Genomic DNA, 56,128 nt, shown 5'->3' on the forward strand with positions numbered 1-56,128 from the left:
TGGTGCCCTCAGTCGGCGGGCTGCGAGCCCTGCTGGCGGAAACGCGTTCGCCGAGGCGGGAATGCGTTGGGTCCAACGCACGTTGAGGTGTGAGATGGGCGGGACCAGCTCGCCCGTGACGTCTGCGGCTCGAGCTGCGGACAGGACTCCTAGGAGGAGACCGTGCCACTTCCAACCTTCGTTCCGCCCGCCGCCGCCCGTCTGGCGGACAAGGCCACACTCAGCCGCACACAGGCTGCCGCCATGCTCGGTATCGCACCGGGCACGTTCGACAAGCTCGTCCGTGCCCACCTCATCGCGTTGCCCGTGCGGGCGTCTGCGGTGGCCGAGCTCGCGGCCCGGCCACCCCTGCGCGTGCAATCCGGTGCGCTCACAGTGCTGCGCACGGACGCGATCAACGCATCGGACCCCCACCGGTACCCCGGCGACGATCGTCCGTACATCGGCTTCGGTACGGCGATGACGGACGAGGAGGTCGCTGCTGCAAGCTTGAGGTGGTGGCGCTCCGACCCCGAGATCGTCGTTGACAACCAGTTGTTCGCGGTCGCGCTGGCCACCATCCCGGTTGCCGTGTTCGAAGTCACCGAGACTCTGGACTGCATAACTCGTCCAGACGAAGCGTCGCGGGGCATCCGTCGTTACTCGTACGGCGGTCGTCTTCTCGCCAGGATTCACGAGGGTGGACTGGAGCCTGTTGTTGAGCGGGCGTTGCCGAAGGATCTTCGCGATCGCGCCGCCCAGATCATGGCGTCGCGCATCCTGAACTCGGACGCTGCAGCCGGTGGTCCGATCGCCTACCTGAATCCCGTACCGGAGGCGTAGGGCCAGGCGTCGGCCCGACGACCGCGTCGGGCCGACGCCTTGGCCGCTATCTGGTATCTCCGCGTTCGTCGGATGCCTCCGCAGGCTTGGGCGCGGGCGCGACCCTCGGAAGCTCGGGGAACATCGGCATTCGCTCCATCGCGACCCACGGCGCCTCCGAGAAGAGGTGTCCGTAGAGGTCCATCGTCATCGTGGCGGTCGCGTGACCGAGGTTCATCTGAACCGCCTTCACGTCGGCGCCGGCGGCGATGAGCAGCGACGCGGCGGTGTGGCGGAGGTCGTGGATCGTCGTGCCGGCCAGGCCGACTGTCTGTGTCGTCTCCGTCCAACGGGAGCGGACCCGGAAGTTGGTGTTGGTCCAGATCGTGCCCGTGGGGCTCGGGAACAGGTACGAGCCCGACGGGGCGCTGTCGATTCGGTCTCGGACGTAGGTCTCGAGCGTCGGCGGGACCGGCACGCTGCGGTCTGGTGCGTCTTCGTTGGGCCGAAGACCGCTCCGCTGGTCTTCTTCGACTGCGGGGCGGCGCGGTGGATGCGGACGCCGAGGCCGTGCGGCGTCTGGACGACGTCGTCGACCCGCAGGGCGCACATCTCCGAGAATCGGCACCCGGCTAGGCCGAGGAAGAGCACGACTGGCCGGCAGTTCGGTGGCATGGCGTCGGCGAGCTTGCCCAGCTGCTCGGCGCGCAGCCAGTGCGGCTCGCGCTTGGTCGTGCCCTTGGGGAGCGGGATCGAGCGGGCGACGTTGACCGAGATCCGCCGGTCACGGACGGCGTAGTCGAGCACCAGCCGGATGACGGACAGGACCCGGCGCCGGGTGGCCGTCGCCAGCCCGCGGACCGTCATCGATGTGAGGACCCGCTCGACGTCGGTCGCGGAGATCACGGCGATCGGCAAGCGCCCGAGCAGAGGGATGACGTAGGAGTCGAGCAGGAACCGCGTCGTCTCCTGGCTGCGGACCGCGAGGTGCTGTCGCGACGCCTGCCACTCCTCGGCGAGCGCCCCGAACGACACTCGACCGCGCGTCGGGTCGAGCCAGGTGCCGCTCTGGAGCTTGACCAGCTGGTCGGCCTCCCAGCGCTTGGCGTCGGTCTTCCGCTGGAAGGACTTCTCGGCGATGACCCGGTGCTCGAAGAAGACCTTCGCGCGCCAGGTCACCGTGCCCGAAGCAGTTTTCGCCGAGTGACGGACATCAGCGTCGGCGCGGCTGCGCGGGCTCCCGATCGACCCACGAGGCCGGGATGAGGATGACGGTGCCGAGCCGGCGGCAGGGGATCTGCTCGGTGGCCGGGTCTCGCGGGTCAGATGCTGCCGCGCCCGGGTCGTCTCCGTGCGTGACGGTGCTCGCCCGCGGCGCTCCGTGAACTCCTCCGCCCAGCGCTGCTCGGCGCAGTGGATCTGCTCCGAGCGGGCGGAGGACTCGGCCAACAGATCCTCGCGACACCGTGCAGCTCGAACGCGAGGTTGCGGCGCTCCCCACGATCACGCAACGACCACGACGCGCCGATCCGCCGCGAGACCTCATCGGCGAGAAGGGCGTCGTAGAGCTCCGAGACGGTCACGACCGCGGCATGCAGGGTGCGGCCGTCCACGGAGCGCCACGCGCCGTCGGGTCCCTGGACCTTGTTCGCGACGACGACGTGGGTGTGCAGGTTTGGGTCACCGGCGCGGGAGTCCCAGTGGTCGAACGCGGCCGCGATCATGCCGCGCGTCTTGACCTGCCGGCAGCCGGCCGCGCCGACCCTCGTCCGAATCACTGAGCGCTCCACGAACTGCAGGGTCGAGGCCAGCGCGGCGCCGTGGGTGTCGTAGAGAGCGGTCCGCGTCTGGTCGTCGGCCAGCCCCCACAGGATCGAGACCGACTTCGGCGCCGTGAAGGTCAGGTCGTAGCCGGCGACGGTGTGCCGGCCCTCGCCGAGCACGACTTGCTTGTAGGGCGTGCCCAGCGGCTCGAAGGTGATCGGGTCGCGCCCGTCGCGGAAGACCGCCGTCATCGCAGTCTCGGACACGGCTGCGCCGACCCTGAGCCGCCCGTCGCCGAGAGCGGTCGGGCCACCGCCCATCCAGCGTCCCTGCGGGTTGCCGGTCTGCTCGTAGTACGCGGTGAGCGAGTCGCCTGCGGACAGCCCCGCGTCACCTGCCGCGACGTGCCTCGTCAGATACGCATACCCGTCACCGACGGTCAGCTTGTGCATCGACAGCACCGCGAGCACCTCCCGTGGGAGCAGCTCGGGCGAGTGCTCCTACAAGTAGTTGCGCGGAAATGTGCGTAACACGCGTGGTTGATTCCACGAGGGCGCAATCAGTGCCGCCGGTGCGACGAGTACGGGCTCTGAACCCTCCTCGCACCGACTACCGCGGAACGAGCCACGGGGGCTGCGTGTGCCGCGGCGGGCACCCATGACGCCCGCGTCCGCGAACGTCCGGCCTGCCGTGTATCGCGCATCCGCTGTCCTGGCGGGTGCGTCACTGCCGGGGGAGGCGTCACTAGGATCGCGTCGTCGAATCACCTCTCACCGGCGCGTCACCGTCATGACGGCGAAATGACTGAACCCGAGTTCGACCTGATCGAGCATCGCCAGGCGAATCTTCGCTACCTGCTCAACGAGTGGGATCCCATTGGCGTTGCCGATCTCGTCTCTGATGAGTACGACTGCCTCCTGCCACCACTGTGGGTGCGCCTGTCGCGGGGAGCCTCGCGGGCTGAGGTCAGCGAGTTCCTCTGGCACGAGCTCGAAGATCACTTCGGCCTAGACCCTGTGGGGTGCCAGGTGGACGAGCTCGCTAATCGTCTCGTGGCCTGGGCCGCCGGCTGGGCGGGCGGCGACTAGGTCGAGACGGCCGGCCTCTCGTCCTCGAAGGAGGCTGCGCGCTCTTGCCGCGGCCCGCGCCCGGAACTGCGGCAACCAGGCAGGCTGTCGCGCCCAATCGAGATGGGGTGGGTCGAGTCAGTTACCGCGGCGTCCATCGGCGATTCCATTCCGGCGAAGAGTCCGAATCTCGCCTGCACGGCATCGCACGCGTTGTCGGAGAGAGCCAGGGCTGAATGCATGAAATAGGCCCTCATCGGCATCCCCTGGGCGGTCAACGGCTTTCGGAACCTGCGGCTCTTTGATCTCGGCTGCTCCGAACGGACCGTCCTTCGCCGGCCGCCTCCGCACCGGGCGCACCCGCAGGTCGCCGACTCAGCCTTCCATCGGCTCGGGCTCTTGGCCGGTCGCGCCGTCGATCAGCGTCCGGCCGCCGAGGGGCTCACTAAGCGTCACCTCGACGGTGTCCTGGCAGGCATCGCCGGGGTTGCGCCGCGTCGAGACGATCGTGACGGTCACGTCGGCGTCGGTCTCGACGACGTCTGGATCGGGGTCTCCGTTGCAGGTGTTGATCACCAGATGGAGCACGTCGTCACTAACGGACCAGGCGACGATTCGTTGCTGGCCGCGGGACTCGGCAGGAGAACAGGCGGCGAGAGCGCCGAGTAATCCGATCACTCCGATGCCGCTCAGGGCGCGGTGACGGTGCGTCAACGCTGCTCCCTTCCAGGTGCTCCACCGACGAAGCCATGCGGGTGACGCTACGCGGGCAGGTGCACCGGAGCGTGGTCCGCCAGTCACGTTTCGGACTCAACCGCAGCGGGGCCAAGGACGGGCTTGGGACCATCAGATTGCGCATCGTGCCCGAGAGGTGGCCGGCTCGAGAGGAACTGGCCACGAGGGACTCGTGCTGGCCTCACGACAGTGCCGTTGCACGATCACCCGGCCGACTCTTCTTGCACGCCGCAGTGCGATCGACACCATGGACGCCCACACGTCGAGCGGCAGCCTCGGATGGCGGTGAGACGCGCCGACGTTGGAAGATCGCGAAAGGGTGACTCGACCTAGCCTTGCGCGGCGCAACGTCGCGCCTTGGGGGCAAGTCGAAACCACGAAGAACCACCCCCATGATTGGAGCTGGTGCGCCCGAGGCGCTGCTACCTTGACCCCGTGTCTGCACACGCTGGATACGTCGTGCCGCGGGGGGCACACTTTGAGCCGTATCGCGAACCCATGTTGCGTCGAGCCGCTCCCACCTCCCGGGCGTTGTTGACGCGTCCCCGGAGCGGGCAATGACGCAGCCAGCCCTCTCCCCCCTCCGTGTGGCCGTGCTCTCAGATCTGCATGCATTCTCGCGCGCAAATGCATTGCCCGGAATCGTTCCAAACGACGGACAACTCTGTCTCGATGAAGCACAGATCGATCCCTACCGGCACCCCTTTGCAGGCATCTGGAAACTAATCGCGGACGAAGGTCTGAGAGCTGACGTCGTCCTATGTGGCGGGGATATGACGGACAAGAGCGCGCCGGAGCCCGCGCGCCGCGTCTGGGAACTCATTCAAGAGACTGCCCTACGACTTGGTGCGACGACCGTCCTCGGCGCAGTTGGAAATCACGACTGGGATTCGCGCGCGCTTCACAATCCTGACCCTCGCCATATCGTCTACCCGATGCACGACTTTCCGACGAATCGACCCGTCGTGAACACGAACTATTGGGCTCACTATTGGGCAGAGTACGATGACGGAGCAACTAGGTATATCCTCGTCAACTCCTGCGCGTACCAGCGAAATGGGACCGAATACCTGCATGGGCGTGTTACGAAAGAGTCCGTAGATCAGATCCGCGAGAGCCTACAAAGCGCCCCCCATCGAACCGCCAACATTCTCCTGACCCATCACCATCTCCATCGAGTAGGGACGATCGATCTCGAGGACTACAGCGAGATGACAGGCGGGCACCTACTGCTCGAGGCTCTCGATGAGGCAAACGTCGGACCATGGATGGTAGTGCACGGGCACAAGCACATGCCCATGTTGAACTACGCGTCCGGCTCATCCACGTCGCCGGTGGTACTAAGTGCGGGAAGCTTCTCGGCGGAACTCTATAGCGAGTTGGCGGGGCGAGCTCGAAATCAGTTCTATCTCATAGAACTCGACCCGGAGACCGCCAGCGATTTGGGTTTGAGCATCGCAGGCCGCTTTCGTGCCTTCGACTGGGCGCCCGCGCTTGGATGGACACCCGCAAACGCAGCTTCTCAACTTCCCGGATCCGGGGGATTCGGCTGCCGCACGGACCCGTTGTCCCTCGCTCGAAGGCTTGAAGTCGCCGTGAGAGCGAGTGGACAGCCTTGGCTCGAGCGAGACGAAATCGCCGCCATACTGCCAGAACTGTGCCACTTGCTGCCTCCGGATGAAACCGCGCTCAAGACTCGGCTCGAAGAGCTCGGACTCGAGGTTCGCTTGGGGAGTGCCCACATAATCGAAACCGTTAGTATGCCCAGGACCGAGATCCTTGCCGCGATCCACGCAGACGCAAGCGCGACCGTGGATGTCCCGAATAGTGGATCGGAAAGTGTTCGGGCATGAGTACACATGCGACAACGCAAGCGCCGAGCGTATTTGAGTCCTACAATGCCCGGAGCCTCGGCCCGAAGCAGGTGGCACGAACCTTCATCCCGCCCCCGGCGTTCACCGATCTTGCGCGCCGGGGTCACTCCGTTATCGTCGGGCCGCGCGGTAGCGGCAAGACCACACTGCTGAAGATGCTGCAGTCGGAAGCCCTAGATGCGTGGAACCACGAACAGTCGGCGGGATTCCGAGATCGAATCGACTTCTCGGGCGTCTTTATTCCTACTGACGTCACTTGGTCGGAGCAGATCGCCGCGCTCGGCGATAGGGTCCTCGATCCCGCGATTCAGGAACTCTTTGGGCGCTGCGCTTTCACGACCCACGTGCTACGCAGCCTTACAAATGCGATGGATCAACGCACCAAGACGCTCGCAGCGGGAGAAACTGCCCATAGGAACGTTCAACTCAGCCGGTGGCAACAGGCAGAGATCGTTTCTACGATGGCAGAGGACTGGCATCTTGACACCGTTGTACCCAGCTTCGCGTCAGTCTCGGAAGCTCTGACTAAACGCATGCAAAGGTTGGCGGAGCTCGCGTCTGCCGAGGTGATACGAGGGCGGGAAAACCAGGATCAGCGACTGTCGGAGGTACCCTGGCTCCATGTCAACGCCATTGCGGCCGCGACCAGTGCAATTACAAAGTTCAACCGCGTGTCCGGACGTCCTGACGATCGATGGGCGTTGCTGGTCGACGAACTCGAGCTTGCCCCGTCGGGCATTGTACGCGAACTGCTTAGGGCTTTACGGAGCACCGATGAGCGACTGATCTTCAAGCTTTCGTACAGTCCGTTCGGAACGGATCTCCGTGTTCTCGATCGTGAGACCTCGGGATCACCGGGCAACGACTACACAATTGTTGCGCTTTACTATCCAAATAAGCAAGAGGGCTATCGGTTCACAAGATCCCTGATGCAAGGGATCTTGGATGAGCGAGGCGTGCCCTACGGTATTGATGAATTCTTCGGGCACTCGCAACTGGAATATGATCCGACGGACACCGAGATCGCGGCGAGCGAGCGCAGAGCCGACGTCTCTCGCATGTACTTCGAACTAGCCCGAGTTGACCGGTCGTTTCGACAGTATCTCCTCAATCGTAAAATCGATCCGAGCGATATCCGCTCAGTTAGCGGAACGCAGAGAGCTGCTGTAATTCGCAAGGTCGTTGGCCTGGTGCCGATCCGGCTGGCATTTCGCAAGGCAGATCAGGTTCAGTACGGGGCGGCCCGCGGCCGCAAGAACCCCGCAATATGGTCCGGCCTCCCTGCGCTGTTCGCCATGCTGGAAGGTAATCCGCGTTGGACAATCGGAGTTACAACGCAACTCCTCGACGAGTACGACCGGCGTCCTGGAAGGCGACTTCGCGATTCAGTACAAAGTGCTGAGGTCAGCAAGGCGTCGGACAGGTTTCTCGCCCTGCTGCGGACGATGGCGACATCGCCCAACGCCACAACCGACGACGCGAATCTCTCGCAGGCACTGGAGTCGCGAAATCTCCCGACGGTAACTCAATTGCTGGACACCATAGGACAGTTCTTTGCCAACGAAGTGGTTAAGGACCAATTCACTGCCGATCCGTACGGAACATTCGTAGTTGATGAATCCATCACTGACGGAGTGGCATTACTACTTGGTCGGGCACTTAATGCTGGGGCGATCGTCCTGGTGCCGGCGCGCGGGGGCTCGCCCATGACCGCGTCTCTGCGCGGGTGCAGATTCCGCCTTTCCTATCTCCTGGCGCCGCACTATGAGCTTCCGTTGCGACTAGACAAGGCAATCTCGCTATCGAGCATCCTAAGCGTCGGGCTCCCGACCGGGACGCGTCCGCAACACGATCGCCGAAAGAGGCCGACAAAAGCGTGGCCAGGGCAAGGCACTTTTTCCGAGCTTGCTGGCGGTGATCGGCCATGATTCCGGCATCGAGCGACAGATTTCGGGTGCGGCCATGGTCCAGCGAGCGCGAGGTCGGACCGCCCGATCGGGACAATCAGCGATTCGACCTTCTGATCTCCGCGTGTGGCTTCGAGGCGAGGTCGGCTCATGTTCACACTACTCACGCGGAATGGTTCGATGACACGGTTGCGGTCACGTTTCCCGATCGACACGAACTCAGTTACCATGCCAATCGGGCACATTTCGAGGATGCGGGTGTATCGCTCCTTGACCTACAAGATCGAGACTATTCTCCGTGGCTGCAGGGCTTGATTTTCGAGCAGCTGGCCGCCAGGGGCCGGGCTTTGCGCATTATGATCGATATTTCGTCGTTAAGTAGATCGCGGATGGCCGCGGCCGTGGAAACCGTGACAACGCTTGACCCGACGTTCGCCGTCGAATGCGTCTTTGCCTATTCGCCATCCACGTTCACTCCACCGCCACCTCCCGCGGATATGGCAATCTGCCAGCCTGTGTCGCCCTACTTTGCTGGTTTTAGTGCGTTTCCGGGCGAGCCGCCGACGCTGATTGTTGGCGTCGGATACGAGCCGGACCGAGCCTTGGGAATCGCGGAGTACCTTGAGCCCGGCCTCACCGTGATCTTTAGACCGGTCGGCATTGAGCCCGCATTCGATTCGATCGTAGCCAATTCGAACGCGTTGCTCTATACGCGCCCGGGCGTTCGTTCGCGATTTGTTGACTACCCGCTCGCCGATCCGTTCGCGCTTTTTGCTTCGCTCGAGTCCGTTGTGAGTAGCCTCCAGGCGCGGCGGCCGACGCTGGTCCCCATGGGCCCGAAGCCCTTCGCGCTTGCGGCACTGCTGGCGGCAGCGCTTCATCTTCCAGATGCTTCGGTTTGGCGCGTGTCACCCGGGGAGGCCGAGCAAGCTCTTGAACGAGAGGCACTAGGCCCGATCGTTGGCATTAGCGTCGACGTTCCGCCGAGAAGCGGCGGTGCATGAGGATGGCAGAGATGTGTCGCGTTTGCTTGGTGCGTCGTGCTTGTTAGGTATATGGGCACCAAAGCGTCCCTTACGCGCTACATCGTCCCGCTTCTCGAGACGCGGACGACTGGGCGGGTTCTCGACGCGTTCTCGGGTCTCGGTTCAGTAGCAGGTGCGCTGGCTCCGACGCGCAGTGTTGTCGCAAACGACGCCATGCTCTTTACGTCTTGCCTTGCGCGTGCGCGGTTTCTTGAGCCTCCGCCTCGTCACGAGAAGATTGAACCCGACGACGCGTTCGAGCGGGCATTTGCAGCTCAGTGCGCGTGGCTGAGGGAGAGATTTGCGGATCGCCTCGCGGCCGAGTCGGCTGCGGTGTCTGATGATGCGGCGCTTCGAAAATGGGTAGATAGCGCTCCTCATGTGGGAAACGACGATGAGTACTCCCAATCGGCGAAGGAAGCGGCAGGGGCGCTGGGCGGTGAGCACTACCAGATGGTGACGCTCTACTTCTCCGCAAGTTTCTTCTCGACGGCGCAGGCGATCGTCCTTGATTCACTACGATACGCGATCGACTCTGTTCGAGGTGCCCGTGGTGTGCTGCCCGGAGGATTGTTCGACGTTCTCGAGTCTACGATTTCGCGTCCCGAGGATGCCTTGCTGGCTGCGTGGATTTCAACGGCCAGCACGATCATGAATTCGCCCGGACACGCGACGCAGTACCTGCGGCCGACCGTCGTTGGGCGCGAGAGGGTCCTCAAACAGTGGAAGAGAGACGCGCGAGAGATCTTCGTTGCTCGTGCCGCGTCCGTGGGGCCTATAGGTTCTAGGAGTTGGCGGTCCGGCAACGCGGTGACGGTCGGAGATGCGACTCGAGCGGTATCGGAGGCGGATCGCGTGGGAATTGTGTACGCGGACCCGCCCTACACAAAGGACCATTATTCACGGATGTATCACGTTCTGGAGACGATGTACCTTTACGATTATCCCGACTCGCTCGGAGCCGGACGGATGCGCAGCGACAGGTTCCGGAGCGGGTTCAGCGTCAAGACGGAGGTCGAGGCTTCTTTTGTCGCGATGGTGTCGGCCGTCCGGAGCCGCGGTGCGGATCTCCTACTCTCCTATCCCAGCGAGGGCCTGCTCTCCTCGCGGACCGACGTCGTCGATCTTGTTTCCGATTTGATGCGGGTGGAGTCGGTGACTCGGATAAAGCACAGCTATTCAACCGTTGGAGCTTCCTCCGGGAGCAGACAGACTCCAGGTGAAGAACAACTGATCCTTGCGCGCTCGTAGTCTTTTACTTGGTGCTGCGCTCTGAAGCAAAGCGATCACGGAGGCACGCTGGGGGAATGGCAGTCCCCGCAGCGATGCGGGAACCTCGTGCGAACCGCGATGAGACGTAGTTCTCGCTTCGGGGTCGAGAGTCGACTGCGCGGTGTTTCGGGGTCTTGCGAGGTAGCCGGGGGGTCTAGGTCGTGGTGATCCCACGGGGAGCCGGCGGCGGGAGGTCGACGTCGGTATCGCGTTCTCCCTGGAGGTCCGACGAGCCCGGGCCGAGCTTGCTCGTGGTCAGCGAATGGTCAGCAGCCGCCCTCGAAAGCTCGCAATTCTGGAACCTCATGCATGTATTTCCGCAGGTCACCGACCTGCGCATGCCTCGTTTTCGAACTCCTAAAGCGGGTGTCGACGGTCGAGTCCACCCCCGCCGCAACGGCGGTTGGTGCAGGCCGAAGTTGGCGGCGACGACCGCTTCCTGATCGATACCGTGGTGCGCGATCGCGCCCTCCGGAGGCGCGACGTTCCGAGGAGGCCCGTGGTGGAGACCGCCGCGATCGTTGCGTGGACCCTGCAGAAGGAGATCCCGGTACCCGAGGATGTGAAGCAGCTGCTCGTGGAGGGTGAGACCGCGGTGACGTCCTTCAAGACGTTCCGCGACTCGGCGACGTTCACGACGAAGCGGCTCATCGTCAGGGACGCGCAGGGTGTGACCGGCAAGAAGGTCGAGATCTACTCGCTCCCGTACACGTCGATCGAGATGTGGTCCTCGGAGAACGCGGGCGGGATGCTCGACCGTGACGCCGAGATCGAGCTGTGGACCAAGGCCGGCCACATCAAGGTGAAGCTCACCAAGGGAGCCGACATCCGTCGCATCGACAGCCTCATCGCCTGGGCGGTCCTCAAGAGCCACTGACGAGCGGGACCCTCGTGCGCAGACGGCCTCACCCGCGATACTGACCCCACCGCGGCGATCGAGAGCGGCGCACTCCCCAACCACTGCACGCGGGGCACTGCAGAGGCCCGGCCGGACAGGATCATCCGGAAGGAGATCGTCGGACATGGACTCGACGGATTGGCGCGTGGTCGATGGCGTGACGACGGCGTGGTTCGACGCGGCGTCGCTGACCGAGGGGGCCGCGCTGGCCGGGCGCATCGTGGCCCTGTCAACCGAGATGGCGGTCGACCTGCGCGCGGCGGGCGTCCGGGTGCGCGTGGACTCGGGCGAGCACGCCGAGGCCGTGTCGGCGGCCGCTCGGGATCTCGGGCTGGCAGCGAACCCCGCCGCGCTGCAGCAGCTGAGCGTCGTGTTCGACTCCGCGGACCCGTCGGCGGTGAGTCCGTTCTGGCAGCGCGCGCTCGGCTACGCGTCCGCGGAGGACGGCACTCTCAACGACCCGTTGCGGCGCGACCCCGAGTTCCGGATCCGGCAGTCGACCGACCCGCGGCCATTGCGCAACCGCTTCCACCTCGACGTGGTGCGGCCGTCCGCGGCAGTCGAACAGGCGAGCCTGGGCGAGGCGTACGGGGTGTTCGGGGTGTGCCATGCCGACCCCGACGGCAACGAGGTCGACCTCGTGCCGGGCGACCCGCTCGGCGACACGGCGGAGACTGCCGACTGGCAGGCGGTGTTCAGCGCGATGGCCTGCTACCGCACCACCTCGCCGACGCAGCAGCGCGACCTGGCCGCCGCGGCAGCCGCGCTGGCCGACGACGCGGGCTTCCCGCTGCTGATCGACCTGCGCCCCGGGCTCGTGATCCTCGACACCGGCAAGGACCAGGGGGACGACGAGGCGCACGGTCTCGACCTCGACTTCGCCGACCTGGCCGGGAAGCTCCAGGCCGCAGCCCGTGAGCTCGGGGCCGCCGCAGATCTGGGTCTCCCGCGCTGCGTCCAGATCGTCATCGACGCCGCCGACGTCGCCGCGGTCCGCGCGTTCTGGCTCGCCACGCTCGGCTACGTCCCCGACCGGCGCGACAGGCTCACCGACATCGTCGACCCGCGGCGGCTGAACCCCGTGCTGATGTTCCAGGACATCGACACCGCGGAGACGGAGCGGCTCCGGCAGCGCAACCGCATCCACGTCGAGCTGGCCGTGCCGTCGGACCTCGCGGAGGCGCACCTCGGCACTGCCCTCGGTGCCGGTGGCCGGCTCCTCGAGGAGTCGGAGGGACGCTGGCGGGTGGCCGATCCCGAGGGCAACGAGCTCGTGGTGACCAGCGCCTAGGCCGCCCGGGCGATCCAGTCGAGCGCGAGCGCGGTGACCGCGTTGGGTGCGTCGTCGGTGAGGAAGTGCGCGGCGTCGTCGACGAACGCGAGCTCGTAGCGGTCGGCGTAGCGCGAGAGGTCTCCGCTGAGGCGGCGGATCAGCGGCTCGTCCCACGGGTGGTCGAGCCGCCCGAACACGGCGAGGGTCGGCGGCCGGAGCCGCTGCCGCGCGAAGGCGCCTCGCGCGAGCTGCAGGGACACCGGGATGGCGATGCCGCGGAACAGCCGCCGCACGGCGTCGTCGATCTCCGGGCGCGCTAGCGGTGCGAGGTAGGCGTCGATCGTCTCGGCCGGCAGCGGGTGGGCGATGTGGCTGGGGTCGAACAGGCCCGCGAGCGAGCGGCCGCGGCGGTGCCAGATCAGGGCGGGCATGTGGCGGAAGCCGCCGACGAGCTTGAGGCTGAACGACATGAACACCGGCGGCACCGAGAGCTGCACCAGCGACCGCACCCGTTCGGGATGCGCGTAGGCGATCTGGTTCGCGCCGATCGCGCCCAGGTCGTGCGCGACGAGGTGCGCCCGCTCGATCTCGAGCGCGTCGAGCAGCGCGAGCAGGTCGTGCTGGTGGGACTCGCGCTCGATGCGCGGGTCGTCGGCCGTGGTCCATCCGGTGCCGCGCAGGTCGGGGCAGAGGACGCGGTGGCCGGCGCGCGCGAGGACGGGGGCGATCTCGCGCCACTGCCACCAGTGCGCCGGGAACCCGTGCAGCAGCACCACCGGATCGCCCTCGCCGATGGTCGCGACGTGGCTGTGCAGGCCTGGCGTCTCGACGACAAGGTGCTCCATGCCGGGCGCCTCGGGCATCGCCGGGTACCAGGTGGACGACCCGGCGGCGACCTCGCGGATCTGGGGTGTGTTCATGACGGCTCCTGCGGCGCGGTCTGAATACTATGTTCATAGTAGAACCGCGAACGGAAGGTGTACATGCCGACGACGAAGGAGCGCGCGCTCGACGCCGCCGTCGAGCTGCTCGGCGCCGAGGGGGTGCGCGCGCTGAGCCACGCGCGCGTCGACGCCCGGGCGGGGCTGCCGGCGGGCTCCACCTCGAACTGGTTCCGCACCCGCCGGGCACTCCTCGCCGGCATCGTCGACTGGATGGCCGAGCTCGAGCGCGCCGACGGCCCACCCGTCGCACCCGACCCGGACGCCCTGGCCGACGGCCTGTGCGCGATGCTCGAGCTGCAGACCGGCCCTTTCGCGGCGCGCACCAGGGCGCGCTACGCGCTCTTCCTCGAGCTCGCCTCGGACACCGAGCTCGGGGCGCCGCTGCGTCACCAGCGGCACGAGTTCGAGCGCTGGACCGAGCAGCTGGTGACCGCAGCCGGCATCCCCGACCCCGTTCCCGCCGCCCGTGCGCTGATGGCTCTCGGCGACGGGCTGATGCTGCACCGGCTCACCGTCGACCCCACGCTCGACATGCGGCCGGCCGTCGAGCGGACTGTGCGCGCACTCATGGCGACGGCCTAGACGAGCAGGCTCGGGCTGGTCAGTCGTGTGCGAGGGAGGAGGACAGGTCGCGGTGGGCGTCGGCCTGGGCGAGCAGGTCCTGTGCCTTCTGCTCGAACACGCCGACGGCGTCGGTGCCGGCCGCGAAGCGCAGCGGCGGCTCGTCGAGCGCGGCGAGCTGGACGAGGGCGTCGGCGAGCTTGGCGGGGTCGCCGGTCTGCTGGCCGTTCATCGCACTCCAGGCGGTGACGGTCTGGCGGGTGCGCTCGGCGTAGTCGTCGATGGTGGGCTGCGCGTAGCTGGTCGACTCGGGGGTGAGCAGGTCGGTGCGGAAGAACCCGGGCTCGACGAGCATCGTGCGGATTCCGAACGGCGCGACTTCGGGGGCCAGCGACTCGATCCAGCCCTCGACGCCGAACTTGGAGGCGGCGTACGCCGAGACGAACTCCCCGCCGGCCAGGCCCGCGGTCGACGAGATGGTGAGCACGAGGCCCGATCGCTGTGCCCGCATCACCGGCAGGACCGCGCGCGTGACGTTGATCGGGCCGAACAGGTTGGTCTCGATCTGGGCGCGGAAGTCGTCGGGGGCGATCTCCTCGAAGAACCCGGCGTAGAAGTTCGCGGCGTTGTTCACCAGCACGTCGATGCGCCCGAAACGATCGACGGCTGCGCGCACGGCGGCCCGCGCGTCGTCCGGGTCGGTGATGTCCAGCGTGACGGCAAGCAGCTCGGGATGCGCCCCGACGGCCTCGGTGACCTTCTGCGGATCGCGCCCGGTGGCGACGACCGCGTGACCGGCCGCGAGGGCCGCCCTCGCGAAGTCCACGCCCATGCCCCGGCTCGCCCCGGTGACCAGCCACACCTGCTTCTCGCGCATGTCTTGTCCTTCATCGAGCTCCGCGCCGCGACGATCCGCGGCGGCCGCCTCGTGTCGGCGACGACCTCATGCAACGCGGTCGCGCGGACGCGGAGAAGTCACTGCTGAGACGCTCACTGGCAGGGCATCCCTCATCCCGCCTGCCCCGCCTAGCGTGGAGTGATGGACACCCGCAGCGAGGTCAAGGCCTTCCTCACCTCCCGGCGCGCGAAGCTCACGCCCGAGCACGTCGGCCTCACCGCTGCGGGGCGCAACCGGCGCGTCCCTGGCTTGCGGCGCAGCGAGGTTGCCGACCTCGCCGGCGTGAGTGTCGAGTACTACGCCCGCCTCGAGCGGGGTGACCTGAGCGGGGTCTCCGAGAGCGTCCTGGACGCGCTGGCCCGCGCGCTCGAGCTCGACGAGGCCGAGCGGCTGCACCTCGCCGATCTCGCCCGTGCCGCCGGACCGGGCGCCCGCGCGCGACGGCGACCGGCCGCACAGCAGATCCGGCCGAGCGTGCAGTGGGTCCTCGACGGAATGACGCGGCTGCCCGCGATCGTCAACGACGGATCGCTCAACCTCGTGGCCGCGAACACGCTCGGGCGCGCGTTGTTCTCGCCCGTGCTGGACGACCACGTCCGACCCGCGAACCACGCCCGGTTCACCTTCCTCGACCCTCGCGCGCACGACTTCTGGCTCGACTGGGAGCGCGCCGCCGACGACGCCGTGGCCGCCCTGCGCGCGGAAGCCGGCCGCGACCCGTTCAACCGAGGCCTCACCGATCTGGTCGGGGAGCTGAGCACCCGTAGCGACGCCTTCCGCACCCGCTGGGCGTCCCACGACGTCCGCCTGCACCGCACGGGCGTGAAGCACTTCCGCCACCCGGTCGTGGGCGAGCTGCACCTGGCGTTCGACGTGATGGAGCTGCCCGCCGAGTCCGGCCTGAGCCTGATCGCCTTCAGTGCGGAGCCGGCGTCGCCCGACGACGACGCCCTCCAGCTGCTGTCGAGCTGGGCCGCCGACCACGTCGAGGCGAGCACGCGCTGATGCCGCGCCCGGTTGGCTGACGCCCGAACCGGGCAGGATCCACGCTCGCGCGCACCTGTACCGGCAGGTCAGTTCACTGATCGTCCCTGCGGATCGAGCTCCGCATGCGGATGTCGCCAGGTCGAACTACCCCCGAGGCGCTGTATGTTGTTGCAGTTCAGCGCAGGCAGCGATGCTCGAACGCAGTGGCTGCAGCGGGCTAGACGGACCGAGGCGATGAGAACGGGCGTCGTCGGCCGCACCCGGGCGTGGCCGGATGGATACCGCCGGTCACCATCGGCGTGAGCACGCGCCTGTCACCCGGCGGCCGATCGGTCCGCGCTGCCGTGGCACGGCGCCCTGCGCCGCCCCGCGGTCGCGGTGTGGATGCGACGAAGGAGGAGATGTGGCTCGACCAGGCCAACGCGGGTCCGGTCGCGCGCGCTCCGACTCCGGCAACCAGGGCCGGCGCGCCCCGCAGCGTCCCGCCGAGCAGGGGATCATCCCCGTGCTCGCGGAGGTCGCCCGCGAGGTCGACCGGGCTGTGCAGCGACCGCCCACGCGGCCGGCCATGCGCACGAAGTTCCAGGTGGTGGCCCTGCTGGTGCGCGAGGAGCGGGCGCGGGTGATGGCCGACGCCACCCTGGGGTCGTCGCGGCGCACCGAGCAGCTCAAACGGCTCGACGGGGTGGCGACGATGCTCGCCCGGACCGCGGCCCGGGACACCTCGCTGCTCGCCCTGCTCGCCGACGACGCCCGGGTCTCCGACGCGGCCCGCGCCTACAAGGCGACGCTGATGCGCGCCGGCGGGCTCGAGCCGCCGGAGGAGCCGGAGCCCGCGCCGCCGGTCGCGCCCGTGGCGGCCGCTGCACCGCAGGTGGTGCCGAGGTCGGTGATCGCGCGCCAGCTGGCCAACCCGTTCCTGGCCCCGGACTACGCCGCCGCGGCCGAGCGCAGCGCCGCGCAGGCCCGCCGCCTGGCCGGCTGGGAGCTGCTCGAGCCGCTCTTCCGGTCGTTCGAGGTCGCGGCGACCGGCGCGCCCGCGTGCATGGAGCTGCCCGAGCCGCGCCCGGTGCCCGTCCCCGCGGGCCGTGCGCTGATGCCGCACCAGGCCCAGGTGGTCGCGGCCACGGCGCGCGGCCATCGCACGTTCCTGCTCGCCGACGAGCCCGGCCTCGGCAAGACGGCGCAGGCGCTGCTCGCGGCCCAGGCGGCCGACGCCTATCCGCTGCTCGTCGTCGTGCCCAACGTGGTGAAGACGAACTGGGCGCACGAGGTCGGGCTGTGGACGCCGTTCCGCCGGTCGACCGTGGTCCACGGCGACGGCGACCGGGTCGACGGCTTCGCGGACGTCGTGATCGTCAACTACGAGCTGCTCGACCGGCACGTCGGCTGGCTCGGCGCCCTCGGCTTCCGCGGCATGGTGGTCGACGAGGCGCACTTCATCAAGAACAAGAGCTCGCAGCGCTCCAAGCACGTGCTCGCCCTCTCCGAGCGGATCCGCGCTCGCACGGCCCGGCCGCTGCTGATGGCGCTCACCGGCACGCCGCTGATCAACGACATCGAGGACTTCCGCGCGATCTGGCAGTTCCTCGGGTGGATCGACGACGCCAAGCCGCTGGGTGCGCTGATGACCGCCCTCGAGGAGACCGGGCTCACCCCGGCCGACCCGGGGTTCTCGCGCGCCGCGCGGGCCAGCGTGATCGACATGGGCATCGTGCGTCGTCGCAAGATCGATGTGGTCGCCGACATCCCGGCCCGCCGGGTGGCGGACCTGCCGGTCGAGCTCGACGGCGCGGTGGGCCGCTCGATCCGCGCGGCCGAGGAGGCGCTCGCCAAGCGTCTGGTCGGGCGCTACCGGGCCGCGCTGGAGTGGCGCGCGGGCGAGGCGGTGGACGGCATCGACCGCGAGCTCGTCCGCCGGGTGGCCGCGGCCGAGCTCAAGGACTCGAGCTCGCAGGCCGGGGGCGAGAACGTGTTCACCATGGTCCGACGGATCGGTCAGGCCAAGGCCGGGCTGGCCGCCGACTACGCCGCCCAGCTGGCCCGCAACGTCGGCAAGGTGGTGTTCTTCGCCCGGCACGTCGACGTGATGGACCAGGCCGAGCAGACGTTCGCCGACCGCGGCATCAAGTACGCCTCGATCCGCGGCGACCAGACGACGAGGACGCGCAACAAGAACATCGCCGCGTTCACCGACGACCCCGACGTGCAGATCGCCGTTTGCTCGCTGATGGCCGCCGGCGTGGGGCTCAACCTGCAGGTCGCGTCCAACTTGGTGCTGGCCGAGCTGTCCTGGACCGACGCCGAGCAGACCCAGGCGATCGACCGGATCCACCGCATCGGCCAGTCCGAGCCGGTCACGGCGTGGCGGATCATCGCCGCGCAGACCATCGACGCCAAGATCGCCGAGCTGATCGACAGCAAGTCGGCGCTGGCCGCCCGGGCCCTGGACGGCGCCGCGGACGAGGACGGCTCGTCGTCCACGGACGTGCAGCTCGACGCCCTGGTCGGGCTGCTCACCGACGCGCTCGTCGCCGAGGGCCTGGACTAGCCCTCGCCTCCGGGCCAGGCCACCCGCGACGATGGCCTGCATGGCGCTCGGTGCGCAGGACGAGGTCTCCTTCCGGCTCTGGCCGCCGGTCGCCATCGGCGCGCCCCTTCTCGTGGGCTGGTGGGTGACGCGCGTGGCCGGCGACCCCGTCGAGCTCGGCGCGTGGCGGGTGCCGCTCGGGTGGGCGCTGGTCGTCGCGTTCGGGGTGTGGAACGGCTGGGCCCTGTGGATGTTCGGCCGGAGCCGGACGGGGTTGCTGCCCGGGCAGGCGACGCGCGCCATGATCGAGCAGGGGCCGTTCCGGCTGTCGCGCAACCCGCTGTACGTCGGACTGCTCGCTCTCTACCTCGGCGTGGCGTTGCTCGCGCCGACGTTCTGGGGGCTCGTGCTCTTCCCCGCGGCCGTGCTGCTCGTGCTCTGGGGCGCGATCCAGCCCGAGGAGCGGTTCCTGCACGAGCGGTTCGGTGCGGCGTACGACGACTACCGCCGGCGGGTGCCGCGGTGGCTGGGCGTGGTGCGGCGCTGACCCGCCGAGGGCGTGGGGACCAAGGTCCACTCCCTCGCGCCCGCGCCGGGACCAACCTGGTGTTCGTGATCACCGTCCACGGCACCGGCGCCGCCGAGAGGATCCGCACCGACCGGCTGACCGTCCGCCGGTTCGACGCGGGCGACGGCGAGGCGCTGCACCGCTACCTGTCGCAGCCGGAGGCCGTGCGCTTCGAGCCGTACGACGTCCAGACGCGCCTGCGGTGCCACGAGCTCGCGCTGGACCGCGCGGGCGACGAGGCGTTCTGGGCCGTGTGCCGCACGGAGGACGAGCTGCTGATCGGCAACCTGTACCTGCACCGCGACGACCCGCGCTCGTGGCACACCTACACGCTGGGCTACGTGTTCGACCCCGCCCAGTGGGGCCACGGCTACGCCACCGAGGCCGCCCGGGCGCTGCTCGACGTCTGCTTCCGCGACTGGGGCGCGCAACGCGTCGCCGCGCGCTGCAACCCCGAGAACGCCAGGTCGTGGCGGCTGCTCGAGCGGCTCGGCATGCGCCGCGAGGGGCTCCTCGAGCAGGCCGCGTCGTTCGCCACGGACGCCGCCGGGCGGCCCCTCTGGCACGACGCGTACCTGTACGCCGTGCTCGAGGACGAGTGGTCGGCCGAGCGGCAAAGCTGATCGGTCAGTCGGCCGGCTCGTCGCCGAGCGCGCGCTCGAACCAGCCGCCCGGCGGCACGTCGACCTTCGGCTGGTAGGGGGCGGGCTGTGCCTGGTCGGGCTCGCGGGGCCACAGGATCTCGGCCCGGTCGGCGGCGGCCCCGAGCGCCTCGGCGTCCACGGTGACGCTCGACTCGTCGATGCCGAGGGTCGGGCTGGCGACGACGATCACGAGGTCTCCGGGCGGCGGCGCGGGCGTCAGCCACAGCGTGCTCGACCACTCGCGGCCACCGCCACCGCCGCTGCGGTTGACGAGCACCGGCCCGTCCGCAGCCGGCCAGCTGGCCCAGCCGTGCCGCCCGGCGACCACCGTGCGGCCGTCGGAGAGCTGGACGCCGGCGAGCAGCCCCGCGTCGTAGGCCACGTACATCTGGTCGTCCGGCCCGGGGTCGAGACGACGACGGATCGCCAGGTCGATCTGCACCCCGTTCGCGTAGTGCAGGAGGCCGACCAGCAGGATCGCGGCGTCGGCGGACCGCGCGATCACGCCGCTCACGCCGACGGCGCCGGGCGCCTCGTTGTCGGGCGGCGAGAACCGGAACCGTGCCTGCGCGACCTCGTCGTCGTCGCCGGAGAACGCCATGGCCGCGTGCATGACCCGACGATGGGGGACCGGCGTCACCGCAGTCAACGGCGATTGTTCAGTCGAACCTCGTCCACTCGCCCTCGGAGACCACGTCGACGGAGCCGTCGACGACGCGGATGGCCGTCTGCTCGTCGATCGCGTAGGCCGGGACGCCGATGTCGGCGGCCCACCGCTCCGCGTCGGCGGGGGTGTTCGTCGGGAAGGCGTTGAGGTGCGGGAAGATCGCGAAGTCGACCACGCCGAGGGTGCGGTCGTCGGGCGCGGCCGGCCACTCGACGAAGTACCGCCCGATCCGGGGCGTCATCACCATGCTGCCGGCGCTCACGCCCACCCAGACCGTGTCGGGCAGCGACGGCAGCAGGTCGGCCAGGCCCGACTCGCGCATCCAGTGGTGCAGGAACGTCGCGTCGCCGCCGTCGACCAGGAGCACGTCGGCCGCCCGGACCCACGGGACCCATCGCTCGGCGCCGATGGTGGGCAGCGCCGTGAGCTCGAGGACGCCGAGCGACGCCCAGCCCAGGCCGGTGAAGTGCCGGAAGCCGGGGTCGGCCGCGACCAGGCCGCGCACCGACTCCGGACCGCACATCGGGTGACCCCACTGGGCGGTCGGCACGACCAGCGCGTGGGACTCGGCGACCGGCTTGCCCAGGAGCTCTTCGAGCGCCGCGTGGATGCTCGGGTTGGTGACGCCGCCGGACGTGAGCAGGAGCTTCAAGGGTCCTCCGAGGTCGCGCGACGGGGTCGGGCCCATCCTGCACCCGACCCCCGACACCCTCAGGCGGCGAGGTGGAACGTGCTCGCGAAGCGGTCGAGGAGGTCGCCGCGCCCGCGCAGCACCTCGACCACGCCGGTCGCGATCGCGCGGTCCGGGGAGAGCTCGCCGGAGATGAGCCGCCGGATGTCCGGGCCGGCGGCGAAGGCCAGGTCCACCGGTCCGTCGCCGCGCGTCACGTCGAGGGCGGAGCCGTCCACCCGGACGAGCAGCTCGGCGGGACCGAACCGCGCCCCGTAGGCCGTGGCGGGCAGGGTCGCCGCGACCTGGGGGCGAAAGGCGGTCCGCAGGGCCATCGTCATCGAGTCGGGCGTGATGATCTGCTCGTCGCGCGGCTCGCCCATCGCCTTGAAGCCCCAGGCCCCGAGCGCGAGCACGACGGGCTCGAGCTCGCGGCCGTAGGGCGTCAGCTCGTAGATGACGAAGCGGGAGCGCGGTGCCCGGCGGATGATGCCGGCCGCCTGGAGCTCCTTGAGCCGCGCCGCCAGGATGTTGCTCGGGATGCGGGGCAGGCCCGCGGCGAGCTCTCCGTAGCGGCGCGGCCCGACCAGCAGGTCGCGGATGATGAGCAGCGCCCAGCGCTCGCCGACGAGCTCGAGGGCCTGCGTGATCCCGCAGTACTGGCCGTAGTCGCGTGCAGCCATCTGCCTCAGGCCTGCTGGTTGGCGAAGGCCTCGGGGCCCTGCGCGGCGGCGACCGGGTCCATCCAGCCGAACTCGAGGATGTTGCCGTCGGGGTCGGCCAGCTGGCGCTGGTACATGAAGCCGTAGTCCGAGGCGGGTCGGTCCTCGGAGCCGCCCGCGGCGAGCCCCTTGGCGACGGTGGCGTCGACGGCCTCGCGGCTGTCGACGAAGATCGCGGTCGAGACCGACGGGTTGACCTTCGGGTCGCCGAGCGGCAGGTCCGTGAACGTCTGGAAGTACTCGCGCACCAGGATCATGAAGTAGCTGTGGTCCTCCTCGACGATGACGCACGCGGCGTTGTGGTCGGAGAACTGCGGGTTGAGCGTGAACCCGATGGCCGTGTAGAACGCCTTCGCGCGCTCGAGGTCGGTCACGGGCAGGTTGACGAACATCGCGGTCATGGGGATCGCCTCTCAAGGGTGCGGTAGGTGGCAGGACCGACACTTGCAAAAAACAAGTGGGGCGTCAAGGGTTTCACCACACGAAGGGGACCAGCCGGGCCCGACCGCGCGCGAAGTCGAGGTACGCGTCCCCGAGCGCCTCGACCAGGGCCCGCTCCTCCCGGCGCAGCCGGTAGACGAGCGCCAGCAGGATCAGCAGCACGCCGACGCACGCCCCCACCCAGTTGCCGAGCATCAGCCCAGCGCCGAGGAAGGCCGCCAGGAGGCCGGTGTAGCTGGGGTGCCGGAGCAGCCGGTACGGGCCGCGCGTGATGACCGCCTGGTCGGGGGAGGTCTGCACCACGGTCGTGAAGTACGTGCCCAGGGTGGCGAACGACCACCAGCGCAGCAGGAGGCCGGACCACCCGACGAGTGCGCCGACGACGAACACCGCGGCGCCCTCGAGCACGGCGTCGGGGGCCACGGTCTGCGCCAGCGGCAGCGCGAGGATGCCCGCGAAGAAGACGACCCGGAAGGCGACCTCGCCCCGCAGGTCGGTGCGCGTGGCGCCGCGACGCCGCTTCACCGCCTGCGAGAGCTCGCCCACGACGAAGGCGGCGACGGTCAGGTCGAGCACCAGCCGGGCCCAGCCCGCCTCCTGCACGTACGGCATCGCCACCGCCCCAGTCTTCCAGCGGGCGACGCACGCTCTACGCGGGAGCGGAACCGGCGCCGAACCACCGCGACAGGTGCCGGCGCAGGTCGTCCTGGTCGTCGCCGATCCACACGACGTGGCCGTCCGGCCGCAGCAGCACCGCGGGCGCGCTGAGCTCGGCGCTGACGTCCGCGACGAGGTCGACCCGGTCCGCCCACCCGGCCACGGAGAGCCCGCCGGTCTGGTCCAGCAGGAGCCCGCGTCCGTCGCGCGTGCGCTCGTAGAGGCGACCGCTGGACAGGGGGAGGTCCCGAAGCCGTCGGCCGAGCAGCTCGGGCCCGTCGCCCACGTCGTAGCGGATGCCGATCCCGGCCACCCTCTCGGCGAGGAAGCGGCTGACGTCCGCGAAGCTCATCAGCTCGGTCAGCAGCCGGCGCACGGCCTGCGGCCCGGGCTCGGTGGAGATCAGCACGCTCTGGGCGCGGGTGAGGGTCAGCACCTCGTCGGCGACCGGGTGACGCTCGGAGCCATAGGTGTCCAGCAGCCCGTCCGGTGCCCACCCCGCGACCTCCGCGGCGAGCTTCCAGCCGAGGTTGAACGCGTCCTGGATGCCGAGGTTCAGGCCCTGCCCGCCCAGCGGCGGGTGGACGTGCGCGGCGTCGCCGGCCAGGAGCACCCGTCCCGCGCGGTACCGCTCGGCGAGCCGGGTGGCGTCGGTGAAGCGCGTGAGCGAGCGCGGGGAGTGGACGCCGAAGTCGATGCCCGCGTACGCCCGCAGCTGGGTCCGGAACTCGTCCAGCGTCGGGGGGACCGTGCGGTCCTCGGCCACGGTCGCGGCCGGGACGACCGCGCGGTACAGGCCGTCGCCCGTGGGTCCGATGCCGAACCCCTTCTGGGTCTTGCGGACCTCGTCCGACACCGCGGCGATCTCCGCCGGGGGCGCCGTGACCTGCACCTCGCCCAGGATCCACTCGGTGGTGGCGGGCTCGCCGGGGAAGCCGATGCCGAGCAGCCGGCGCACCAGGCTGCGTCCGCCGTCGCAGCCCACCAGCCAGCGGGCGCGCAGCAGGGAGCCGTCGGCGAGCTCGACGCTCACCCCGTCGTCGTCCTGCTCGACGCCGGTCACCTCGGTGCCGCGGCGGATCTGCGCGCCGAGCTCGTCGGCACGCTCGGTCAGCAGGCGATCGGTGACCGGCTGCGGGATGCCCAGGACGTAGCCGTGCGCGGTGTCCAGGGCGACCGGGGCCGGCGTCTCGATCCCGGCGAAGCGGCCGACGCCACCGGGGTACTGCTGCCCGAGCGCGAGGAACCGGTCCAGCACACCCCGCATGTCCAGGATCTCGATGCTGCGCGGGTGCAGCCCGAGCGAGCGGACCGCCGGGCTCGGCTCGGCGTCCCTCTCCAGGACCAGCACCTCCACGTCGTGCAGGCGCAGCTCGGCGGCCAGCATCGTGCCGGTCGGCCCGCCGCCGGCGATGATCACGTCGATCATGGACGTCCCCCTCTGGTGCTCTCGGCCGACCATCCTGGCGGTGGGGGAGGGCCTTGCGGCAAGCCCCCTGCGGGCCGATAACCTGACAGCGGCAGGGAGATGCGTCTTCCTGCCTCTCGCGTGCGCAGCGACGTCCACCGGCGTCGTGCCGGTGGACGCCGCCACTGCTCGCGAGCGTCAGAGGCTGCGCGCGGTGATGTCGCCGTACGCGGTGGTCGCGTGGATGGTCAGCTCCGGGGTGCTCGTGGTGCTCACCAGCGCGTTCTGGATCCGACCCCAGGCGGCGCCGGCGTCGAGCGACGCGGAGACCCCCGCCGCGGTGGTGACCGAGACGTCGCCGGCCTGGGTGCTGAGCACGACCTTGCCGCGGGAGGCCTCGGCGATCCGGATGTCGCCCTTGCCGACGCTGATCTCCGCCGGCCCGTTCAGGCGGCCGACCGAGACGTCGCCGGCGTGGGTGCGGACGCGCACGTTCGCGGCCTCGTCGAGCTTGATCTCGCCCTGCGCGCCCTCGAAGGAGACGTCGCCCAGCCGGCCGACGCCGCGCAGCTCGGCGCTGGCCGCCTTCGCCTCCAGGCGCGAGCCGGCGGGCAGCTGGACCGTCACCTCGATCGAGCCGGAGCTGCCCAGGACCTGGTTCTTGGCCAGGGCCTCGATGCGCAGCACGCCGTCGCGGAAGTCGACCGTGGTCTGCTCGGCCACCTTGACGTCGCGAGCCTTCGAGGCGTCTGCGGGGCGGACCTCCACGACGGTGTCGGACCGGTCGGCGGCGATCAGCTGGACGCGCCCGGCGGGGATGTCGAGGACGGCGGTGATGGGGGTGCGGGTGTCGAAGTTCGGCATCGTGCTCAACTCCTGTGCTCGGTGGCGGATCGGTGTTTCTGACATCGCAAACGCTACGTTGCGTTCGCACACTGAGCAACTAGGATTTTGCGTTGCACGTGCATATTCGCAGTTCAGATGCCACTAATCATTGCAATGGACGAAGTTTCAACGCAACAAGACCTTGTTTGGGGCGTTGCAATGGAGGTGGCGTGAACGCTAAGGTGTCGAACGGAGACGGGAGGTCGCCATGCCAGGAGGCAGGCTCACGCAGCAGGAGCGCCAGCAGATCGCTCTCGGTCTGGCGGACGACCTGGCCTACGCGGAGATCGCCCGGCGGCTGGACCGCCCGACCTCGACGATCACGCGCGAGGTCATGCGCAACGGCGGCCCGACCGCCTACCGCGCCGACCTGGCGCACCGCGCCACCGAGCGGCGGGCGCACCGGCGGCGGCCGGTCCCGCCGCGGGGAGCGCGACCGGTGCCCGAGGCGGACGGCCGCGACGCCGAGGCCGTGCGCGAGTACGAGGAGACGTTCACGACGCTCCTCATGCGGTCGGGCCTGCCCAGGATCGCCGCGGGGGTGCTGACCTGCCTCTACACCACCGACGCGGGGAGCCTCACGGCCGCCGAGCTGGTGGCGCGGCTCCAGGTGAGCCCGGCGTCCATCTCCAAGGCGATCGCGTTCCTGGAGAGCCAGGGTCTGGTGCTCCGGCAGCGCGACGAGCGCCGTCGCGAGCGCTACCTGGCCGACGCGGGCGTCTGGTACCAGTCGATGATCGAGAGCGCGCGCTCGAACGCCGAGCTGGCCGAGACCGCGCGCCAGGGCGTCAGCGTGCTCGGCCCGGGCACGCCGGCCGCCGTCCGGCTGGAGAACGTCGCGCGCTTCATGGACTTCGTCGGCGAGAGCATCTCCCGCGCCGCCGAGCAGGCCCGCGAGATCCTCTACGCGCAGCCGGAGGCGTCCGACTAGCGGGCCCTCACAGCCCCTGGACGAACCGCCGCACCCGCTCCGCCATGGCCTCGGGCACCTCGGCGACGGTGAAGTGGCCGCCCTCGGGCAGCCGCTCGAACACGCGCAGGTCGCGGTAGAACCGCCGCGCCACCGACTCGGGGTTGTCGTGCTCGTGGCGCTGGACGAAGACCGCGGCGGGCACCTCGACCGGCGGGATCTGCGCGTCCGCCCCGTCGAAGTAGGGCCGGAACGACGTGCCGATGCTCTGCGTCGCCCAGTAGAGGGTGGCCTCGGTGAGGATCCGCTCGCGGGAGATGCGGCGCTCCAGGCGGGCCGGGTCTCCCTGCGGGGTGTCGCTCCACTCGACCAGCTTCTCGGTGAGCCACGCCAGCAGCCCGGCGGGGGAGTCGTTGAGCCCGGCGGCGAGGGTGTCGGGCCGGGTGCCCTGGACGTGGGCGTACCCGGCCTGCTGGTACCAGCCCGCCGCCATGCGGTCGTAGAAGTCGCGCTCGGTGGGATCGGTGCTGGCCGCCTGCTCGTCCTGCGACAGGAAGTGCGCGTGCGTGACGACGATGCCCGCCACCGACTCGGGGTGGGTCGCGGCGACGAGGTCGCTCACGTTCGCCGTGACGTCCTCGCCGTAGGTGACGTAGCGGGAGTACCCGAGCACGTCCGTCATGAGCGCGTGCGCCAGCCGGGCGAGCCGCTGCTCGGTGATCGGCTGGTCCAGCGGCGGCGAGAACGCGAACCCCGGCAGGCTCAGCACGACCACGTCGAGGTCGGGCAGCAGGTCGGCGAACTCCAGCTGCAGCGCGAACGTGTGCGGCCAGCCGTGCATCACGAGCAGCGCGGGGGCGCCCGGGATGGCCGACCGCTGGTGGACGACGTGCACCGTGGCGCCGTCGACGTCGACGAGGAGCTGCGGGTGCCGGTTGAGCCACGCCTCGCGGGCGCGCCAGTCGAACGCCTGCCAGGACGCGACCAGGTCGCGCAGGTAGGCCGCAGTCATGCCCGACTCCGGCCGGCGGGGGGAGTCGTCGAGGAACCGCGTGCGCGACAGCCGGTCGCGTAGGTCGTCGAGGACCGGCTGCGGGACGTCGACGGCGAACGGGCGGACACTCATGGGCACACGCTAGGAGTGCCCTCCGACATCAGGACGCGGCCCGGTACCGGTCCCGCACCTCGGGCAGGGGCTCGAAGCCGGCCGCCCGGTAGGTCGCGACGCCGCCGACGTTCGAGCTCGGGGTGCAGACGAGCGCGCTCGACGAGCCGAGGTCCCGGAGCGCGGCCGCGGCGGCGACGGTGATCGCCGTGCCGTAGCCCCGGCCGCGGTGGTCCCGGTGCACGCCCATCGGCTCGAGCAGTCCCGGCCTGCCCGGACCCGCCGACCACACGGTCACGGCCGCCACTGCCTCGCCGCGCCCGTCGTACGCGAGGAGGCACCGGGCGTCCGCGAAGGCCGGGCCGGCCGCCATCGCGTGCCAGCGCTCGGCCGTGAAGACCGACCGGTCGAACGCCGCCCGCTGCACCGCGGCGCGCGCCTCGGCCTGCTCCGGGCCGACGACCTCGATCCGCACGCCCGGGTCGGGGACGGGCGCGGCCAGGTCCCGACGCAGCGGGGCCCACGGCTCGTCGACGGGCCAGCCGGCCTCGGCCAGCAGGTCGCGGAGCAGGGCGTCGGCCGGTGCCTCGACGTTCACCCGGCCCGCCGGCAGGACGCCGCGCTCCGGCGTCGTCAGGTCGTCGACGAGCCGGCGCGCCAGCTCCTCGTCGCGACGCGCGTCGGGCGCGACCGTCAGCCGCAGGACCGTCGGCTCGTCCAGCAGCCCGACGGCGAGCACCCGGCCGGCCCGGCTCCACGTCCGCACCGCCGCCGCCGTCGCGTCGGCACCGAACCGCCAGAACCAGCCCACGTCGCCGGGGTGCAGGTGCATCGGGCCACCCTCGTGCTGCCAGTCGCGCAGGGCGTGCACCGCGTCGGCCAGCCCCTCGATCCCCGGTCCGCGCAGCTCGATCGCCATGCCCCGATCTCACACCACGACCCCCGCCGGGGTCGCCTCGTTTCCGTGGACAGTGTCAGACCCCGTCAGGACACTGGGTAGCGACTCAGACGGACCAGGCGAGGAGAACACCCATGGCCACCTTCACGCGCACGGACGAGCTGCAGGGGGCCGAGTTCGTGGGCGCGAACCTGCGGGGCGCGCGCTTCGTCGAGTCCGACCTCTCCGGGGTGGTCATGCGCGGCGTCGAGGTGGACGGCCTGGACATCGACTCGCCGTGGCTGCCGGAGGGGGACAGCTTCCGCGTCAACGGGGTCGACGTGATCCCGTTCGTCGAGGCCGAGCTCGATCGCCGGTTCCCCGGCAGGGCCGAGCGTCGCGCCGAGAGCCCGGAGGGTCTGCGCGCGGCCTGGGACCGGCTCCAGCAGACCTGGGCGGCGACGCTCGAGCGCGCCGCGGCCATGCCGGCCGGCTCGGTCGACGTCTCGGTCGGCGGAGAGTGGTCCTTCGCGCAGACCCTGCGGCACCTGGTCATGGCCACCGACATCTGGCTGGGCAAGGGCGTGCTGGAGCTGGAGCACCCCTTCCACCCGATCGGCCAGCCCGACACCTCGTACGGCGCCGACGGCGAGGATCCCTCGGTCTTCGACGCCACGGCGCCGTCCTACGCCGAGGTGCTCGAGGTCCGGGCGGGGCGTGTCGCGATGGTGCGCGACTTCCTCGCCACGGTCACGCCCGACCAGCTGGCGGAGATCCGCACGAACCCGCACAACCCCGAGCACACCGAGACGGTGCTGCACTGCCTGCACGTGATCCTCGAGGAGGAGTGGGAGCACCACCGGTTCGCGGTGCGCGACCTCGACCTGATCGCGGCCGGCTCCGCCGGCTAGAAGATCCAGCGGACGACGGTCACGGCGCCGGGTGCGGACCTCGAGCAGGCGCTCCCGCGCGAGCTCGGTCGCCGCGCCGTCCTCGGACCCGGTCCAGCGCAGGCCCCCGCATGATCCGGACCGGGTCGCGGCCGCACGCGCGCTCGAACGCAGACACCTCGTCCTGGTCGCGCTGCTCGGCGAGGTACGACCAGCGCCCGGCCTCGACGCGATCACCGTCGAGCCGGTAGATCTCGGCGAGACGCTCACGGGCGTCCAGCGCCTGCGGCAGGCTCAGGACCAGGCTCTGCAGACGGGTGCGCGCCATGGCGACGTCGCCCTTGCGCAGGTCCTCGTCGACCCGTGCCAGGGTCCGCTCCACGGTCACGGGCGTCACCTTAAGTTGTGGCCGCCGTGCGCCGGGACAGCATTTGCCTGTCGTCGGAGTCGTCCTGCAGAGACCGCGCCGGCTGTCCGGCGCGGTCTCCCTGGAGATCCCGCCGCCGGACGGCCCGGCGCGCCTGCACCTGTGGCTCGTCGACGACCTGGACGTCGTGCATGCCCGGACGTTCGTCGACGCGGCCCCGATCGAGGAGCCGAACCGGCGCGGCGCCCGGGCCTGACCTGCCCGGCGCCCGTCAGGCCCGCGGCTCGGTGCGCGGTTCGGCGGGCGCGGCGGCGGGCGGTGCGGTGCTCGGTTCCTCGACCGTCACGTCGGGGTCGATGCGGTCGGCGGTGCTCAGCCGCTCGTCGAGCTCGGAGCGCGCGCCGCTGGCCTCGGCGCTGCGGGCGCGCGCCTCGTTCTGCAGCGCGGCCGCGTCGGCGGCCCGGGAGTCGGCCTCGGCCTGCGCGAGACGCGCCTGCGCGTCCAGCCGGGCGGCCTCCGCCTCGCGGCGCTGGACCTCGACCTGGTCGGCGGCGGCCTGCTCGCGGATCTTCTGCGCGCGGGCGCGCTCGGCGTCCTCCCGGCGGGTCCCCCGGCGCCGGCTGACGGCGACGGCGACGACGATCACGACGAGCACCACGATGGCCACGATGACCCAGACGGTTGTCTGGTCCACGGTGCACCTCCTTCGGTCAGGCCCCCTCGGTTGGCATTGGACTGCCGTCCGGGTCCGGCCGCAACCGGAGACCGTGCGGGGCGGGCATTCATCCCACGGGTGCCGGGGGCTCACCTCGTGTTCGCCCGCCTCGGGCAATCTCGCCCTCGCCACCACTCGACGCGCGCCCGCAGGCAGTGGCATGGTCGACTGACGAGGCACCGCGGAGGCAGGCCTGTGCTCGTATCGCGACGGAAGACCCGAGGCCGCCACCGTGCGCGCCCTGCTCCGGGCGCGCGCCGGCCCGAGGCTGTCGCCGCCGCGTGGTCGGTGCTGGTCCTGTCCGCCGCCCTGGCGGCCGCGCCGACGTCCTCGGTCGGGTTCGCGCAGCCGACGCAGCCGGAGGCGGCGGTCCGTCCGGCCGTCGAGAAGTCGGCGCCGCCCGAGCCGACCCGGCAGGCGCACCGGTGGGCGCTGGACCGGCTGGACCACCGCGTGGCGGCCGTGCAGACCGCGACCGTGACGCTCGTCGGCCGCCCCCTCGACCCCGTCGAGCCGGCAGCCGGCCCGGCTGCCCTGCCCCGGCTGCGGCCCGACGTGGCGGTCGCGGTTGTCGCGCCCGCGGCCACGCCCGCGCTCACCGCGGAGCGGCTGCCGGACCGGGTGCAGGTCGCGCAGAAGCAGGTGGCCGACGGGGACGTCGCCGCCGCCGCGCGCGCGGTGCAGTCGGTGGAGACGGACGTGCTGCTGGTGGCCCTCGACCTCGCCGACCAGTCGGCCCAGAACGCGGCCCTGGCTCGGCTGCTCGTCGGCGCGGACCCGCACGTCGCGGCCCTCGACACCGCCGTGCTCGCCACCCATGCGGCCGGCGACCTCCGCGACGTCGTGGCCGCCGCGGCGTCCGCGGTGCAGGCCCGGGACGCGGCGGCCGGCATCACCCTGGCCGCGCAGCAGGCGGCGACGACGGCGGACGACGCCACCAAGGCCACGATCGCGAAGGCCGAGGAGCAGGCGCGGTCGACCGACGGCTACACCAACGGGAACATCCCTCTCGAGGTGCTGTGCGCGGTCGCGTTCGCGCCCGAGCACCACCTGCGCTGCGACGCCGCCGACGCGCTGGCGCGGATGAACGAGGGCTACCGCGCGGTGTTCGGGCACGACCTGGTGATCACGGACTCGTACCGGAGCCTCGCGGCACAGGTGACCACCAAGGCGGCCAAGGGGTACCTCGCCGCCGTGCCGGGCACGTCGAACCACGGGTGGGGCCTGGCCGTCGACCTCGGCGACCAGGTCGACAGCTACCGCTCGGCGCAGTACGCGTGGCTGCGGGCCAACGCGGCGCTCTACGGGTGGCACCACCCGACCTACATGGACGAGGGCGGCCGCGGACCGCACGAGCCGTGGCACTGGGAGTTCGGCACGACCGACGACCGGGGCAGCGGCACGTCGACGCCGATCCTGGTCAGCGGGCAGCCGAACCCGGCGACCCCGGCGACGCCCCCCGCGGAGCCGGGGACCGTCGAGCCGAGCCCCGCACCGACCGAGACCCCGACGCCGACGCCCACGCCGACCCCGACGCCCACGCCGACCCCGACGCCCACCGTCACCCCCACTCCGGAGCCCACCCCGAGCCCGACGCCGACCCCGGAGCCGTCGCCGAGCGAGTCGGCCCCGCCGACGCCCACGCCGACCCCGGACCCGAGCCCGACGGGCGACCCGACGCCCGTGCCGACGCCCTAGCCACGTCGTGCTGCCGCGGCAGATGCCCGACTCCTCCTGATCCGGCGACGCACCGGGTGTGACCTGCATCAATTCGCTTCGTCGGGCCGGGTCGTATCGATACGATCGAGATCGACGCGACCCCGCACCACGGACCTCCGCGCCCTTTCTTCTGCCCCTCACAGTCCCAAGGTCTCGCTGTGCCCAAGGTCCTCACCGCCGGACGCCCCTGGCGCGTCATCCTCCTGTTCGCGGTCCCGCTGCTCGTCGGCAACGTGGTCCAGCAGCTCTACCAAGCGGCCGACGCCGTCGTCGTCGGCCGCGTCCTCGGTGTCGACTCGCTCGCCGCCGTCGGCGCCACCGGCAGCCTGCTGTTCCTGCTGCTCGGGTTCGCGTGGGGGATGACCAACGGCTTCGCGATCCCGACGGCGCACGCGTTCGGCGCCGGCGACCACGCGGCCGTGCGGCGGTCGGTCGCGGCCGGGACGGTGCTCTCGGCGGCGACCAGCGCGGTGCTCACCGTCGCGGCCCCGCTGCTGGCCGGCCCGGCACTGCGGCTGCTGCAGACGCCCGAGGAGCTGCTCCCCGAGGCGACGACCTTCGCGGTGATCAGCTTCCTGGGCGCCAGCACGATGATGTTCTTCAACTACCTGTCGGCGATCATCCGGGCGATCGGTGACTCGCGGACGCCGCTGGTGTTCCTCACGATCAGCTGCGTCCTGAACATCGTGCTCGTGGTCACCGCGGTGGCCGGCCTTGGCATGGGCGTCGCCGGTGCAGCGGTGTCGACCGTCCTCTCGCAGGGGGTGTCGGTCGCGCTCTGCCTCGCGTTCGTGCGGCGACGGGTCCCCGTGCTGCACGTCCCCCGGGCGGCCTGGCGCGTCGATGCGGTCGAGCTGCGTCGGCACCTGCGGCTCGGGCTGCCCATGGGGTTCCAGGCGTCGATCATCGCGATCGGCGCGCTCGCCGTGCAGGTGCGGCTCAACGAGCTCGGGCCCGACGCCGTCGCGGCCTACACGACGGCCGTCCGGGTCGACGGGCTCGCGGTCGCGCTGCTTGCGTCGCTGGGCCTGGCGGTGTCGATGTTCGTCGCGCAGAACCTCGGCGGCGGCCGGCCCGACCGCATCCGGCGCGGCGTCGTGCAGGGCATGGGGATGTCGGTCGTCGGCTCGGCGGTCCTCGGCGTCGTGCTCGTCACCGGCGGGTCCTCGATCATCGGCATCTTCGTCGGCGAGGGCGAGCGGCGCGTGGTCGACATGGCCGCGCACTACCTGCTGGTCAACGGGGTGCTCTACGTCGTGCTCGGGGTGCTGTTCGTGCTGCGCGGCGCGCTCCAGGGCCTCGGGCAGACCGTGGTCCCGACGATGACGGGCGTGATCGAGCTGGTCTGCCGGGTCGGTGCCGCGAGCGTGCTCGGCGCGGCGTACGGCTACGGCGGCGTCGTGTGGGGCAACCCGCTCGCGTGGATCGGGGCCGTGGTGCTGCTCGCGCCGGCCTACGTCGCCGCGCAGCGCCGCCTCGCGCTCCAGCCGGTGACCGGCGACGTCGGGGAGCCCCTGGCCGTCCGGCCGCCGCGGCGGATCACGCGGATCCGGCGCCGCGGGCCGTCCGTCCGGCGCGCGCGGCGGTCCCGCGTCCCGTCGGCCTGACTCACTCCTCGATCGCCGCGTCGAGCGAGCGCAGGTGCTGGCGGAACGTGGTCCCGTCGCGGTCCCGGGCGACCAGGTAGTCGGCGAAGCGGGTCTGCTCCCGCAGCGTCGTGCCGACGTGCATGAGGTCGGCTTGGTGGCGCTCGGTGTCGCGGATCCGGGCGGCGACCGCGGCGATCTCCGGCGCCCGGTCCGCCGGCAGGAACACGACGCCGTCGTCGTCGGCCAGCACCACGTCGTCGGCGGTGACCGTGTGCGTCCCGCACGCGGCCGCGGTCAGGGCGTCGGCGGGCTGCGGGTCGAGGCGCTCCGGACCGCCGGGATGCGCCCCGAGGCTGAACACCGGCAGGGCGATGTCGCGCAGCTGCAGGCTGTCGCGGTGCAGACCCCAGATGACGATGCCCGCAAGGCCGGCGCGGGCCACCTCGAGGGCGACCAGGTCACCCACGCACGCCTCGTCCGTGCGGCCGCCGTTGTCGACCACCAGCACGTCCCCCGGCGACGCGTGCCCGAGCGCCTCCAGGAACACGTCGACGCTGCCCACGTGCTGCGCGGGCCGGGCGTGCCCGACCAGGTGGATGCCGGGCCACAGGGGGTGCACCGACGGCGGTGCGCACCGCACGGGGATCCCCAGTCGCAGGCACGCGTCCGCGACGTGCGCCGTGGTCAGGTCCGCGAAGAGGCCGTCCATCAGGCCCGCAACCCTCCGTCGAGCGTCCGGCGGTCGCCCTCGAACGGTCGCAGGGCGTCCGGCGCGGGGAACGGGAGGACGTAGCTGGGCGTCACGGCGTCGACGGCGCCGAAGTCGTCCACCTTCACGACGACGCGCTCCGGCGTCACCTCCACGATGCGCACGCGCTCGCGGGTGCCGTCCGGCCGGTCGAGCTGCCACAGGTCCGCGATCCAGTGCAGCCCGCGCTCGTCGAGCGCCTCCTCCGCCTGCAGCCAGTCGACGGCTCCGGTCACCTCGCGGCCCAGCGCGTCGAGCGCCACGAACCCGTCGCCCTCCGGTCGGATCCAGCCGACCGGCTCGCGGTCGCCCGGACGGCGGTGCTCGATCCAGCTGTCGTGCGGCATCGGCTGATCGTAGCGATCGGGCCGGCGCCGTCGCCGTGCGGCCCGGGCCGTCGCCGTACGATCCGGGGGAGGAGAGGGTGGTGGCGATGACGGCAGAGCCGGTGCGGGCGACGGAGCCGCGGGTGCCGCTGAGTCGCGAGCGGGTGCTGCGCACGGCGGTCGCGATCGCCGACGAGCACGGCATCGCGGCGGTCACCATGCGCCGGGTCGCCGACGAGCTCGGCGCGGAGGCGATGTCGCTGTACCACCACGTCGCGAACAAGGACGCCCTGCTGGACGGGGCCGTCGACCTGGTGGTCGCGGAGATCAACGACGCCGTGGACGCGCTCGAGCCCGGGCCCGACTGGAAGGCTGCGGTGCGCGCGCGGATCCTCACGGCGCGCGCGGTCCTGCTCCACCACCGCTGGGCGTCCCGCGTGCTGGAGACGCGCACGGCCGTGAGCCCCGAGGTCGTGCGGTACCACGACCGGCTCGTCGGGCTCCTGCACGCCGGCGGGTTCTCTTACGACCTCGTGCACCACGCGCTGCACGCGCTGGGCAGCCGCGCGCTCGGGTTCAGCCAGGAGCTGTTCGACCCGGGCGCCGGGGCGTCCGCCGCCCCCCTGCCCGCCGCGCTCGCCGCCGACATCCCGTCCCTGGTGGCCATGCTGGCCGAGGTCGGCCACGACGACCCCGGCTCGACCCTGGGCTGGTGCGACGACCAGACCGAGTTCGAGTTCGGGCTGGACCTCCTGCTCGACGGCCTCGGGCGGAAGCTCTAGGCCCTTGACCAACCTTACGGCGTAAGGCACGCTGGTCGAACGCAGCCTTACAACGTAAGGGAGTGTCCGATGAAGGCCATCGTGCAGAGCCGCTACGGCTCGCCCGACGTGCTCACGCTCGACGACGTCGACGAGCCCGAGCCCGCGCCCGACGAGGTCAAGGTCCGGGTGCGGGCGGCGTCGCTCAACGCCCGCGACTGGCACCTCATGCGGGGCGACCCGTACGTCGCGCGGCTGTCCGCCCAGTTCGGCCGGCGCGGACCCCGGCAGCCGATCCGGGGCTCCGACTTCGCCGGCACGGTCGAGTCGGTGGGTGCGGGCGTCACGCGCCTGCGGCCCGGCGACGAGGTCTACGGGGAGTCCGACGGGGCGCTCGCCGAGGTCGTCTGCGCCCCCGAGCGCCTGGTGGCGCGCAAGCCCGCGAACCTGACCTTCGAGCAGGCGGCGGCCATGCCGCTGGCGGCCACGACCGCGCTGCAGGGGCTCACGGGTCGGGTCCAGCCCGGCCAGAGCGTCCTGATCAACGGGGCGTCCGGGGGAGTGGGCACCTTCGCCGTGCAGCTGGCGCACGCGCTCGGCGCCGAGGTGACCGCCGTGTGCCGCACCCGGAACGTCGAGCTCGTCCGGTCGCTCGGGGCCGACCACGTCGTCGACTACACGCGCGACGACCCGATGCGGACCGGGCGTCGCCACGACGTGCTGTTCGACCTCGTCGCCAACCGCTCCCTGCGCGACCTGCGGCGCGCGCTGACACCCACGGGGACGCTGATCCTGTCCGGCGGTGGCGTCTCGGAGGGTGGGTCGCTGCTGGGCCCGATCGGGCTGCTGGTGCGCAGCCGCGCGCTGGCCCCGCTGGTCCGCCAGCGGGTCGTCGTGCTCTCGGTGGTGCCGGGCGCCGAGCACCTGGACGCGCTGCGGGAGCTGGCCGAGGCCGGGACCCTCGTGCCCGTGATCGACCGGACCTACCCCCTCCCCGCGGCGGCGGACGGCCTGCGCTACCTCGAGGGCGAGCACGCGCGCGCGAAGGTCGTCATCACCGTGTAGCGCATGACGGCGCCGCCGCGCGCCCCTAGGGTTTCGCTCAGGCGCAGCGCCGCGCCGGGTCCCTGAGGGGGAGCGCATGGCGATACCGACCGACGTGCTCACGGCCGCCGCCCCGGCGCTCGAGGGCCTCGACGACGGCCGCCGGGAGCTGTTCGCGCTGCGGCTCGAGCGCTGGTGGCCGGACCTGCGCGACGGCCTGGCCGCCGTGTACCCCGGAGCGCAGGACCTGCCGGCCCGGCTGGTCGCGGCGGCCGCCCGCGCCTACGCCGAGCGCGACCCCGAGCTCCACCGGCTCGACCAGCAGCGCACTCTCGCGCCCGACTGGTTCCAGCAGCCACGCATGCTCGGGTACGCCACCTACGCCGACCGGTTCGCGGGCGACCTGGCCGGGGTGCGCGGGTCGGTCGACTACCTGCGGGAGCTGGGGGTCACCTACCTGCACCTCATGCCGTTGCTGCGCCCGCGGGAGGGCGACAACGACGGCGGCTACGCCGTGGCCGACTACCGCCGGGTCCGCGACGACCTGGGCACCATGGACGACCTGCGGGCGCTGGCCACCGACCTGCGGCGCGCCGGCATCAGCCTGGTGCTCGACCTCGTGCTCAACCACGTGGCGCGCGAGCACGAGTGGGCGGTCCGGGCGCGCGCGGGGCAGCAGCGCTACCGCGAGTACTTCCACGTCTACCCCACCCGCACGCTCCCCGACGCCTACGAGCAGACGCTGCCCGAGGTGTTCCCCGACTTCGCGCCCGGCAGCTTCACGTGGGACGACGACCTGCAGGGCTGGGTGTGGACCACGTTCCACTCGTGGCAGTGGGACCTCGACTGGTCGAACCCGGAGGTGTTCGCGGAGCTGACGGACGTCGTGCTCCACCTGGCCAACCAGGGCGTCGAGGTGCTGCGCCTGGACGCGATCGCGTTCCTCTGGAAGCGCATGGGCACGTCCTGCCAGAACGAGCCCGAGGTGCACGCGATCACCCAGGCGCTGCGCGCGGTCGCGCGGATCGCGTGCCCCGCGGTCGTGTTCAAGGCCGAGGCGATCGTGGGGCCGGCCGACCTGGTGCACTACCTGGGCACCGGCCGGCACCACGGCAAGGTGAGCGACCTGGCGTACCACAACGCCCTCATGGTCCACGTGTGGTCGATGCTCGCCTCGAAGGACGCGACGCTGGCCAGCCACGCGCTGCGCGCCCTGCCGCCGATCCCGGCCACGACGGCCTGGGTCACGTACGTGCGGTGCCACGACGACATCGGGTGGGCGATCTCCGACGACGACGCCGCGGCGGTGGGCCTGGGCGGGTACCCGCACCGGCACTTCCTGTCGGACTGGTACGCGGGGCTCTTCCCGGGGTCCGACGCCCGGGGGCTGGTGTTCCAGCACAACGCCGCGACGGGCGACCGGCGGATCAGCGGGACGGCGGCCAGCCTGGTCGGGCTGGAGGCGGCGCGGGCCGCCGGCGATCCCGCGTGGGTCGACGCCGCGGTCGCGCGGCTGCTGCTCGCGCACGCCGTCGTGCTGGGCTGGGGCGGCGTGCCCGTCGTGTGGTCGGGCGACGAGCTGGGCATGCCGAACGACCCCGCCTGGGCCGACGAGCCGGGGCACAGCGACGACAACCGGTGGGCCCACCGCCCGCGGCTCGACCCGGCGGCGGCGGCCCGGCGCCACGACCCCGAGGCCGTCGAGCGGCGGGTGTTCGAGGGGCTGCAGCACCTGGCCGACGTGCGGGCGTCGCTGCCGCACCTGCACGCGTCGGTGGCGAGCGAGGTGGTCGGACCCGACGACCCCGGCGTGCTCACGGTCGTGCGCCGGCACCCGCTGGGACCGCTGCTCGCCGCCTACAACGTGACGCCCGACTGGCGGCCGGTGCCCGGGTGGCGGCTGCGCGAGCTCGGGTTGTCGTCGGCACGCGACGCGCTCACCGGCGAGCAGGCCGCGTCGGGGGACGACGACAACCTGTGGCTGGCGCCCTGGCGGGCGGTCTGGCTGGCCTGAGGGCGGTCAGGCGTCCTCGCCGGCGGCGGCCCCCGCGGCGGGCGCCGGCTCGGCGCCGGTCGCCGCCGTGGTCGCCGCGGTGCCTGCCGTTCCCACGGCATCCAGCGTCTTCTGCAGGAGCGGAGCCAGGCTGGTGAGCAGCGCTCCGAGATCGGTCACCCCCGGGGCGGGAGCGGCCGCGACGGTCCCGTCCGGCGCCGTGGCCTGCAGGAGTGCGGGCGCTGGCGGCGGCGAGACCGTGGGCCAGCCGATGGTGTCGAACCCCAGCGCCGTGCGCGACGGCTGGAGGTCGGGCTCGGCGCTCGCCGCCCCGCGCATGGACTCCACCCACGTGCCGCCCGTCGGGGTGGAGACGAGCTCGCGGATGGGGTCGAAGCCCCACGTCGGGTGCACGTCGTCGCTCGCCGTGTAGAAGGCGAGGTGGTTGCCGACGGCGCCCAGGGGCTGCATGTCGCCGAAGCGCTCGCCGGGGAAGCGGAGGCGCAGGCGGCTGAACCGCGACATGGCGTCGGCCTGGACGTCGATCACGAAGCGGTAGTAGCTCAGGTAGTGGTTGAGGTGGCGCAGCAGGAGCGTCAGGTCTTTCGGCGTCTTCCCGTCGGCCGCAGAGGCCGGTGCCCGGTCGGGCGGCAGCGGCTTGTTCGGCGGCAGGTAGCTGGTCTCCTCCGGCGCGAGCTCGATCGACCGCCAGGGCTGGAGCGGGACCTGACGACCGTCGGACAGGGTCGCCGTGAGCCGGAGCTCGCTGACCTCCGCCCGACGGTCGACCTTCACGCCGGGGTTGTGGAAGGTCAGCCCGATCCCGGCGAACGTCGACCAGGCGACGTCGACGGGAAGGTCGACCGCCGTCGGCTGGGAGACCGGCGGCTGCCCCAGCGAGTGCTCGGTGGTGGTCGTCGCGCGCTCGTCGTCGCCGCTCGAGACCACGAGGCCGATGCTCGAACCCCGGCCGCCCGCGTCGTCGCTGAGCACGACGGAACCCGTCAGGCGGACGAGTCGCACGGGCGCCGGCACTGTCGGCTCGGGGTCGTCGTGGTCGCCCGCGACCCAGGCCGCCGCGGCGCGCCCGAGCACCGGCTCGAGGGCGGGGTCCAGCAGCCGACCCTGCAGCTGGGCGCGGTGCAGGACGGCGTCCTCCAGGGTCAGCGGCTCGCTCAGGCGGTCCACCTCGACGAGCAGGACGTCCCGGCGGTCGAGCTCGACGGTCGAGACGAGCCACTGCCGCACGACGGAGTAGGCGGCGAGGTTGGTGGCCGCGTGGGTGCTGGTGCTGCGCAGCGCGCGCAGGGTGCGGTCGTCGGTGACCTCGTTCGAGGTCGACGCCAGCGACTCCAGGGCGGCCGCCCGGAGCTGTCCGGCCGCTTCGTCGATCCCCGCCGAGATCCGCCGGCCGACCTCGGCGCCGGAGTCGACCTCCGCCTCGGCCGTCGCGTTGGTGACGCCGACCTGGAAGGCTCCGGCCACCTCGCTGATGAGCGCGGCGACCGGGTTGAGCGCGGGGTTGGTCGACGTCGTGCGACTCCCGCCCAGGCCGAGATCGATGCCCCGCGCGTGCGACCGGGACGTGAACGCGACCCGCATCGCCTCCGACGTCGTGGCCAGCGACCGCGAGTGCGCCTCGTGCCGCCACTCGTCGCTCGACCGGCCGGCCGCGTCGCTGCGGGCCGAGGAGCGCGCGATCACGGCGCTGACCAGGCTGTCCTCGGCCGGGGCGAGGTGGCGCGTCGAGACCCAGTCGTCGAGCGCCCACCCGAGGGGCTCCCAGTAGGTCCGGAACCGGGTCAGGCGTCCGCGGGCCACGCCCGGGCCCAGCTCGGCGAGGGGCGTGAGCTGGTGGAGCGTGTAGCTGGTGCTGACGCCGTTCGTCGGGAAGCGGCCGACTGGAGGCTCTCCACCGGCCCGTTCCCGGTTCGACTCCACGCGCGGGTCGACCCGGAAGGCGAACGAGTCCCGCTCGGGTGCGTGCGAGATCGTGATGGGAGCCCCTGCCGAGATCGCGTCGGCGACGGAGGACCGACGGGACTGGAAGCCCGGTGCGGTGATGAGCATGACCGTCTCGGCGTCGACCGCGTCGTCGAGCTCCACGACCGCCTGGCCGGTGTCGTCGGTCGTCGCCGACACGGGCTCCGTACCGGCATCGACGGAGACCTCCACGCCCTCGACCGGTCGACCGGACTCCTCGACCTTCACGGTGATCGGCTGCATCGCACTCCACCCGAGAAATCCGACAAAACAGACAGGGCCGTTCGCAGTGTGGCCCTGCCGCGCCTACCTGTCGAGCGGAGCGGCCGTCGCGGGGGAGCCGGTGGCCAGCGGCAGGATCACCGTGTCGATCATCTGCACCACGAACTCGTCGTCGATCCGCTGGCCGGCCACCATCTTGCGGTAGGCGATCATGGCGGGCGCGACCGCGGCGACCATGTCCAGGTCGATGTCCTGGCGCACCTCGCCGCGGGCCTGGGCGCGCTCCAGCAGGCCGCGCATGAGGTTCACGCGGGTGCGCACGAACTGCTCGTGGAACACCGCCGCGACCTCGGGGTTCTCCTTCACGGCGGACATCAGGCCGGACATCAGCTCCGAGTCGTCCGTGCGCGGCCGGCCGTAGCGGATCGCGAGCAGGTCGGAGCGCAGCGAGCCGGTGTCGGGGATGTCGTCGACGGTCTGCGCCACGCCGCGTGCGCAGACGACGGCGTCGACCGTGAGCTGCACCTTGGACGACCAGCGGCGGTAGACGGTGGCCTTGCCGGCTCCCGCGCGGTCGGCGACGGCGTCCATCGTCATGCCGTCGAAGCCGCGCTCGGCCAGCAGCTCGCGGGCGGCCAGGAGGATCGCGTCGTCCTTCGAGACGTCGCGGCGGCGTCCGGCTTTCCGGGTCGTCGTCGTCCCGGTGAGGTCGTCCACGCTCATTCGTCGCCCTTTCGTCGTGCCGCCCACTCTAGCCGCACTAATCGATACTGGGGGGTTCCGGAACTCACCAGTTCCGTATTACAGTCGCTCCACCGACCACGACGTCCTCAGGAGCACCGCCATGTCGTCACCCCTCACGACCGCACCGGAGAGCCGGCACCGCTGGCTCGTCCTGGCCACGGTCGCGCTCGCCCAGCTGATGGTCGTGCTCGACGCGACCATCGTGAACATCGCGCTGCCCTCCGCCCAGGCGGACCTCGGGTTCAGCGACAACGACCGCCAGTGGGTGGTCACCGCCTATGCGCTCGCCTTCGGCAGCCTGCTGCTGCTCGGCGGCCGCCTCTCGGACATGTTCGGCCGTCGCCGCATGTTCCTCATCGGCCTCGTGGGCTTCGCCGTCGCCTCCGCCCTCGGCGGCGCCGCGCAGAGCTTCGAGCTGCTGGTCGGGGCCCGCGCCCTGCAGGGCGTGTTCGCCGCCGTCCTCGCGCCCGCGGCGCTCTCCGTGCTGACCACCACGTTCACCGTCCCCAAGGAGCGCGCCCGCGCCTTCGGCGTCTTCGGCGCCATCGCCGGCATGGGCGGGGCCATCGGCCTGCTGCTCGGCGGCTACCTCACCGAGAACTTCAACTGGCGCTGGAACCTCTACGTCAACGTGGTCATCGCCGTCGTCGCGTTCGTCGCCGGCTCCGTGCTGCTGTCCCGCATCGACACCAAGCACGACACCCGCGTCGACGTGCCCGGCGTGATCCTGGCCTCGACCGGCCTCTTCGCCCTCGTGTTCGGCTTCTCGCAGGCCGAGCCCCAGGGGTGGGACGCGCCGGCGGTCTGGGGCTCGCTCGCCGCCAGCGTGGTGCTGCTGGTCTCGTTCGTCCTGCGGCAGCGCACCGCGGAGCACCCGCTGCTGCCGCTGTCGATCGTCCAGGACCGCGACCGCGGGGCGGGCTTCCTCGCCATCCTCGTCGCCGGCTCCGGGATGTTCGGGGTGTTCCTGTTCCTGACCTACTACCTGCAGCTCTCGCTGGGGTACACCCCGATGCAGACCGGCACCGCGTTCCTGCCGATGGTGGTGTTCATCATCATCACGGCGCAGGTCCAGTCGAACATCCTGGTCCCGCGGTTCGGCCCGAAGCTGCTGGTGCCCACCGGCATGCTGCTGGGCGCGAGCGCGATGCTGTGGTTCACCACGCTCCAGATCGACAGTGGCTACCCGCGAGTGCTGGTGGGCCTGGTCGTCATGGGCATGGCGATGGGCTCGATCATGCCGGCGTCGTTCCAGATCGCCACGCTCGGCATCGCGCCGCGGCAGGCCGGCGCCGCGTCGGCCATGGTCTCCACCAGCCAGCAGGTGGGCGGGGCCATCGGCACGGCCGTGCTGAACACGCTCGCCGCCACGGCCGCGACCGCGTACGTCGCCGACCACGCCCCGGCCACCCCGCAGGTGCTCGCCAACGCCGCGCTGGAGAGCTTCTCGGTCGCCTACACCTGGGCCGCGGGGATCTTCCTGCTCGGCGCGGTGCTCACCGCGACGCTGTTCCGCACCCGCGCGGACCGGGCGGCACGGCTCGCGCTGGCCGCCCCCGCCGTGCACGACGAGGCACCGGTCCTCGCGCACTGACGTCCGCTCGGTTGACCGCGGCCCTCGTCCCCGGTCAACCGAGCGGCGTCGCGCGCCGATAACCCCCGGGTGATCGTCACCCTCGCGCTGGACCTGCCACCGGGCACCGTCCTCACCGACCCGGTCCCGCCGCTGCTCGACCTCCTGGTCACGGTGGGGGTCTGGGCGGCCCTGGTCCTCGCCCTGGTCTGGCTGCGGCTGGTGTGGTGGCGGGAGCGGATGATCCGCAAGGTCGCCCGGGCCCACCCGGAGAGCGCCGACCAGCTCCGCGCCGCGGCGCGGTCGATCTCGCTGTTCGCCCGGCCGGCGCCGGCGCCGGCCGATCCCTCCGCCCTGACCCACCGGATCGTCGTCGCGCCCCTGGGCGACGGCCGACCGGGCGAGTCGTTCCGCGCGCCGGGCCCCGACGTCGGGTTCTCCGACCTCGGGGTCGACGGGTCACGCCAGGACGCGCGCGTCCTGATCGCCGAGCGGACCCACCTCCTCGTCGTGTGCCTGGGCCGGGTGGGCCGGCTGTCGGGCGGCGAGGAGATCAGGCCCGCCGCCGAGCGCGTCCACCGGGTGCGGGAGGGCTACGTGGCACCGCAGGCCGCGATCGGGCCGGTGGACCGGGTCGACTGCGCGCTCGGCGTCGCCTGGCGGACCACCTGCACCTACGGCGGGGCCGCCGTCCTGACCGACACGCACGTCGACCACGACGGCTGGGCGTTCGTCGTCGGCGTCCTCTCGTACGCCTGGCACGCCCGGGCCGTCGAGGCGCTCGACCGGGTGCTGGCCACCTGGCAGTGGATCCCCGACGAGGGCCCAGGCGTCGGCTAGCGGCGGTCGAGCGCCAGCACGAGCGTGCCCGTGCCGTCGCCGTTCTCGGTGAGCGTCAGCTCGCCGCCCGCACCGACGTAGCGCCCGGTGCCGCCGACGATCGCCAGCGTCTTGACCGGCGCGTTCGACGCCCGGCCCTGGGCGGCCACCTGCCCGTCGGGCAGCTGGTAGGTGACCTGGCAGCTGAGCAGGATCGGCGGGTCCGCGGCCACGACGGTGGTCACCGTGCACGTGCCGCCGCCGGCGCCGACCTCGGTGCCGTGGCGCAGCAGGGTGTCCTCGAAGACGATCTGGTCGCCCCGGCTCGGGCTGAGCTCGGGGTCCTGGAACGACGTGACCTCGCGGACCCCCGTGGGCCCGAAGTCGAGCAGGAAGAAGTCGGAGAACCGGACGTCGAACGTCAGGGTGCGGCCGGGGGCGGGCTGTCGGTTCGCCGAGTCGCCGGCGAGCGACGCGCCGGTGAGCGTGAGGACGCCGAGGCCGGCGACGACGGCGGCGGTGAGTGACCTGTGCATGGCGATTCCTGACTCCTGGGAGGGAACGACCGACCGCAGGACCGCGGCCCGACTCGACGTTCCGCGCCCGCGTCGGTGCCGTCAAGGGCGCCCGGCGGCGGCGCGCCCGGCGGCCGCCACCTATCGGAGCGCGCCGCCCGTACCTATCGTGAGACCGTGCAACCGCTGAGCCGACGAGTCCGCGACGCCCGGGAGAAGGCCGGGCTCAGCCAGGGCGAGCTCGCGCGAGCGGCCGGCGTGCACCCGACCTACATCTCCCACGTCGAGCGGGGGACCCGCACGCTGGGCCCCGACTCCCTGGCCCGGGTGGCCGACGTCCTGGGCGTCCCGGTGGCGTACCTGGTCGACGGCGAGCGCGCCCCCGAGTACCGCTCGGCGGAGAGCGCCATCGTCGAGGCCCGCCGCCTGTCGCGCATGGGGTCGGCCAAGGACGCGGCCGAGGTGCTCGCGGGCGCCGACGTGTCGGGGCTCGACGTCGACGCCGCGGCCCGGGTGGGGCTCGCGCACGCGGAGGCGCTCGACGTGGCCGGCGACCTCGAGGGGTCGGTCGACGTGCTCGAGGGGGTCTGCGCGCGGCTGATCGAGGGCCGGCGATACACGCAGGCCGCCTACGCCGCGATGCGGATCGTCATGGCGCTGACCGAGGTGGGGGACCTGCAGCGCGCCGTGACCCGCGGCGAGGAGCTGCTGGCGCTGCTCCCGGCGTCGGTGGCGGGTTCCGACGAGGTCGTGCGGCTCGAGTCGACCATCATCTGGGCCTACGTCGCGCGCGGCGACACCACGTACGCGCGCTTCCGGGGGCGGCAGCTGCTCGCGCACACCCGCGAGCACGGCTCGGCGCGGGCCGTCTCGTCGGTGCACTGGAACCTCGCCTTCGTCGACGACGCCCTGGCCGACCCGGACGCCGCGCTGGTCCACCTCGAGGCGGCCATGGCGCTCGCGGGCGCCGACGAGATCGACCGCGACCTGCCCCGGCTGCGTCTCGACCGCGCGTTCCTGCTGGTCACCGTCGACCCGCCGCGGCCCACCGAGGCGCTGGCGGAGCTGGACGCCGCGCAGACCGCCCTGGAGATCGGCGAGTCGCAGATCGAGCTGGCCCGTGTCGAGTCGGTGCGGTCGCGCGCGTGGCTGCTGCTCGACGAGCCCGGGGCGGCCCAACGCCACGCGGCCGCCGCCGTCGAGCTGCTGCGGGACGGCGTGCGGCGTGACGCGGCGGCGGCGCACGAGGCGCTGGGCGACGCGCTGCTCGCGCAGAGCGCCCGCACGGAGGCCGTCAAGGAGTACCGGTCGGCCGCCGAGCTGCTGGACATGATCGCGTCGGGCCGGTCGGCCGCGACGCTCTGGCGGCGCATCGGCGACCGCCTGCGGGTGGCCGGGGACGCGGACGAGCGCGTCGTCGAGGCCTACGGTCGCGCGCTCGCCGCGGCGGGCATCCGAGGGGCGGTGCCGCTCCCGCCGAGGCGCTGAGGGGTCGTGCTGTCTACCGCGGTGTCGAGCGCGTCATTGCGCCCAAGACACTCGTCTGGGGACCATGCGGGGTGTACCGGAGAGTCCGGCGCACCCTCGGGAAGGTCCCCTCATGAAGAAGCTCAGCATCGCCCTCGTCCTCGCCCTCGCCGCCGTGCTCGCCGGCGCGACCGCGTCAGCCGCCGACTCCCAGGTGCTCGCCAGCCCCTGCTGCAAGATCTGAGCAGGCCGAGCGTCGTGTCGCCGCACCCGCCCCCCGGTGCGGCGACAAGGGGGCGCTGCGCTCAGACTCCCCGCGTGTAGAGGGCGGTCCATGTCTGCGGTCCGCCGATCCCGTCGACCTCCAGGCCGTTCGCCTGCTGGAACGTCTTCAGCACGGCGGACGTCTGCGGGCCGTGGACGCCGTCGACGTCGATGACGGCGCCACGGTCGTGCAGCCGCTGCTGGTAGGCCCTGGTCACGGCACCCGACCGGCCCTTCTCCGTCGACCCCGGGAACGCCGGGACCAAGGCGGCCGCGGCGCGGCTCAGGGGTCCGAGGATGCCGTCCTGGACCAGGCCGGCGGCCAGCTGGAACGCCTTGACGGCCGCGGTCGGGTCGGTGATGCCGTCGACCGGTCCGGTGTAGAAGCCGAGGCGGTGCAGGATCGTCTGCACCTCCTGCCGCGCGGGGTCGGCGGTCTGCTGGGTGTCGCCGCCCTCGAAGATCGTCACGAAGCCCACCACGTTCGCCTTGCGCACCTTCCGGGCGCACACGTTGCCGTTGTACTGGGAGCCGTTCACCTTGGCGGACGTGTTGCCCTCGATCGTGGTGAGCGTGCCGTCGGCGTGCACGGCCTCGACGATCCCGACGTGGCAGACGGGCGGGGTGCCGCGGCCGCTCGAGGAGACGGTGGGCCACATGAAGAGGATGAGGTCGCCCGGGTGGGCGCCCGACGTCTTCCACTTCCCCCGGTCCTTGCCCCACTGGACGATGTTCGGGGTCCAGCCGGTGGCAGGCCCGTCGGCGATGCCGGCCTTGCGCAGCACCCAGCACGCGAAGTAGCCGCACCACGCGGCGTTGGCGGGGGCGCTCCAGTACTGCCGGTACTTGGAGCCGCCGATGGTCCCCAGCTCGGCGCGGGCGATGCCCAGCGCGGTGTGGGCGGGCGAGACGTAGTCGTACTGGTACCCCGGGCCGGGCGGTCCCGGCGGGGGCGGCGGCGCGATGGGGTCGCGGGTCTGGCCGGTGCCCGTCGGGTCGAGCCAGTCGACCACCGGGTCGGGGTCCGCGGAGTACGTCTCGACCGGGATCGTGTCGTTCTCGATCAGCACGCCGGGGGGCATGTCGTCCGCCGGTGCGACGCTCAGCGGGCCTGTGGCCTGCAGGGAGGTGACGGCCGGCGTGCGGTCCGGAGATACGGTCTCGTCCATCGCTCGACTCCTGTGTCCTGGATAGGTCCGTCATCCTCCAGGAGCCGCATGATCGTCAAGGGATACAGCACGTTTGTCACGTCGATGCAGAAGTTTCCGGGGTGCGCGATTCCACCCGCGGGATTCACCCGGACGGGCGGCCTGGACGTTTGACCAGCACCACATTCGTGCCGCACACTCGTCTTGACGGTGCGCATCGCCTGCCCCCTGCGCGGTGCGCACCGTTTCTACGTCCGGAGAGCGGGACGGGTCCCCTGACCCGCCCCGCTCTTCGTGTCTGCGGGGTTGCCGCGCTCCGGCGCGCCATGCCCGGGATCATGCGGCAGCGCGGTTAGCGTTCCCAGGGTGACCGTCCCCGTGCGCACCACCGGCCCGGGACCCGACCAGGCTCCTGAGACCGGCGCAGACCCCACCGACCGCCCGGTGCTCGTCGAGCCCCCGACGCCCGCCGAGGTCCTGGAGAGCGCCGTCGCCACCTGGCGCGCGTCCCTCGTCGAGGCCGCAGGTGGGTCCACGCTGGTCGACGTCGAGCTGCTCGGCGAGGCCGCGCTCGACCTCTCCGCCGCGCACCCCTCGGGCATCTCGCAGCTGTTCGCGGGCCGCGAGACCCGGCTGTCCAACCTCATCCGCGAGGGCGCCGCGCTGTCGACCGCCCGTCGCCGCGCGCGGGCCGTGAGCGCCCGCGCCGCCGTCTACGCGCAGCGGTACGGCATCGCGCCGACGTCCCTGGCCATCGGCGTCGCCACCTGGACCGAGCGCACCACCCCCGACGTGGCGAGCGACGACGTCGCCGCGCTGGCGTCGGTGACGCGCCAGCGCACCCCGGAGGGCGAGCAGCAGGCCGAGGCCGCCCCGCGCACCGTGCGTGCGCCCGTGCTGCTGCGGCCCGTGACGCTGAGGGCCCGCGGCTCGGGCGAGAGCGACTACGAGCTCGCGCTCGAGCCGTCGCTGGAGGTCAACCCCGTGCTCGCGCGGGCCCTGCGCTCGCGCGGCGCGCTGCTCGACCCCGGCGCGGTCGCTCGCGGCACGTTCACCACCGACGGTTTCGACCCGCGCGGGGCGCTGCAGCGGCTCACGTCGCTGGGGGAGGCCGTGCTCGACGACTTCTCGATGAGCGAGCGCGTCGTCGTCGGCACCTTTGTGCACCCCGGCCAGATCCTGGTCGACGACCTGGACAACCTCTCCGGCACGCTCGAGCGCCACGAGGTGGTGTCCGCGCTCGCGGGGGTCGACGAGTCCCGCGCCCGCCTGCGTCGGCAGCTGCCACCGCCGGTGCGCGGCGACCGGGACCCGGGCCTCGAGCGCGGCGTCGGCGACCTCGACCCGGCGCAGCAGCACGTGCTCGACATGGTGGCCACCGGCACCCACCTCTTCGTCGACGCCCCGGCCGGGGCCGACGTCACCGGCACGCTCGCCGCGCTGGTCGCCGACGCCGCCGCCACGGGCCGCACCGTGCTCTACGTGCCGGGCCACCGGCGCGCGGCCACGGCGCTCGCGGACCGCCTCGCCGCGCTCGGTCTGGGCGACCTGCTGCTCGACGTGGCCCCCGACGCCGGTTGGCGGACGGCCATCTCGCGACGCCTGCTGGGCGCGATGACGCTGGAGGCGCCCGCGGTCGACACGCACGGCGTCGTGGCGCTGCGCGGCGAGCTCGTCGCCACCCGTGAGCGGCTGCGGTCCTACGTGGACGCCCTGCACGCCGAGCGCGCGCCGTGGGGCGTGTCCGCGTACGACGCCCTGCAGCAGCTGGCCCGCCTGACGTCCGCGCGGCCGACGCCGAAGACGACCGTGCGCCTGACGCCGGACGTCGCCCGGGTGCTCGACGCTCCCCGCCGGGCCGACCTCACCGCGGATCTGGTCCGCGCCGGCGAGCTCGGGGCGTTCCGCGTCCGGCCGGTCGACACCCCCTGGTACGGCGCCGACCTGCGCACGCGCGCCGACGCCGACAACGTGGTCCGCCGCCTCGCGCGCCTGCTCGACTCCACGCTCCCGGCCCTGGTCGAGCGCACCGGACAGGTGGCCGCCGAGACCGGGCTGACCCAGGCGACGTCGGCCGTCGCGTGGGCCGAGCAGCTCACCATGCTCGACGGCGTCCGCGCCGCGCTCGACGTCTTCCAGCCGATCGTCTTCGAGCGGACTGCCGCCGACCTGGTGGCCGCCACGGCCACCAAGGAGTGGCGCGCCGAGCGCGGCCTGGAGATGGGCTACTGGCTGCGGCGTCGGCTGAGCAAGCAGTCGAAGGACATGCTGCGGCCGGGCCGGCCGGTCGCGGACCTGCACTCGGCGCTGCTCGAGGTGCAGGCGCAGCGCGAGACCTGGCAGGCGCACTGCCCCTCCGGCGGATGGCCCCGGCTGCCCGACGGCCTCGAGCACGTCGAGGAGGAGTTCGCCGCGGTGCGCGCGGACCTCGACGCGCTCGACGAGGTGCTGGCGACCACCCCCGGCGGCGCCGGGTTGTCCAGCCTGCCGTTCGCGGCGCTGACGGAGCGGCTGGCCCGCCTGCGCTCGGACACCGACGCGCTCGCCGACCTGCCCGACCGCACGGGCCTGCTGCACCGGCTGCGGTCGGCGGGCCTGGGCCCGCTGGTCGACGACCTGGCCACCCGCCGGATCGACCCCGCGCTCGCCGCGGCCGAGCTGGACCTGGCCTGGTGGAGCACGGTCATCGAGCAGATCCTCGGCGAGGACCCGGCGCTGGCCGGGTACGACGGCGCCGCCCTGGGCGCGCTGTCGGCCCAGTACGCGGCGCTCGACCGCGCGCACGTGGCCAGCCTGTCCGGCCCGGTGCTCGGCGCCGTCGTCGGGCACGTCTCGCACGCGCTGCGCCAGCACCGCGAGCAGGCCGAGGCGCTGTTCGCCGACCTGGTCGAGGAGCGGCTGACGTCGCTGCGCGACACGGTCGTGCGGCACCCCGACGTGGCGCGCCGTCTGCGGCCGGTCATCGCCGCGAGCCCGATGCTGGTGCCGCAGGTGCTCCCGCCCACCCGCACGGTCGACCTCGTCGTCATCGACTCGGCCGCCCACCTGCCCGTCGAGGTCGCGCTCGCCGCGGTCGCCCGTGGCCGCCAGGTGGTCGTCGTCGGCGACGCGAGGTGCGCCTCTGGCACCGCCGTCCGCGAGCTGGCGGCCGTGCTGCCGTCGGTCGCCCTGCGGGCCGACTCCTCGCGCCGCGACCCCTACCTGACCGCGTTCCTCGCGGCGCACGGCTACGGCGGCGTGCTGCGCCCGACGCCCCTGCCCCAGCACCTCCCGCTGGTGGCCCTCGACCTCGTCGACGGCACCGGCATGCCCGACGCCGAGTCCGGCTCGGTCGACTCGACGCGCGAGGAGGTCGAGCACGTCGTCGAGCTGGTGCTCACGCACGCCCTCCTGCGTCCCGACGAGTCGCTCGCGGTGATCACGGCGACGGCGACCCACGCGGAGGCCGTCCGCGAGTCGGTGCTGACCGAGGTGCGCGGCAACCCCGCGCTGGCCGCGTTCTTCGACTCCGGCCGCGTCGACCCGTTCGTCGTCACCGACCTGCCCAACGTGGCGGGGCTGCGCCGCGAGGCGATCATCCTGTCGCTCGGGCTGGGCCGCACCCCGCACCGGCGCGTGCTGCACACCTTCGGGCCGATCTCCGGTCCCGGCGGTGACGCCCTGCTCCTGGACGCCCTGGGCTCCACGCGGCACCGGCTCACGGTCGTGTCCTGCTTCGGGTCCGACGACCTCGACCCCGAGCGCCTGCGCGGCGCCGGCCCCCGGCTGCTGGCGGACCTGCTGGCGTTCGCGGCCCGCCGCGCCGCCGGCCAGGACGTCACCGACCTGGTCAGGCCCGAGCCCTCCGACCCGCTGCTGCGCGAGCTGGCGGCCGCGGCCGCCGCCGCCGACGAGGCCCTCGCCGCCGCGACCGAGCCCGACCGCCTGCTGCTCGACCTCGCCGAGCGGCTCTGGAAGCACGGCCTGCTGGTCGAGGCCGACCACGGCATCCCCGGCGGCGACCGGATCCCGCTGGTCGTCGGCCACCCGGACCTGCCCGGCGAGATGCTGGTCGCCGTCCTCACCGACGACGAGTCGTACACCGCCGAGCCCAGCGTCCGCGTCCGCGACCGCCTCACCGCCGACCGCCTCGAGCGCGTCGGGTGGAGCGTCGTGCGCGTCTGGTCGGCGGCCGCGTTCATCGACCCGCAGGCCGAGGTGGACCGCATCCGCCGCGCGGTGCACGCGCGCGTGCCCGCACCCGCCCCGCCCCGCACCGCCCCTCTGCACCTGGGGCTGATCGACGAGGCCGACGACACCGAGGAGCTGCCGGCGCCGACGGACGCCCCCGCGGCGCCCGCGACGGGCGCCTGGTCGACGGTCGACGTGATCGACGAGCCCGCGGCCGAGGAGCTCGCGCCCGAGAAGCCCGCGCTCGAGGAGCCCGTCGACGACGCTCCCGTGGACGTCGCCCCTGCCGACGAGCCCGCGCCCGCTCCGCTGGACGTCGTCGAGGAGCACACGGACGAGCACGACGCGCGACCGACCAGCCGCGCCCTGCAGCTCGCCCTCGCGGTGCCCACGCGGCAGCGCCCCGACGTCCGGCGCGGCCTGCCGATCGGCGCCTACAGCGACGACCAGCTGGACGAGCTAGTGGCCTGGCTGCAGTCGGACGAGCAGGAGCGCACCCGCGAGCAGCTGGCCGCCGCGCTCCGCGACGAGCTGGGCATCACGCGCCGCTCGTACCGGATCGACACCGCGGTCCGCAGCGCGATCACGCGCGCGATGCGCTGACCGCGGCGTCGCGGTCCGTCGGCCGCGGGTGGGATCATCGAGCCGTGACGTCGTCCGAGCAGCCCGCAGCCGTGCGCCGGCCGCGCCGCGCCGTCCGGCACGCGGGGACGGTCGGCGGGGACGACGCGAACCTGGTCTCGACTCACCCCGCCGCGCCCGCCGAGCCGCCGGCGCCCGCGTCGCCGGTCGTGCCGGCGCCCGACCCGGTGGTCGCCCGGCGCAGCGTGGACGACTCCGACCTCGGGTGGGGCGACCGCGAGGCGGGCTCCAACGACGACCGCCTGACGCAGGACAAGCCGCCGCACTGGTAGCGCCGGTGTCAGACCGGTGCGAGATGATCGCTGCCGCCCGGGTGCCCACGTGAAGGAGAGTTCGATGGCCGAGGTCCTGCTGTTCCACCACGCGCAGGGGTTGACGCCCGGCGTGCTCGCGTTCGCCGAGACGCTGCGTGCGGCCGGCCACACCGTGCACGTGCCCGACCTGTACGACGGGCACGTCTTCGACAGCCTCGAGGACGGGCTCGCCTACGCGGACGAGGTCGGGTTCGACACCGTGCTCGGCCGCGGGCAGCACACGGTCGACCAGCTGCCGGAGGGGCTGGTCTACGCCGGCTTCTCCCTCGGGGTCCTGCCCGCGCAGATGCTCGCGCAGACGCGTCCGGGGGCCAAGGGAGCGCTGTTCTTCCAGTCCTGCGTGCCCACGTCGGAGTTCGGCACGCCGTGGCCCGCGGGCGTCCCCGTGCAGATCCACGGCATGGACGCCGACCCGTTCTTCGCCGGCGAGGGCGACATCGACGCCGCCCGCGCGCTGGTGAAGGAGAGCCCGGACGCGGAGCTCTTCGTGTACCCGGGCGACCAGCACCTGTTCGCCGACAGCAGCCTGCCCTCGTACGACCCGGCGGCGGCGCAGCTGCTCACGGAGCGCGCGCTCGCGTTCCTGGCGGCCGTCAAGTAGCCGGACCCTCGACGCGCACCGTGCCGCGGCGGAGGCGTCAGCCCTCCGCCGCGGCGGCCGTCGGTGTCAGACGGCTGGCGGGATCGACGGCGGGGGCGGGGGCGTCGTCGCCGTGGTGGTCGTGGGCGCGGCGGTTCCCGCGTCGTTGACGATCGCCGGCGTGAGGTTGCGGGCCAGCAGGTCGCGGATCTCCTGCAGGACGAGCACGTCCTCGGCGGGCGCCTGGGGCTCGACCTCCTCGCCGCGCTTGCGGCGGGCGGCCAGGGCGTTCATGGGCACCACGATGAAGAAGTACACCGCCGCGGCCGTGAACAGGAACAGGATCAGCGCCTGCAGGATCAGGCCGAACGAGAACGTGGCGTTGTTGATGGTGAAGCTCCACACCGCGCTCAGGTCCGTCTTGCCGAGGATCGCGGAGATCAGCGGCCCGATGAACCCGTCGACGAGAGCCTTCACGACGGCGCCGAACGCGGCGCCGATGACCACACCGACGGCGAGCTCGATCGCGTTCCCGCGCGAGATGAAGTCCTTGAAACCCTGGAGCATGGCTGCGGATCCCTTCGTCCGTGGTCTGCGGTGCGCAGCCCGGGGGTGAGTCTGTCCGTTGTCGAGCCCGTCCAACGGGACGGTCGGATCGGCCGACGTCACCGAGGGAGCAGGTCCGGTCGCCCGATCATGGCACGACGACTGCGGACAGCAAGGCGGAGGCCGACGCCCCCGCCAGGGCGGGTGCCTCCGCAGGCGCGACGGCGAGCAGCACCGGGACCGAGGTGTCGCCGGACCCACCCACGCCGAGCGGCCCCCCGGACGCGTCCGGGTGGGCGACCGGCAGGACGAGCGCGCGCGTGGCGACGACGCTGCCCGGACCGCCCTCCGGCGTCGCCGCCAGCACGTCGACCCGCACGCCGGGGGAGAGCAGGCCGGCGACGGCGGGGTCGGCGAACCGCACGGTCGCGACGACGGTGCCGGGCGGGCCGCGGACCTCGTCGTCGGCCAGCAGGCCGGGCAGCACGGGGAGGCCGGCCGCGAGCGGGACGGCGGCCGAGGCGCCGACGACCGCCCGGAGGTCGGCGATCGACCCGTCGGGCGCGACCGCGACGGGGAACCGCGTCACCCGCACGTCGGCGCTGGTCAGCTCGGTGCCCGCCGGGACGTCCCGCGCCGCGACGACCACCAGGGACGTCGGCGGGTCGGCGGGCCGCAGCGCCTGCACCGTGCACGCGGCCGCGACCCCGAGGCACACGGCGCCGAGCGCGAAGCGGGACCGCCACAGGACGATCCGCAGCGTGAGGGGCAGGGGCCGGCGGCGGGGGGCGAGCGGCGGCGGTCGACCGGCGAGCGGGTGGGGCTGCATGGCGGCGACCGTAGGCGCGTCCGGCCCGCCGGTGGCTCGTAGCCGCGCGACCCGGGGGATCGGAGGCGCGGCGGTGGGCTGGGGGCGGCTCGGACCGCGCAACCCGGGGAGTCGGGGGTGCGGCGGGGAGCCGGGGGTCAGCCCGGGGCGATCAGGACGCGGCTGCCGGCTTCGCCGCGGGAGTGCTCGCGGACGTCGACGGCGTGGAGGAGGCCGACGGCGCGGCCGACGCGGCTGCCGCCGGGGCGGGAGTGGTGGTCGCGGGGCTCAGCGACGAGGACTTCGCGCCGGCGCGGGCGTCGTTGCGGTAGAAGCCGGAGCCCTTGAACACGACACCGACGGAGGAGAACACCTTGCGCAGCCGTCCCTCGCACTCGGGGCAGACGCTCAGCGAGTCGTCGCTGAACGACTGCACGATCTCGAAGGCGTGACCGCACGCCGTGCAGGCGTAGGCGTAGGTGGGCACTGAAGGTCTCCTGGCAGCTGGACGAGCGGGTCGGAATGGTCTAGCACTCGTATGGTCCGAGTGCCAATCGTAACCGCTCGGCCGCTCGGGACATTCCGCCCGCCGTTCCGGGGCGGTGGGACGGCCTGGGTCCGGACGGCGAAGTACCCTCCGAAGCGTGTCTCGTCCTCGCCTCGTCCGTCTCATCCTGATCACCGTCGCCGCGGTGCTCGTCGTCGCGCTCGTGGCGTCGGTGGTCACCGCCTTCCTCGTGGTGCGGCGCCCCCTGCCCGAGGTCGCGGGGGAGCAGCGCATCGCGGGGCTCGACGCCGACGTGACGGTCACGCGCGACGCCCGCGGCGTCCCGACGATCACCGCCTCCACCAGCGCGGACCTGTTCCGGGCCCAGGGCTACGTGGCCGCGCAGGACCGGTTCTTCGAGATGGACTACCGGCGGTACGTGACGGCGGGGCGGCTGTCGGAGCTGGTGGGCCAGAACGCCGACGCGCTCAAGGCCGACAAGGTGGTCCGCACCCTGGGCTGGCGGCGCGTGGCCGAGCAGGAGTGGCCGCTGCTGTCGTCGTCCACCCGGGCCGCCCTGCAGGCCTACGCCGACGGCGTCAACGCCTACCTCGACGGCCGCGACCCCGGCGCGATCGCGGTGGAGTACACCGTGCTGGGCCGCCAGGTCCACGTGGGGGCGCCCGAGCCGTGGGACCCGGTCGACTCGCTGGCGTGGCTCAAGGCGATGGCCTGGGACCTGCGGGGCAACTACGACGACGAGCTGGCCCGTGCCGCGGCGTACTCGTCGGTGCGCGACATCGCCCGGGTGGACGAGCTGTTCCCCGCCTACCCGCAGGACCTCAACCAGCCGATCCTCTCGGCCGCGGACCTCCAGCCGGCGACGGTCGCGCAGACGTCCGCGACGACGACCCCGCTCCACCTCGACGACGCGGACCTGCAGGCGGCGATGGCGTCGGCGAGCACGGCGCTCGCGGCGGTCCCGCACCTGATGGGCGACGGGGAGGGCGTCGGCTCCAACTCGTGGGTGGTCTCGGGCGACCTGACGACGTCCGGCAAGCCGCTGCTCGCCAACGACCCGCACCTCGGCATCTCCGCGCCGGGCATCTGGGAGCAGGTCGGCCTGCGCTGCGCCGACGTCTCGGCCGCGTGCCCCTACGACGTCACCGGCTTCGCCTTCGCCGGCACGCCCGGGGTCGTCATCGGCCACAACGCCCAGCTGGCCTGGGGCCTGACCAACCTCGGGGCCGACGTCACCGACTTCTTCCTCGAGCGCGTCGACGGCGACACCACGCAGCTGGACGGGGGCACGGCCCCGATCACCCAGCGCACCGAGGTGATCCACGTGAACGGGGCGGCCGACGTCCGGCTGACCATCCGCGAGTCCGTGCACGGGCCGATCCTGTCCGACGTGCTCGACCTCACCGGCGTCAGCACCGCGCCCGTGCCTGAGGACGCCCCGGGCCGTCGGTTCGCGGTCGCGCTCGCCTGGACGGCCCTGCAGCCCGGCCGGACCATGGACGCGGTCCTCGCGATGGACGTCGCCAAGGGCGCCGACGACATCCAGACCGCGGCCGCGCTGTTCGACGTGCCGTCGCAGAACA

Annotated in this window: 53 protein-coding genes and 1 pseudogene (1 of these 54 running past the window's edge); 28 read left to right on the top strand and 26 right to left on the bottom strand. The window is 72.3% G+C overall.

Annotation, left to right across the window (positions count from 1 at the left end; genetic code table 11):
- Positions 1 to 162 precede the first annotated feature (162 nt).
- Entirely contained in the window at positions 163 to 822 is a 660-nt protein-coding gene (locus AB5970_RS03280; RefSeq protein WP_370502464.1) for a hypothetical protein, read from the top strand.
- Between the two features lie 46 nt (positions 823 to 868).
- Here the strand turns inward: AB5970_RS03280 and AB5970_RS03285 are convergent, their stop codons facing one another.
- The 3 genes and pseudogenes from AB5970_RS03285 to mobF all read right to left on the bottom strand — a co-directional run bounded on the left by AB5970_RS03285 (position 869) and on the right by mobF (position 3,017).
- On the bottom strand, positions 869 to 1,429 hold the full coding sequence (locus AB5970_RS03285; protein WP_370502465.1) for a tyrosine-type recombinase/integrase: 561 nt from the start codon (positions 1,427 to 1,429) through the stop codon (positions 869 to 871).
- 188 nt (positions 1,430 to 1,617) lie between these two features.
- Positions 1,618 to 1,980 (bottom strand): annotated as a pseudogene (locus AB5970_RS19130) (phage integrase central domain-containing protein); the annotation flags it as partial.
- 143 nt (positions 1,981 to 2,123) lie between these two features.
- Positions 2,124 to 3,017: a MobF family relaxase gene (gene mobF / locus AB5970_RS03295; protein ID WP_370502467.1), complete on the bottom strand. Its 894-nt coding sequence runs from the start codon at positions 3,015 to 3,017 to the stop codon at positions 2,124 to 2,126.
- Between the two features lie 348 nt (positions 3,018 to 3,365).
- On the opposite strand from mobF, the gene AB5970_RS03300 reads away from it, so the two are divergent.
- Positions 3,366 to 3,653: a hypothetical protein gene (locus AB5970_RS03300; protein WP_370502468.1), complete on the top strand. Its 288-nt coding sequence runs from the start codon at positions 3,366 to 3,368 to the stop codon at positions 3,651 to 3,653.
- 354 nt (positions 3,654 to 4,007) lie between these two features.
- On the opposite strand, the gene AB5970_RS03305 is transcribed toward AB5970_RS03300, so the two are convergent.
- Positions 4,008 to 4,346 (bottom strand): hypothetical protein, encoded by a 339-nt coding sequence (locus AB5970_RS03305; protein ID WP_370502469.1) that lies wholly within the window; start codon positions 4,344 to 4,346, stop codon positions 4,008 to 4,010.
- 578 nt (positions 4,347 to 4,924) lie between these two features.
- Between AB5970_RS03305 and AB5970_RS03310 the strand changes: the two genes are divergently transcribed.
- From AB5970_RS03310 to AB5970_RS03335, 6 genes are all read left to right on the top strand, one after another.
- Positions 4,925 to 6,220: a metallophosphoesterase family protein gene (locus AB5970_RS03310; protein ID WP_370502470.1), complete on the top strand. Its 1,296-nt coding sequence runs from the start codon at positions 4,925 to 4,927 to the stop codon at positions 6,218 to 6,220.
- Complete coding sequence (locus AB5970_RS03315) at positions 6,217 to 8,169, top strand: hypothetical protein (RefSeq protein WP_370502471.1); 1,953 nt, start codon at positions 6,217 to 6,219, stop codon at positions 8,167 to 8,169. The genes AB5970_RS03310 and AB5970_RS03315 overlap by 4 nt, the downstream gene beginning before the upstream one ends.
- Positions 8,166 to 9,152: a hypothetical protein gene (locus tag AB5970_RS03320; RefSeq protein WP_370502472.1), complete on the top strand. Its 987-nt coding sequence runs from the start codon at positions 8,166 to 8,168 to the stop codon at positions 9,150 to 9,152. Before AB5970_RS03315 ends, AB5970_RS03320 begins: the two co-directional genes overlap by 4 nt.
- A gap of 51 nt (positions 9,153 to 9,203) precedes the next feature.
- A complete protein-coding gene (locus AB5970_RS03325) occupies positions 9,204 to 10,424 on the top strand; it encodes a DNA adenine methylase (RefSeq protein ID WP_370502473.1) in 1,221 nt (406 codons plus the stop codon).
- Between the two features lie 523 nt (positions 10,425 to 10,947).
- A complete protein-coding gene (locus AB5970_RS03330; RefSeq protein ID WP_370502535.1) occupies positions 10,948 to 11,322 on the top strand; it encodes a PH domain-containing protein in 375 nt (124 codons plus the stop codon).
- Between the two features lie 145 nt (positions 11,323 to 11,467).
- Entirely contained in the window at positions 11,468 to 12,634 is a 1,167-nt protein-coding gene (locus AB5970_RS03335) for a VOC family protein (protein ID WP_370502474.1), read from the top strand.
- Here the strand turns inward: AB5970_RS03335 and AB5970_RS03340 are convergent.
- A complete protein-coding gene (locus AB5970_RS03340) occupies positions 12,631 to 13,536 on the bottom strand; it encodes an alpha/beta fold hydrolase (protein WP_370502475.1) in 906 nt (301 codons plus the stop codon). The two genes, AB5970_RS03335 and AB5970_RS03340, sit on opposite strands and share 4 nt — an antisense overlap.
- A 63-nt stretch (positions 13,537 to 13,599) precedes the next feature.
- Here AB5970_RS03340 and AB5970_RS03345 point away from each other — a divergent pair, with 63 nt between their 5' ends.
- On the top strand, positions 13,600 to 14,142 hold the full coding sequence (locus AB5970_RS03345) for a TetR/AcrR family transcriptional regulator (protein WP_370502476.1): 543 nt from the start codon (positions 13,600 to 13,602) through the stop codon (positions 14,140 to 14,142).
- A gap of 19 nt (positions 14,143 to 14,161) precedes the next feature.
- On the opposite strand, the gene AB5970_RS03350 is transcribed toward AB5970_RS03345, so the two are convergent.
- Complete coding sequence (locus AB5970_RS03350; RefSeq protein ID WP_370502477.1) at positions 14,162 to 14,998, bottom strand: SDR family oxidoreductase; 837 nt, start codon at positions 14,996 to 14,998, stop codon at positions 14,162 to 14,164.
- 162 nt (positions 14,999 to 15,160) lie between these two features.
- Here AB5970_RS03350 and AB5970_RS03355 point away from each other — a divergent pair, with 162 nt between their 5' ends.
- The 4 genes from AB5970_RS03355 to AB5970_RS03370 all read left to right on the top strand — a co-directional run bounded on the left by AB5970_RS03355 (position 15,161) and on the right by AB5970_RS03370 (position 19,727).
- A complete protein-coding gene (locus AB5970_RS03355) occupies positions 15,161 to 16,024 on the top strand; it encodes a helix-turn-helix domain-containing protein (RefSeq protein WP_370502478.1) in 864 nt (287 codons plus the stop codon).
- A gap of 385 nt (positions 16,025 to 16,409) precedes the next feature.
- Positions 16,410 to 18,557, top strand: coding sequence for a DEAD/DEAH box helicase (locus tag AB5970_RS03360; protein ID WP_370502479.1), 2,148 nt, complete (start codon positions 16,410 to 16,412; stop codon positions 18,555 to 18,557).
- 40 nt (positions 18,558 to 18,597) lie between these two features.
- On the top strand, positions 18,598 to 19,083 hold the full coding sequence (locus AB5970_RS03365; protein ID WP_370502480.1) for a methyltransferase family protein: 486 nt from the start codon (positions 18,598 to 18,600) through the stop codon (positions 19,081 to 19,083).
- Positions 19,084 to 19,148: 65 nt separating this feature from the next.
- Positions 19,149 to 19,727: a GNAT family N-acetyltransferase gene (locus tag AB5970_RS03370; protein ID WP_370502481.1), complete on the top strand. Its 579-nt coding sequence runs from the start codon at positions 19,149 to 19,151 to the stop codon at positions 19,725 to 19,727.
- Between the two features lie 4 nt (positions 19,728 to 19,731).
- On the opposite strand, the gene AB5970_RS03375 is transcribed toward AB5970_RS03370, so the two are convergent.
- The 7 genes from AB5970_RS03375 to AB5970_RS03405 form a co-directional block, all read right to left on the bottom strand.
- A complete protein-coding gene (locus AB5970_RS03375) occupies positions 19,732 to 20,361 on the bottom strand; it encodes a hypothetical protein (protein WP_370502482.1) in 630 nt (209 codons plus the stop codon).
- A 46-nt stretch (positions 20,362 to 20,407) separates the two neighbouring features.
- Positions 20,408 to 21,067 carry a Type 1 glutamine amidotransferase-like domain-containing protein gene (locus AB5970_RS03380; protein WP_370502483.1) on the bottom strand — a complete coding sequence of 220 codons (660 nt, stop codon included), beginning with the start codon at positions 21,065 to 21,067 and terminating at the stop codon, positions 20,408 to 20,410.
- 59 nt (positions 21,068 to 21,126) lie between these two features.
- Positions 21,127 to 21,768 (bottom strand): winged helix-turn-helix transcriptional regulator, encoded by a 642-nt coding sequence (locus AB5970_RS03385; protein WP_370502484.1) that lies wholly within the window; start codon positions 21,766 to 21,768, stop codon positions 21,127 to 21,129.
- Between the two features lie 5 nt (positions 21,769 to 21,773).
- A complete protein-coding gene (locus AB5970_RS03390) occupies positions 21,774 to 22,208 on the bottom strand; it encodes a VOC family protein (RefSeq protein ID WP_370502485.1) in 435 nt (144 codons plus the stop codon).
- 73 nt (positions 22,209 to 22,281) lie between these two features.
- Positions 22,282 to 22,860, bottom strand: a complete 579-nt coding sequence (locus tag AB5970_RS03395) for a methyltransferase family protein (RefSeq protein WP_370502536.1) — start codon at positions 22,858 to 22,860, stop codon at positions 22,282 to 22,284.
- Between the two features lie 37 nt (positions 22,861 to 22,897).
- Positions 22,898 to 24,334 carry a rifampin monooxygenase gene (rox, locus tag AB5970_RS03400; protein ID WP_370502486.1) on the bottom strand — a complete coding sequence of 479 codons (1,437 nt, stop codon included), beginning with the start codon at positions 24,332 to 24,334 and terminating at the stop codon, positions 22,898 to 22,900.
- A 177-nt stretch (positions 24,335 to 24,511) separates the two neighbouring features.
- Complete coding sequence (locus AB5970_RS03405) at positions 24,512 to 25,177, bottom strand: DUF4097 family beta strand repeat-containing protein (RefSeq protein WP_370502487.1); 666 nt, start codon at positions 25,175 to 25,177, stop codon at positions 24,512 to 24,514.
- A 229-nt stretch (positions 25,178 to 25,406) separates the two neighbouring features.
- On the opposite strand from AB5970_RS03405, the gene AB5970_RS03410 reads away from it, so the two are divergent.
- The gene (locus AB5970_RS03410; protein WP_370502488.1) at positions 25,407 to 26,129 is read left to right on the top strand and encodes a helix-turn-helix domain-containing protein; all 723 of its coding nucleotides are present in this window, start codon (positions 25,407 to 25,409) and stop codon (positions 26,127 to 26,129) included.
- Positions 26,130 to 26,136: 7 nt separating this feature from the next.
- Here the strand turns inward: AB5970_RS03410 and AB5970_RS03415 are convergent, their stop codons facing one another.
- Together AB5970_RS03415 and AB5970_RS03420 are read right to left on the bottom strand one after the other, a co-directional pair.
- A complete protein-coding gene (locus AB5970_RS03415) occupies positions 26,137 to 27,234 on the bottom strand; it encodes an epoxide hydrolase family protein (RefSeq protein ID WP_370502489.1) in 1,098 nt (365 codons plus the stop codon).
- Between the two features lie 28 nt (positions 27,235 to 27,262).
- Positions 27,263 to 28,132 carry a GNAT family N-acetyltransferase gene (locus AB5970_RS03420; RefSeq protein WP_370502490.1) on the bottom strand — a complete coding sequence of 290 codons (870 nt, stop codon included), beginning with the start codon at positions 28,130 to 28,132 and terminating at the stop codon, positions 27,263 to 27,265.
- Positions 28,133 to 28,245: 113 nt separating this feature from the next.
- Between AB5970_RS03420 and AB5970_RS03425 the strand changes: the two genes are divergently transcribed.
- Positions 28,246 to 29,001 (top strand): DinB family protein, encoded by a 756-nt coding sequence (locus AB5970_RS03425; protein WP_370502491.1) that lies wholly within the window; start codon positions 28,246 to 28,248, stop codon positions 28,999 to 29,001.
- Positions 29,002 to 29,020: 19 nt separating this feature from the next.
- On the opposite strand, the gene AB5970_RS03430 is transcribed toward AB5970_RS03425, so the two are convergent.
- Positions 29,021 to 29,368 carry a DUF6584 family protein gene (locus tag AB5970_RS03430; RefSeq protein ID WP_370502492.1) on the bottom strand — a complete coding sequence of 116 codons (348 nt, stop codon included), beginning with the start codon at positions 29,366 to 29,368 and terminating at the stop codon, positions 29,021 to 29,023.
- Between the two features lie 43 nt (positions 29,369 to 29,411).
- Between AB5970_RS03430 and AB5970_RS03435 the strand changes: the two genes are divergently transcribed.
- Positions 29,412 to 29,603, top strand: coding sequence for a hypothetical protein (locus AB5970_RS03435; RefSeq protein WP_370502493.1), 192 nt, complete (start codon positions 29,412 to 29,414; stop codon positions 29,601 to 29,603).
- Positions 29,604 to 29,618: 15 nt separating this feature from the next.
- Here AB5970_RS03435 and AB5970_RS03440 read toward each other — a convergent pair whose 3' ends face one another.
- Positions 29,619 to 30,041 carry a hypothetical protein gene (locus AB5970_RS03440; RefSeq protein WP_370502494.1) on the bottom strand — a complete coding sequence of 141 codons (423 nt, stop codon included), beginning with the start codon at positions 30,039 to 30,041 and terminating at the stop codon, positions 29,619 to 29,621.
- Positions 30,042 to 30,350: 309 nt separating this feature from the next.
- Between AB5970_RS03440 and AB5970_RS03445 the strand changes: the two genes are divergently transcribed.
- Positions 30,351 to 31,760, top strand: a complete 1,410-nt coding sequence (locus AB5970_RS03445; RefSeq protein WP_370502495.1) for a M15 family metallopeptidase — start codon at positions 30,351 to 30,353, stop codon at positions 31,758 to 31,760.
- A 179-nt stretch (positions 31,761 to 31,939) separates the two neighbouring features.
- Entirely contained in the window at positions 31,940 to 33,388 is a 1,449-nt protein-coding gene (locus tag AB5970_RS03450) for an MATE family efflux transporter (protein ID WP_370502496.1), read from the top strand.
- A 1-nt stretch (position 33,389) separates the two neighbouring features.
- Here AB5970_RS03450 and AB5970_RS03455 read toward each other — a convergent pair whose 3' ends face one another.
- Entirely contained in the window at positions 33,390 to 34,079 is a 690-nt protein-coding gene (locus AB5970_RS03455) for an RraA family protein (RefSeq protein WP_370502497.1), read from the bottom strand.
- Positions 34,079 to 34,465 (bottom strand): hypothetical protein, encoded by a 387-nt coding sequence (locus tag AB5970_RS03460; protein ID WP_370502498.1) that lies wholly within the window; start codon positions 34,463 to 34,465, stop codon positions 34,079 to 34,081. Before AB5970_RS03460 ends, AB5970_RS03455 begins: the two co-directional genes overlap by 1 nt.
- Positions 34,466 to 34,551: 86 nt before the next feature.
- Here AB5970_RS03460 and AB5970_RS03465 point away from each other — a divergent pair, with 86 nt between their 5' ends.
- The 3 genes from AB5970_RS03465 (at position 34,552) to AB5970_RS03475 (ending at position 38,263) form a co-directional block, all read left to right on the top strand.
- Positions 34,552 to 35,226, top strand: coding sequence for a TetR/AcrR family transcriptional regulator (locus tag AB5970_RS03465; protein ID WP_370502499.1), 675 nt, complete (start codon positions 34,552 to 34,554; stop codon positions 35,224 to 35,226).
- 69 nt (positions 35,227 to 35,295) lie between these two features.
- Positions 35,296 to 36,270, top strand: a complete 975-nt coding sequence (locus AB5970_RS03470) for an NAD(P)-dependent alcohol dehydrogenase (RefSeq protein ID WP_370502500.1) — start codon at positions 35,296 to 35,298, stop codon at positions 36,268 to 36,270.
- 76 nt (positions 36,271 to 36,346) lie between these two features.
- Positions 36,347 to 38,263: an alpha-amylase family protein gene (locus AB5970_RS03475; protein WP_370502501.1), complete on the top strand. Its 1,917-nt coding sequence runs from the start codon at positions 36,347 to 36,349 to the stop codon at positions 38,261 to 38,263.
- 6 nt (positions 38,264 to 38,269) lie between these two features.
- Here the strand turns inward: AB5970_RS03475 and AB5970_RS03480 are convergent, their stop codons facing one another.
- Positions 38,270 to 40,468, bottom strand: coding sequence for a hypothetical protein (locus AB5970_RS03480; RefSeq protein ID WP_370502502.1), 2,199 nt, complete (start codon positions 40,466 to 40,468; stop codon positions 38,270 to 38,272).
- 63 nt (positions 40,469 to 40,531) lie between these two features.
- Positions 40,532 to 41,170, bottom strand: coding sequence for a TetR/AcrR family transcriptional regulator (locus AB5970_RS03485; protein WP_370502503.1), 639 nt, complete (start codon positions 41,168 to 41,170; stop codon positions 40,532 to 40,534).
- Between the two features lie 16 nt (positions 41,171 to 41,186).
- Between AB5970_RS03485 and AB5970_RS03490 the strand changes: the two genes are divergently transcribed.
- Both AB5970_RS03490 and AB5970_RS03495 read left to right on the top strand, forming a co-directional pair.
- The gene (locus AB5970_RS03490; protein ID WP_370502504.1) at positions 41,187 to 42,785 is read left to right on the top strand and encodes an MFS transporter; all 1,599 of its coding nucleotides are present in this window, start codon (positions 41,187 to 41,189) and stop codon (positions 42,783 to 42,785) included.
- Between the two features lie 69 nt (positions 42,786 to 42,854).
- Complete coding sequence (locus AB5970_RS03495) at positions 42,855 to 43,604, top strand: hypothetical protein (RefSeq protein WP_370502505.1); 750 nt, start codon at positions 42,855 to 42,857, stop codon at positions 43,602 to 43,604.
- On the opposite strand, the gene AB5970_RS03500 is transcribed toward AB5970_RS03495, so the two are convergent.
- On the bottom strand, positions 43,601 to 44,119 hold the full coding sequence (locus AB5970_RS03500; RefSeq protein WP_370502506.1) for an allene oxide cyclase barrel-like domain-containing protein: 519 nt from the start codon (positions 44,117 to 44,119) through the stop codon (positions 43,601 to 43,603). The two genes, AB5970_RS03495 and AB5970_RS03500, sit on opposite strands and share 4 nt — an antisense overlap.
- 156 nt (positions 44,120 to 44,275) lie before the next feature.
- On the opposite strand from AB5970_RS03500, the gene AB5970_RS03505 reads away from it, so the two are divergent.
- Positions 44,276 to 45,586 (top strand): helix-turn-helix domain-containing protein, encoded by a 1,311-nt coding sequence (locus tag AB5970_RS03505; protein WP_370502507.1) that lies wholly within the window; start codon positions 44,276 to 44,278, stop codon positions 45,584 to 45,586.
- A 284-nt stretch (positions 45,587 to 45,870) separates the two neighbouring features.
- Here the strand turns inward: AB5970_RS03505 and AB5970_RS03510 are convergent, their stop codons facing one another.
- Positions 45,871 to 46,998, bottom strand: a complete 1,128-nt coding sequence (locus AB5970_RS03510) for a peptidoglycan-binding protein (RefSeq protein ID WP_370502508.1) — start codon at positions 46,996 to 46,998, stop codon at positions 45,871 to 45,873.
- A gap of 345 nt (positions 46,999 to 47,343) precedes the next feature.
- Here AB5970_RS03510 and AB5970_RS03515 point away from each other — a divergent pair, with 345 nt between their 5' ends.
- The 3 genes from AB5970_RS03515 (at position 47,344) to AB5970_RS03525 (ending at position 52,704) form a co-directional block, all read left to right on the top strand.
- Entirely contained in the window at positions 47,344 to 51,750 is a 4,407-nt protein-coding gene (locus AB5970_RS03515) for a hypothetical protein (protein WP_370502509.1), read from the top strand.
- Between the two features lie 44 nt (positions 51,751 to 51,794).
- On the top strand, positions 51,795 to 52,061 hold the full coding sequence (locus tag AB5970_RS03520; protein WP_370502510.1) for a hypothetical protein: 267 nt from the start codon (positions 51,795 to 51,797) through the stop codon (positions 52,059 to 52,061).
- Positions 52,062 to 52,125: 64 nt separating this feature from the next.
- Entirely contained in the window at positions 52,126 to 52,704 is a 579-nt protein-coding gene (locus AB5970_RS03525) for a dienelactone hydrolase family protein (protein ID WP_370502511.1), read from the top strand.
- 66 nt (positions 52,705 to 52,770) lie between these two features.
- Here AB5970_RS03525 and mscL read toward each other — a convergent pair whose 3' ends face one another.
- From mscL to AB5970_RS03540, 3 genes are all read right to left on the bottom strand, one after another.
- On the bottom strand, positions 52,771 to 53,250 hold the full coding sequence (gene mscL, locus AB5970_RS03530) for a large conductance mechanosensitive channel protein MscL (RefSeq protein ID WP_370502512.1): 480 nt from the start codon (positions 53,248 to 53,250) through the stop codon (positions 52,771 to 52,773).
- Positions 53,251 to 53,377: 127 nt separating this feature from the next.
- On the bottom strand, positions 53,378 to 54,058 hold the full coding sequence (locus AB5970_RS03535) for an SAF domain-containing protein (RefSeq protein ID WP_370502513.1): 681 nt from the start codon (positions 54,056 to 54,058) through the stop codon (positions 53,378 to 53,380).
- Positions 54,059 to 54,209: 151 nt separating this feature from the next.
- Positions 54,210 to 54,524 carry an FmdB family zinc ribbon protein gene (locus tag AB5970_RS03540; RefSeq protein WP_370502514.1) on the bottom strand — a complete coding sequence of 105 codons (315 nt, stop codon included), beginning with the start codon at positions 54,522 to 54,524 and terminating at the stop codon, positions 54,210 to 54,212.
- Positions 54,525 to 54,681: 157 nt separating this feature from the next.
- On the opposite strand from AB5970_RS03540, the gene AB5970_RS03545 reads away from it, so the two are divergent.
- Positions 54,682 to 56,128: the 5' portion of a penicillin acylase family protein gene (locus tag AB5970_RS03545; protein ID WP_370502515.1), read on the top strand. Its footprint extends 1,121 nt past the window's final position; the window shows 1,447 of its 2,568 coding nt (coding positions 1-1,447); its start codon is at positions 54,682 to 54,684; the stop codon falls past the right edge of the window.

The organism is Cellulomonas sp. ICMP 17802 (assembly GCF_041295535.1).
Lineage (GTDB): Bacteria > Actinomycetota > Actinomycetes > Actinomycetales > Cellulomonadaceae > Cellulomonas.

What these genes read in the sequence shown, in the direction of transcription:
- mobF (WP_370502467.1), bottom strand. Translation starts at nt 3,017, where the DNA reads ATGCACAAGCTGACCGTCGGTGACGGGTATGCGTATCTGACGAGGCAC.
- AB5970_RS03300 (WP_370502468.1), top strand. Translation starts at nt 3,366, where the DNA reads ATGACTGAACCCGAGTTCGACCTGATCGAGCATCGCCAGGCGAATCTT.
- AB5970_RS03310 (WP_370502470.1), top strand. Translation starts at nt 4,925, where the DNA reads ATGACGCAGCCAGCCCTCTCCCCCCTCCGTGTGGCCGTGCTCTCAGAT.
- AB5970_RS03315 (WP_370502471.1), top strand. Translation starts at nt 6,217, where the DNA reads ATGAGTACACATGCGACAACGCAAGCGCCGAGCGTATTTGAGTCCTAC.
- AB5970_RS03320 (WP_370502472.1), top strand. Translation starts at nt 8,166, where the DNA reads ATGATTCCGGCATCGAGCGACAGATTTCGGGTGCGGCCATGGTCCAGC.
- AB5970_RS03325 (WP_370502473.1), top strand. Translation starts at nt 9,204, where the DNA reads ATGGGCACCAAAGCGTCCCTTACGCGCTACATCGTCCCGCTTCTCGAG.
- AB5970_RS03335 (WP_370502474.1), top strand. Translation starts at nt 11,468, where the DNA reads ATGGACTCGACGGATTGGCGCGTGGTCGATGGCGTGACGACGGCGTGG.
- AB5970_RS03340 (WP_370502475.1), bottom strand. Translation starts at nt 13,536, where the DNA reads ATGAACACACCCCAGATCCGCGAGGTCGCCGCCGGGTCGTCCACCTGG.
- AB5970_RS03345 (WP_370502476.1), top strand. Translation starts at nt 13,600, where the DNA reads ATGCCGACGACGAAGGAGCGCGCGCTCGACGCCGCCGTCGAGCTGCTC.
- AB5970_RS03350 (WP_370502477.1), bottom strand. Translation starts at nt 14,998, where the DNA reads ATGCGCGAGAAGCAGGTGTGGCTGGTCACCGGGGCGAGCCGGGGCATG.
- AB5970_RS03355 (WP_370502478.1), top strand. Translation starts at nt 15,161, where the DNA reads ATGGACACCCGCAGCGAGGTCAAGGCCTTCCTCACCTCCCGGCGCGCG.
- AB5970_RS03365 (WP_370502480.1), top strand. Translation starts at nt 18,598, where the DNA reads ATGGCGCTCGGTGCGCAGGACGAGGTCTCCTTCCGGCTCTGGCCGCCG.
- AB5970_RS03375 (WP_370502482.1), bottom strand. Translation starts at nt 20,361, where the DNA reads ATGCACGCGGCCATGGCGTTCTCCGGCGACGACGACGAGGTCGCGCAG.
- AB5970_RS03385 (WP_370502484.1), bottom strand. Translation starts at nt 21,768, where the DNA reads ATGGCTGCACGCGACTACGGCCAGTACTGCGGGATCACGCAGGCCCTC.
- AB5970_RS03390 (WP_370502485.1), bottom strand. Translation starts at nt 22,208, where the DNA reads ATGACCGCGATGTTCGTCAACCTGCCCGTGACCGACCTCGAGCGCGCG.
- AB5970_RS03395 (WP_370502536.1), bottom strand. Translation starts at nt 22,860, where the DNA reads ATGCCGTACGTGCAGGAGGCGGGCTGGGCCCGGCTGGTGCTCGACCTG.
- rox (WP_370502486.1), bottom strand. Translation starts at nt 24,334, where the DNA reads ATGATCGACGTGATCATCGCCGGCGGCGGGCCGACCGGCACGATGCTG.
- AB5970_RS03405 (WP_370502487.1), bottom strand. Translation starts at nt 25,177, where the DNA reads ATGCCGAACTTCGACACCCGCACCCCCATCACCGCCGTCCTCGACATC.
- AB5970_RS03410 (WP_370502488.1), top strand. Translation starts at nt 25,407, where the DNA reads ATGCCAGGAGGCAGGCTCACGCAGCAGGAGCGCCAGCAGATCGCTCTC.
- AB5970_RS03415 (WP_370502489.1), bottom strand. Translation starts at nt 27,234, where the DNA reads ATGAGTGTCCGCCCGTTCGCCGTCGACGTCCCGCAGCCGGTCCTCGAC.
- AB5970_RS03420 (WP_370502490.1), bottom strand. Translation starts at nt 28,132, where the DNA reads ATGGCGATCGAGCTGCGCGGACCGGGGATCGAGGGGCTGGCCGACGCG.
- AB5970_RS03425 (WP_370502491.1), top strand. Translation starts at nt 28,246, where the DNA reads ATGGCCACCTTCACGCGCACGGACGAGCTGCAGGGGGCCGAGTTCGTG.
- AB5970_RS03455 (WP_370502497.1), bottom strand. Translation starts at nt 34,079, where the DNA reads ATGGACGGCCTCTTCGCGGACCTGACCACGGCGCACGTCGCGGACGCG.
- AB5970_RS03460 (WP_370502498.1), bottom strand. Translation starts at nt 34,465, where the DNA reads ATGCCGCACGACAGCTGGATCGAGCACCGCCGTCCGGGCGACCGCGAG.
- AB5970_RS03465 (WP_370502499.1), top strand. Translation starts at nt 34,552, where the DNA reads ATGACGGCAGAGCCGGTGCGGGCGACGGAGCCGCGGGTGCCGCTGAGT.
- AB5970_RS03470 (WP_370502500.1), top strand. Translation starts at nt 35,296, where the DNA reads ATGAAGGCCATCGTGCAGAGCCGCTACGGCTCGCCCGACGTGCTCACG.
- AB5970_RS03475 (WP_370502501.1), top strand. Translation starts at nt 36,347, where the DNA reads ATGGCGATACCGACCGACGTGCTCACGGCCGCCGCCCCGGCGCTCGAG.
- AB5970_RS03480 (WP_370502502.1), bottom strand. Translation starts at nt 40,468, where the DNA reads ATGCAGCCGATCACCGTGAAGGTCGAGGAGTCCGGTCGACCGGTCGAG.
- AB5970_RS03485 (WP_370502503.1), bottom strand. Translation starts at nt 41,170, where the DNA reads ATGAGCGTGGACGACCTCACCGGGACGACGACGACCCGGAAAGCCGGA.
- AB5970_RS03500 (WP_370502506.1), bottom strand. Translation starts at nt 44,119, where the DNA reads ATGCACAGGTCACTCACCGCCGCCGTCGTCGCCGGCCTCGGCGTCCTC.
- AB5970_RS03510 (WP_370502508.1), bottom strand. Translation starts at nt 46,998, where the DNA reads ATGGACGAGACCGTATCTCCGGACCGCACGCCGGCCGTCACCTCCCTG.
- AB5970_RS03525 (WP_370502511.1), top strand. Translation starts at nt 52,126, where the DNA reads ATGGCCGAGGTCCTGCTGTTCCACCACGCGCAGGGGTTGACGCCCGGC.
- mscL (WP_370502512.1), bottom strand. Translation starts at nt 53,250, where the DNA reads ATGCTCCAGGGTTTCAAGGACTTCATCTCGCGCGGGAACGCGATCGAG.
- AB5970_RS03535 (WP_370502513.1), bottom strand. Translation starts at nt 54,058, where the DNA reads ATGCAGCCCCACCCGCTCGCCGGTCGACCGCCGCCGCTCGCCCCCCGC.